This is a genomic window from Paracoccus haeundaensis, from assembly GCF_006239215.1.
Classification (GTDB): Bacteria; Pseudomonadota; Alphaproteobacteria; order Rhodobacterales; family Rhodobacteraceae; genus Paracoccus; species Paracoccus marcusii.
The window spans coordinates 55253-110712 of record NZ_VDDC01000002.1; the positions used below are offsets into that span (position 1 = coordinate 55253).

The 55460-nt window shown below is 65.4% G+C and carries 54 protein-coding genes and 4 tRNA genes (1 of these 58 cut by a window edge); 33 read left to right on the forward strand and 25 right to left on the reverse strand.

The genetic code is table 11. The annotated features are described in order from the left end of the window. From FHD67_RS01410 to trpE, 3 genes are all read left to right on the forward strand, one after another. Nucleotides 1–466: the 3' portion of an aminotransferase gene (locus FHD67_RS01410; RefSeq protein ID WP_139597584.1), read on the forward strand. The gene continues 710 nt to the left of window position 1, outside the view; the window shows 466 of its 1176 coding nt (coding positions 711–1176); its start codon lies beyond the left edge, outside the window; its stop codon occupies nt 464–466. Nucleotides 467–533: 67 nt separating this feature from the next. Further along, nucleotides 534–2411, forward strand: coding sequence for a peptidylprolyl isomerase (locus FHD67_RS01415; protein ID WP_045999292.1), 1878 nt, complete (start codon nt 534–536; stop codon nt 2409–2411). Further along, nucleotides 2411–3916: an anthranilate synthase component I gene (gene trpE, locus FHD67_RS01420; protein WP_139597585.1), complete on the forward strand. Its 1506-nt coding sequence runs from the start codon at nt 2411–2413 to the stop codon at nt 3914–3916. Before FHD67_RS01415 ends, trpE begins: the two co-directional genes overlap by 1 nt. A 54-nt stretch (nt 3917–3970) precedes the next feature. On the opposite strand, the gene FHD67_RS01425 is transcribed toward trpE, so the two are convergent. The 4 genes from FHD67_RS01425 to fabI all read right to left on the reverse strand — a co-directional run bounded on the left by FHD67_RS01425 (nt 3971) and on the right by fabI (nt 6840). Then, a complete protein-coding gene (locus tag FHD67_RS01425) occupies nt 3971–4567 on the reverse strand; it encodes a PRC-barrel domain-containing protein (protein ID WP_176695017.1) in 597 nt (198 codons plus the stop codon). A gap of 308 nt (nt 4568–4875) precedes the next feature. Continuing rightward, nucleotides 4876–5376, reverse strand: a complete 501-nt coding sequence (gpt, locus tag FHD67_RS01430; protein WP_045980835.1) for a xanthine phosphoribosyltransferase — start codon at nt 5374–5376, stop codon at nt 4876–4878. Between the two features lie 11 nt (nt 5377–5387). Next, nucleotides 5388–5996: a LysE family translocator gene (locus tag FHD67_RS01435; RefSeq protein WP_206692642.1), complete on the reverse strand. Its 609-nt coding sequence runs from the start codon at nt 5994–5996 to the stop codon at nt 5388–5390. Between the two features lie 16 nt (nt 5997–6012). After that, on the reverse strand, nt 6013–6840 hold the full coding sequence (fabI, locus tag FHD67_RS01440; protein WP_139597587.1) for an enoyl-ACP reductase FabI: 828 nt from the start codon (nt 6838–6840) through the stop codon (nt 6013–6015). 79 nt (nt 6841–6919) lie between these two features. On the opposite strand from fabI, the gene pdxH reads away from it, so the two are divergent. The 4 genes from pdxH to FHD67_RS01460 all read left to right on the forward strand — a co-directional run bounded on the left by pdxH (nt 6920) and on the right by FHD67_RS01460 (nt 8883). Next, nucleotides 6920–7534, forward strand: a complete 615-nt coding sequence (pdxH, locus tag FHD67_RS01445) for a pyridoxamine 5'-phosphate oxidase (protein ID WP_139597588.1) — start codon at nt 6920–6922, stop codon at nt 7532–7534. Nucleotides 7535–7682: 148 nt separating this feature from the next. After that, a complete protein-coding gene (locus tag FHD67_RS01450; RefSeq protein WP_045999287.1) occupies nt 7683–8264 on the forward strand; it encodes a cold-shock protein in 582 nt (193 codons plus the stop codon). Then, complete coding sequence (locus FHD67_RS01455) at nt 8206–8766, forward strand: DUF192 domain-containing protein (protein ID WP_246071188.1); 561 nt, start codon at nt 8206–8208, stop codon at nt 8764–8766. Before FHD67_RS01450 ends, FHD67_RS01455 begins: the two co-directional genes overlap by 59 nt. 40 nt (nt 8767–8806) lie before the next feature. After that, nucleotides 8807–8883 (forward strand) — tRNA-Pro (locus FHD67_RS01460). Nucleotides 8884–8971: 88 nt separating this feature from the next. Here the strand turns inward: FHD67_RS01460 and FHD67_RS01465 are convergent. The 3 genes from FHD67_RS01465 to tyrS form a co-directional block, all read right to left on the reverse strand. Next, nucleotides 8972–9919 carry an alginate O-acetyltransferase AlgX-related protein gene (locus FHD67_RS01465; protein WP_139597590.1) on the reverse strand — a complete coding sequence of 316 codons (948 nt, stop codon included), beginning with the start codon at nt 9917–9919 and terminating at the stop codon, nt 8972–8974. A gap of 208 nt (nt 9920–10127) precedes the next feature. Further along, a complete protein-coding gene (locus FHD67_RS20320; protein WP_157001283.1) occupies nt 10128–10280 on the reverse strand; it encodes a hypothetical protein in 153 nt (50 codons plus the stop codon). Nucleotides 10281–10401: 121 nt separating this feature from the next. Further along, entirely contained in the window at nt 10402–11643 is a 1242-nt protein-coding gene (gene tyrS, locus FHD67_RS01470; protein WP_139597591.1) for a tyrosine--tRNA ligase, read from the reverse strand. A gap of 57 nt (nt 11644–11700) precedes the next feature. Between tyrS and FHD67_RS01475 the strand changes: the two genes are divergently transcribed. The 5 genes from FHD67_RS01475 (at nt 11701) to FHD67_RS01495 (ending at nt 15202) form a co-directional block, all read left to right on the forward strand. Next, nucleotides 11701–12807, forward strand: a complete 1107-nt coding sequence (locus tag FHD67_RS01475) for an anhydro-N-acetylmuramic acid kinase (RefSeq protein ID WP_139597592.1) — start codon at nt 11701–11703, stop codon at nt 12805–12807. A gap of 115 nt (nt 12808–12922) precedes the next feature. Continuing rightward, a complete protein-coding gene (locus tag FHD67_RS01480; RefSeq protein WP_139597593.1) occupies nt 12923–13492 on the forward strand; it encodes a PRC-barrel domain-containing protein in 570 nt (189 codons plus the stop codon). A 194-nt stretch (nt 13493–13686) separates the two neighbouring features. Beyond that, nucleotides 13687–13763: transfer RNA gene (locus FHD67_RS01485), tRNA-Asp, on the forward strand. A gap of 28 nt (nt 13764–13791) precedes the next feature. Continuing rightward, a tRNA-Asp gene (locus FHD67_RS01490) sits at nt 13792–13868 on the forward strand. 77 nt (nt 13869–13945) lie between these two features. After that, on the forward strand, nt 13946–15202 hold the full coding sequence (locus FHD67_RS01495; RefSeq protein ID WP_425467237.1) for a glutamate-5-semialdehyde dehydrogenase: 1257 nt from the start codon (nt 13946–13948) through the stop codon (nt 15200–15202). Here the strand turns inward: FHD67_RS01495 and FHD67_RS01500 are convergent. Beyond that, nucleotides 15199–15822 carry a histidine phosphotransferase family protein gene (locus tag FHD67_RS01500; protein WP_045980844.1) on the reverse strand — a complete coding sequence of 208 codons (624 nt, stop codon included), beginning with the start codon at nt 15820–15822 and terminating at the stop codon, nt 15199–15201. The two genes, FHD67_RS01495 and FHD67_RS01500, sit on opposite strands and share 4 nt — an antisense overlap. A 42-nt stretch (nt 15823–15864) precedes the next feature. Here FHD67_RS01500 and FHD67_RS01505 point away from each other — a divergent pair, with 42 nt between their 5' ends. The 4 genes from FHD67_RS01505 to FHD67_RS01520 all read left to right on the forward strand — a co-directional run bounded on the left by FHD67_RS01505 (nt 15865) and on the right by FHD67_RS01520 (nt 20146). Further along, entirely contained in the window at nt 15865–16044 is a 180-nt protein-coding gene (locus FHD67_RS01505; protein WP_042249936.1) for a DUF3553 domain-containing protein, read from the forward strand. Between the two features lie 127 nt (nt 16045–16171). Continuing rightward, complete coding sequence (olsB, locus tag FHD67_RS01510) at nt 16172–16957, forward strand: L-ornithine N(alpha)-acyltransferase (protein WP_484217442.1); 786 nt, start codon at nt 16172–16174, stop codon at nt 16955–16957. Then, nucleotides 16954–17787, forward strand: a complete 834-nt coding sequence (olsA, locus tag FHD67_RS01515) for a lyso-ornithine lipid O-acyltransferase (protein WP_139597595.1) — start codon at nt 16954–16956, stop codon at nt 17785–17787. Before olsB ends, olsA begins: the two co-directional genes overlap by 4 nt. A gap of 94 nt (nt 17788–17881) precedes the next feature. Then, complete coding sequence (locus tag FHD67_RS01520) at nt 17882–20146, forward strand: adenosylcobalamin-dependent ribonucleoside-diphosphate reductase (protein WP_139597596.1); 2265 nt, start codon at nt 17882–17884, stop codon at nt 20144–20146. A 259-nt stretch (nt 20147–20405) separates the two neighbouring features. Here the strand turns inward: FHD67_RS01520 and FHD67_RS21025 are convergent, their stop codons facing one another. From FHD67_RS21025 to FHD67_RS01535, 3 genes are all read right to left on the reverse strand, one after another. After that, the gene (locus FHD67_RS21025; RefSeq protein ID WP_255352761.1) at nt 20406–20534 is read right to left on the reverse strand and encodes a hypothetical protein; all 129 of its coding nucleotides are present in this window, start codon (nt 20532–20534) and stop codon (nt 20406–20408) included. 310 nt (nt 20535–20844) lie between these two features. Then, nucleotides 20845–21387, reverse strand: coding sequence for a CAP domain-containing protein (locus FHD67_RS01530; RefSeq protein ID WP_139597598.1), 543 nt, complete (start codon nt 21385–21387; stop codon nt 20845–20847). Between the two features lie 91 nt (nt 21388–21478). Beyond that, complete coding sequence (locus FHD67_RS01535) at nt 21479–21835, reverse strand: hypothetical protein (protein WP_139597599.1); 357 nt, start codon at nt 21833–21835, stop codon at nt 21479–21481. A gap of 388 nt (nt 21836–22223) precedes the next feature. Here FHD67_RS01535 and FHD67_RS01540 point away from each other — a divergent pair, with 388 nt between their 5' ends. Continuing rightward, on the forward strand, nt 22224–23375 hold the full coding sequence (locus FHD67_RS01540) for an efflux RND transporter periplasmic adaptor subunit (protein ID WP_139597600.1): 1152 nt from the start codon (nt 22224–22226) through the stop codon (nt 23373–23375). Next, complete coding sequence (locus FHD67_RS01545; RefSeq protein WP_139597601.1) at nt 23372–26482, forward strand: efflux RND transporter permease subunit; 3111 nt, start codon at nt 23372–23374, stop codon at nt 26480–26482. Before FHD67_RS01540 ends, FHD67_RS01545 begins: the two co-directional genes overlap by 4 nt. A gap of 34 nt (nt 26483–26516) precedes the next feature. On the opposite strand, the gene FHD67_RS01550 is transcribed toward FHD67_RS01545, so the two are convergent. The 7 genes from FHD67_RS01550 to aptA all read right to left on the reverse strand — a co-directional run bounded on the left by FHD67_RS01550 (nt 26517) and on the right by aptA (nt 34294). Then, nucleotides 26517–27500 carry an ABC transporter substrate-binding protein gene (locus FHD67_RS01550; protein WP_127898410.1) on the reverse strand — a complete coding sequence of 328 codons (984 nt, stop codon included), beginning with the start codon at nt 27498–27500 and terminating at the stop codon, nt 26517–26519. A 52-nt stretch (nt 27501–27552) separates the two neighbouring features. After that, nucleotides 27553–28485, reverse strand: a complete 933-nt coding sequence (locus FHD67_RS01555) for an ABC transporter permease (RefSeq protein ID WP_139597602.1) — start codon at nt 28483–28485, stop codon at nt 27553–27555. Continuing rightward, nucleotides 28482–29351 (reverse strand): ABC transporter permease, encoded by an 870-nt coding sequence (locus FHD67_RS01560; protein WP_139597603.1) that lies wholly within the window; start codon nt 29349–29351, stop codon nt 28482–28484. Before FHD67_RS01560 ends, FHD67_RS01555 begins: the two co-directional genes overlap by 4 nt. Next, nucleotides 29344–30117 (reverse strand): ABC transporter ATP-binding protein, encoded by a 774-nt coding sequence (locus tag FHD67_RS01565; RefSeq protein ID WP_045980852.1) that lies wholly within the window; start codon nt 30115–30117, stop codon nt 29344–29346. Before FHD67_RS01565 ends, FHD67_RS01560 begins: the two co-directional genes overlap by 8 nt. Before the next feature lies 1 nt (nt 30118). After that, a complete protein-coding gene (hydA, locus tag FHD67_RS01570) occupies nt 30119–31570 on the reverse strand; it encodes a dihydropyrimidinase (protein WP_139597605.1) in 1452 nt (483 codons plus the stop codon). Nucleotides 31571–31639: 69 nt separating this feature from the next. After that, nucleotides 31640–32905 (reverse strand): Zn-dependent hydrolase, encoded by a 1266-nt coding sequence (locus FHD67_RS01575; protein ID WP_425467236.1) that lies wholly within the window; start codon nt 32903–32905, stop codon nt 31640–31642. 63 nt (nt 32906–32968) lie between these two features. Beyond that, nucleotides 32969–34294 (reverse strand): omega-aminotransferase AptA, encoded by a 1326-nt coding sequence (gene aptA / locus FHD67_RS01580; protein ID WP_139597606.1) that lies wholly within the window; start codon nt 34292–34294, stop codon nt 32969–32971. Between the two features lie 141 nt (nt 34295–34435). Here aptA and FHD67_RS01585 point away from each other — a divergent pair, with 141 nt between their 5' ends. Further along, nucleotides 34436–35053 carry a TetR family transcriptional regulator C-terminal domain-containing protein gene (locus tag FHD67_RS01585; protein ID WP_232303252.1) on the forward strand — a complete coding sequence of 206 codons (618 nt, stop codon included), beginning with the start codon at nt 34436–34438 and terminating at the stop codon, nt 35051–35053. Here FHD67_RS01585 and FHD67_RS01590 read toward each other — a convergent pair. Together FHD67_RS01590 and mepK are read right to left on the reverse strand one after the other, a co-directional pair. Continuing rightward, on the reverse strand, nt 35050–35634 hold the full coding sequence (locus FHD67_RS01590; RefSeq protein WP_052714525.1) for a TetR/AcrR family transcriptional regulator: 585 nt from the start codon (nt 35632–35634) through the stop codon (nt 35050–35052). The two genes, FHD67_RS01585 and FHD67_RS01590, sit on opposite strands and share 4 nt — an antisense overlap. 133 nt (nt 35635–35767) lie before the next feature. After that, nucleotides 35768–36331, reverse strand: a complete 564-nt coding sequence (mepK, locus tag FHD67_RS01595) for a peptidoglycan L,D-endopeptidase MepK (RefSeq protein ID WP_139597607.1) — start codon at nt 36329–36331, stop codon at nt 35768–35770. A gap of 303 nt (nt 36332–36634) precedes the next feature. Here mepK and FHD67_RS01600 point away from each other — a divergent pair, with 303 nt between their 5' ends. From FHD67_RS01600 to FHD67_RS01615, 4 genes are all read left to right on the forward strand, one after another. After that, nucleotides 36635–38290: a L,D-transpeptidase family protein gene (locus FHD67_RS01600; protein WP_139597608.1), complete on the forward strand. Its 1656-nt coding sequence runs from the start codon at nt 36635–36637 to the stop codon at nt 38288–38290. A 70-nt stretch (nt 38291–38360) separates the two neighbouring features. Beyond that, a complete protein-coding gene (locus tag FHD67_RS01605; protein ID WP_045999272.1) occupies nt 38361–39461 on the forward strand; it encodes a UDP-3-O-(3-hydroxymyristoyl)glucosamine N-acyltransferase in 1101 nt (366 codons plus the stop codon). A gap of 12 nt (nt 39462–39473) precedes the next feature. After that, nucleotides 39474–39740 carry an acyl carrier protein gene (locus FHD67_RS01610; protein ID WP_045980857.1) on the forward strand — a complete coding sequence of 89 codons (267 nt, stop codon included), beginning with the start codon at nt 39474–39476 and terminating at the stop codon, nt 39738–39740. A gap of 86 nt (nt 39741–39826) precedes the next feature. Continuing rightward, nucleotides 39827–41035: a beta-ketoacyl-[acyl-carrier-protein] synthase family protein gene (locus FHD67_RS01615; protein ID WP_045980892.1), complete on the forward strand. Its 1209-nt coding sequence runs from the start codon at nt 39827–39829 to the stop codon at nt 41033–41035. A 75-nt stretch (nt 41036–41110) separates the two neighbouring features. On the opposite strand, the gene FHD67_RS01620 is transcribed toward FHD67_RS01615, so the two are convergent. Next, the gene (locus FHD67_RS01620) at nt 41111–41911 is read right to left on the reverse strand and encodes an invasion associated locus B family protein (RefSeq protein ID WP_139597609.1); all 801 of its coding nucleotides are present in this window, start codon (nt 41909–41911) and stop codon (nt 41111–41113) included. 465 nt (nt 41912–42376) lie between these two features. Between FHD67_RS01620 and FHD67_RS01625 the strand changes: the two genes are divergently transcribed. After that, entirely contained in the window at nt 42377–43927 is a 1551-nt protein-coding gene (locus FHD67_RS01625) for a helicase HerA-like domain-containing protein (protein WP_139597630.1), read from the forward strand. Nucleotides 43928–43930: 3 nt separating this feature from the next. On the opposite strand, the gene FHD67_RS01630 is transcribed toward FHD67_RS01625, so the two are convergent. Then, nucleotides 43931–44266, reverse strand: coding sequence for a DUF6477 family protein (locus FHD67_RS01630; RefSeq protein WP_139597610.1), 336 nt, complete (start codon nt 44264–44266; stop codon nt 43931–43933). A gap of 216 nt (nt 44267–44482) precedes the next feature. On the opposite strand from FHD67_RS01630, the gene FHD67_RS01635 reads away from it, so the two are divergent. The 4 genes from FHD67_RS01635 to FHD67_RS01650 all read left to right on the forward strand — a co-directional run bounded on the left by FHD67_RS01635 (nt 44483) and on the right by FHD67_RS01650 (nt 47855). Continuing rightward, nucleotides 44483–45628: a DUF6456 domain-containing protein gene (locus FHD67_RS01635; protein WP_139597611.1), complete on the forward strand. Its 1146-nt coding sequence runs from the start codon at nt 44483–44485 to the stop codon at nt 45626–45628. Nucleotides 45629–45702: 74 nt separating this feature from the next. After that, the gene (locus tag FHD67_RS01640) at nt 45703–46611 is read left to right on the forward strand and encodes a hydrogen peroxide-inducible genes activator (RefSeq protein WP_045999267.1); all 909 of its coding nucleotides are present in this window, start codon (nt 45703–45705) and stop codon (nt 46609–46611) included. A 93-nt stretch (nt 46612–46704) separates the two neighbouring features. Then, on the forward strand, nt 46705–47661 hold the full coding sequence (lipA, locus tag FHD67_RS01645; protein WP_139597612.1) for a lipoyl synthase: 957 nt from the start codon (nt 46705–46707) through the stop codon (nt 47659–47661). A 110-nt stretch (nt 47662–47771) separates the two neighbouring features. After that, nucleotides 47772–47855 (forward strand) — tRNA-Leu (locus FHD67_RS01650). A 51-nt stretch (nt 47856–47906) separates the two neighbouring features. On the opposite strand, the gene FHD67_RS01655 is transcribed toward FHD67_RS01650, so the two are convergent. Together FHD67_RS01655 and FHD67_RS01660 are read right to left on the reverse strand one after the other, a co-directional pair. Then, on the reverse strand, nt 47907–48947 hold the full coding sequence (locus tag FHD67_RS01655; RefSeq protein ID WP_139597613.1) for a tyrosine-type recombinase/integrase: 1041 nt from the start codon (nt 48945–48947) through the stop codon (nt 47907–47909). A gap of 178 nt (nt 48948–49125) precedes the next feature. Further along, nucleotides 49126–49767 (reverse strand): DNA cytosine methyltransferase, encoded by a 642-nt coding sequence (locus tag FHD67_RS01660; RefSeq protein WP_139597614.1) that lies wholly within the window; start codon nt 49765–49767, stop codon nt 49126–49128. Between the two features lie 262 nt (nt 49768–50029). Here FHD67_RS01660 and FHD67_RS01665 point away from each other — a divergent pair, with 262 nt between their 5' ends. The 5 genes from FHD67_RS01665 to FHD67_RS01690 all read left to right on the forward strand — a co-directional run bounded on the left by FHD67_RS01665 (nt 50030) and on the right by FHD67_RS01690 (nt 54402). After that, entirely contained in the window at nt 50030–50422 is a 393-nt protein-coding gene (locus FHD67_RS01665) for a hypothetical protein (protein WP_139597615.1), read from the forward strand. Next, nucleotides 50419–50607: a hypothetical protein gene (locus tag FHD67_RS01670; RefSeq protein WP_139597616.1), complete on the forward strand. Its 189-nt coding sequence runs from the start codon at nt 50419–50421 to the stop codon at nt 50605–50607. Before FHD67_RS01665 ends, FHD67_RS01670 begins: the two co-directional genes overlap by 4 nt. 133 nt (nt 50608–50740) lie before the next feature. After that, nucleotides 50741–51433: a hypothetical protein gene (locus FHD67_RS01675; RefSeq protein ID WP_139597617.1), complete on the forward strand. Its 693-nt coding sequence runs from the start codon at nt 50741–50743 to the stop codon at nt 51431–51433. A 43-nt stretch (nt 51434–51476) separates the two neighbouring features. Then, on the forward strand, nt 51477–51848 hold the full coding sequence (locus tag FHD67_RS01680; RefSeq protein ID WP_281282437.1) for a PIN-like domain-containing protein: 372 nt from the start codon (nt 51477–51479) through the stop codon (nt 51846–51848). A gap of 1645 nt (nt 51849–53493) precedes the next feature. After that, nucleotides 53494–54402: a calcium/sodium antiporter gene (locus tag FHD67_RS01690; RefSeq protein WP_139597619.1), complete on the forward strand. Its 909-nt coding sequence runs from the start codon at nt 53494–53496 to the stop codon at nt 54400–54402. 51 nt (nt 54403–54453) lie between these two features. Here the strand turns inward: FHD67_RS01690 and FHD67_RS01695 are convergent, their stop codons facing one another. Continuing rightward, nucleotides 54454–55422 carry a magnesium and cobalt transport protein CorA gene (locus FHD67_RS01695; RefSeq protein WP_139597620.1) on the reverse strand — a complete coding sequence of 323 codons (969 nt, stop codon included), beginning with the start codon at nt 55420–55422 and terminating at the stop codon, nt 54454–54456. Nucleotides 55423–55460: the final 38 nt, after the last annotated feature.

Genomic DNA, 55460 nt, shown 5'->3' on the forward strand with positions numbered 1-55460 from the left:
CAAGGCCTATCGCCTGACCGGGCATCGTGTCGGCGCCATCGTCGCCGGCATCGAGCGGCTGCAGCAGGTCGAAAAGTTCCTGGACACCGTGGCCATCTCTCCGTCGCAATTGGGTCAGATCGGCGCGGTCTGGGGGATGGAGCACCTGCAGGACTGGCTGGCCGGAGAGCGGGCCGAGATCCTGGCGCGCCGCGCCGCCGCCGCGGCTGCCCTTGGCGCCTTGCCCGGCTGGCGGTTGAAAAGCGCGGGGGCGTATTTCGCATGGGTCGAACACCCGTTCGCCGAAGGCTCGGCCGATCTGGCGCGGCGGATGGTGCGGGACGCAGGCGTCCTGGCGCTGCCCGGAACGATGTTCACGCCCGAGGGCGACGCCACGGGGCCGCGCCACCTGCGCATTGCGTTTGCCAATGTCGACGCGGACGGAATCGCGGCGCTGGCGGACCGGCTGGCCGGCCTTTCGGCCTGATCCACTTGTGGCTGACCCGCCCGCGCCCTAAAGACGGGCGGGACACGACCACGAGGAAGGCCGCGCCATGTCACAGCTGCGTACCAAGGGCAAATCGACCATCGTCTGGATCCTGATGGGTCTGATGGTGCTGGGGCTGGGAGGCTTTGGCATCACCAGCTTTTCGGGCGGCACGACCGAGATCGGATCGGTCGGCGACACCAAGATCACGGCCGACGACTATGCCCGCGCCCTGCAATCGGAAATGCGCGCCTTTTCCCAGCAGACCGGCCAGCAGATCACCATGCAGCAGGCGCAGCAGATGGGGCTGGCGCAGTCGGTGCAGGCCAACCTGATCGCGGCGGCCGCGCTGGCGGAACAGGCGCGCGCCATCGGCGTGTCGGTGGGCGATGCGCAGGTCGCGCAGACGATCATGCAGGCGGGTGCGTTCCAGGGCCCGAACGGGTCGTTCGACCGTGCCGCCTATGCCGAGGTGCTGCGCCGCGAGAACCTGACCGAGGCCGATTTCGAGGCGACCGTGCGCGACGACGAGGCGCGCCTGCTTTTGCAGCGCGCCGTCGTGGGCGGCGTGACCGCGCCGGCGCCGATGGTTGACCAGACCGCCCGCTGGCTGCTGGAGACGCGCGATTTCAGCTGGCGCGAACTGACCGAGGACGAGTTGCCCGCGCCCGTGGCCGAGCCCGACGACGCGACGCTGCGCGCCTGGCATGCGGCCAATGGCGACCGCTTCACCGCGCCCGAGACGCGCGCGATCACCTATGCCTGGGTGACGCCCGACATGCTGTCCTCCGAGGTGCAGCTGGACGAAGCCGCGCTGCGCGACACCTATCAGCTGAACATCGACCAGTTCCAGCGCCCCGCGCGCCGGATGGTCAGCCGCCTGGTCTTCCCCGACGAGGCGCAGGCGCAGGCCGCCCGCGAGCAGATCGACGCCAACACCGCGCCGTTCGAATCCTTCGTCCTGCAGCGCGGACTGACTCTGGACGACGTCGATCTGGGCGAGGTGACCGAGGCGCAGCTGGGTTCGGCGGCCGAGGCCGTGTTCGCGCTGGACCAGCCGGGAGTCGTGGGTCCGCTGCAGACCGATCTGGGCCCTGCGCTGTTTTCGGTGAACGCGATCCTGGACCCCGTCGACATTCCCTTCGAGGAAGCGCGCGAAGGCCTGCGCGGAGAGGCGGCGCTGTCCGCTGCCGCGCGCCAGATCCAAGACCGCATCGCGGATCTGGAGGATGCGCTGGCAAGCGGCGCGACGCTGGAGGAGCTGGCCGAGGATACCGAGCTGGAACTGGGCCAGATCGACTGGACTGCCGACGCGGTGCCGGCCGAGGGCAGCATCGCCGGATACGAGGCGTTCCGCGAACGTGCTGCCCAGATGGAAAGCACCGATTTCCCCGAACTGGCCGAACTGGCGGATGGCGGCGTCTTCGCGATGCGCCTGGACGAGATCGTGCCCCCGACCCTGCGCCCCTTTGAGGAGGTCCGCGACGAGGTTCTGGCCGATTGGCGCCGCGCCGAGGTCCAGCGCCAGCTGCTGGAACTGGCCGCCGATCTGAGCCTGGCCGAGGTCGCCCAGACCGAAGCGACCCCGGACGAGGCGCAGGCCGACGACGCCTCCGCCTGGACGACCGAAACCGGCCTGGCGCGCAGCGACTGGATGGACGGACTGCCCCCGCAGCTGCTGTCGCAGGCCTTTGCCGTGACCGAACCCGGTCAGGCCGAGGTCGTCGATGCGGGCGACCGGGTGTTCGTCGTGCGGCTTGACCAGATCAACGATGCCGACCTGTCCCAGCCCGATGCGGCGCAGGTGCTGGACGGGGTGCGGTCGCGTCTGGATCAGTCGCTGCAGGTCGACCTGTTCGACTATTACGCCCGCTATGCGCAGCGCCAGTCCGCGGTCGAATTGAACCAGTCCGCGATCAACGCCATCAACGCCCAGGTCCAGTGATGCAGCTGACGCCGGAATTTCCGCAGTTCGAGGCCGAATGGGCCGCAGGTCGCAACCAGCTGGTGACCATCCGGCTGGCCGCGGACCTGGACACCCCGGTCAGCCTGATGCTGAAGCTGGCCGAGGCCGCACCGCAGAGCTTCATGCTGGAATCGGTCACGGGCGGAGAGCTGCGCGGCCGCTATTCGATCGTCGGCATGAAGCCCGACCTGGTCTGGGAATGCCGCGACGGTCGGGCGCGGATCAACCGGCAGGCGCGGTTCTCTCAGGACTTCGAGGATGATCCCCGCCCGGCGCTGGACAGCCTTCGGGCCCTGATCGCGGAAAGCCGGATCGACGCGATGCCCGAGGGCGTGCCGCCGGTCGCGGCGGGCCTGTTCGGCTATCTGGGCTATGACATGATCCGGCTGGTTGAAGATCTGCCGGATGTGAACCCCGATCCGCTGGACCTGCCGGACGCGATGATGATGCGCCCTTCGGTCGTGGCCGTGCTAGACGGCGTGAAGGGAGAGGTGACCCTGTGCGCCCCGGCTTGGCATGACGGCACCGACAACGCGCGCGCTGCCTACGCGCGCGCCGCGGAACGGGTCATGGACGCGCTGCGCTCGCTTGACCGGCAGCCGTCAGAGCCGCGGGTGATGGGCGACGACACGCAGATCGGCGCGCCGGTGTCCAATTTCGCCAAGCCCGATTATCTGGCCGCGATCGAGACCGCCAAGGATTACATCCGCGCGGGCGACATCTTTCAGGTCGTTCCCAGCCAGCGGTGGCGGATGGACTTTCCGCTGCCGCCCTTTGCGCTTTACCGCAGCCTGCGGCGGACCAACCCGTCGCCCTTCATGTTCTTCCTGAACATGGGCGGGTTCCAGATCGTCGGTGCAAGCCCCGAGATCCTGGTCCGCCTGCGCGACGGAGAGGTGACGATCCGCCCCATCGCCGGAACGCGGCCCCGCGGCGTGGATGAGGCGCAGGATCGTGCGCTGGAGGCCGATCTTCTGTCCGACCAGAAGGAATTGGCTGAACACCTGATGCTGTTGGATCTGGGCCGCAACGACGTGGGTCGCGTGGCCAAACCCGGCACCGTCCGCCCGACCGAGCAGTTCGTGATCGAACGGTATAGCCACGTCATGCACATCGTGTCCAACGTTGTCGGAGAGTTGCGGGAGGGCGAGGACGCGCTGTCCGCGCTGTTGGCGGGCCTGCCGGCCGGAACTGTGTCGGGCGCGCCCAAGGTTCGCGCGATGCAGATCATCGACGAGCTGGAGCCTGAAAAGCGGGGCGTCTATGGCGGGGCAGTCGGCTATTTCGCGGCCAATGGCGAGATGGACATGTGCATCGCGCTGCGCACCGGCGTGGTCAAGGACAAGGCGCTGTATATTCAGGCTGGCGGGGGCGTCGTCTACGACAGCGACCCCGAAGCGGAGTTCGAGGAAACGGTCAACAAAAGCCGTGCCTTGCAGCGCGCCGCAGAAGGCGCGTCGCGGTTCGTCCGCGGAAACAGCTGAGCGCAACGAAAAACGGCGGCCAAAGGGCCGCCGTTCTTTCGTCAGGATCGCGGATTAGTTAGCGGGTGCGGTCTCGGTCGTCGTGCCGTCGGCCGGTTCCGTTGCCATTGTGTCCGCCGGCTCTGTCGCCATCGTGTCGGCGGGTTCAGCCATACCATCGGCGGGTTCGGCCGCCATATCACCTGCAGGTTCGGTCGCCATCGTGTCGGCAGGCGGAGTCGCGGTGCCGGTAGCCATCGGGTCCGCGGCAGGGGCGGCTGCCGGGTTAGCGGCCGGGTCGCTCATCATGTCGCCAGCCGGGGCCTCTTGATCGCGGAACACATATTCGGGTGCGGCTTCGGCCTCTTCCCGCGTCAGATCGCTGGTGATCTCCTGCGCGTCCGAGTTGATGGTCAGGTCGGCCCACGGCAGGGCGATTTGCTTCTGGCCGATGCCAAGGAAACCACCCACGCCGATGATCGCGGCCTTCATCTCGCCGGTGTCGCCATCGACGATCAGATCGCTGATCGAGCCGATGTCAGTGCCATCAGGCGACGTCACGCTGGCGCCGGTGATCCAGTCGATGCGCCATTCGTTTTCAGCCTGCTGAACCTCGACCTTTTCCGCGGCGGATGCGGCGGCGGCGGCTTCATCGGCGTCTTCGGTGGCCATGTCATCCGTGGCCATGTCACCCGTCGCCATATCGCCGGTTCCGGCGTCAGTCATGGGGGCGGTTTCGGCAGGCTCCATCGCGGGATCGGCAGCGGGTGCCGTATCCTGCGCGAATGCCGCGCCAAGGGTCAGAGGCAGAGCAAGGGTGGTGGTCAAAAGCAGCTTACGCATGTCTTTGGTCTCCTGTGTGTGCCTTGCGGGTTGCTTGGGCAGCCCGCCATTGGGTGCTTAATGCACCGGCATCACGTCAGGTTCCCGCCCTGTCGGTGACAGAAATGTCAGGGGTTCGCCAAGCCCCTGATATCGTTTCAGTCTTCGCCGCGGAAAGGTTGCACGTACTGCAATGCCATGTCCCATGGGAAGAAGATCCAGGTGTCCTGGCTGACCTCGGTCACATAGCTGGCGACCATCGGCTTGCCCTTGGGCTTGGCATAGACGGTGGCCAGATGTGCCTTGGGATACATCTCGCGGATCAGTTCCAGCGTGCGTCCCGAATCAACCAGGTCGTCCACGACCAGGATGCCCTCGCCGTCGCCCATCAGTTCGGGGTCGGGGCGCTTGAGCACCTCCAGCTGGCCCTGGCCCGCTTCCGTGCCGACGCCCTTGTAGGAGCGGATCGAGATCGTGTCGATGGTCCGGATGTCCAGTTCCCGCGCGACGATCATCGCGGGGACAAGCCCGCCGCGCGTCACGGCGACCACGGCCCGCCATTCGGTGCCGTCCATGCGCCATGCCAGGGCGCGCGCGTCGCGGTGCAGCTGGTCCCAGCTGACATGGAAGCCTTTTTCGTGCGGCAGGCGGTCGTTCATCGTTGTCTCCTTCACGGGCGCAGGACCAGGGACAGGCCGAGGGCGGCGATCGCCAGCCCGGCCCCCCGGTCGATCCAGAATTTCAGGGCCGCATAGCGCCGCCGCAACAGCGGCAGGGCCATCAGGCTGGCCAGTGCGGTATAGAAGAACAGCTCGACCGACAAGGCCACGGCATAGATGGCGCCCTTGTCGGCGACACTCAGCGCGGCGGGGAAGATCGACAGCAGCACGGCGGAGTAGAACAGCGCCGGTTTCGGGTTCGACAGGTTCAGTGCCATGCCGGACCACAGGCTCATCCCGCCCGCCGCGGCGTCGGGCATCGGGTCGCGGGCATGGATCCACATCAGGATGCCGATGCGGATCAGATAGGCCCCGCCCAACAGTTTCAGCAGGATAAGGGTCCAGGGGGCGACGCGGAACAGGGCTGTCAGTCCCAGCAGCGCGACCAGGCACCAGACCGACGCGCCGATCGCCAAGCCCCACCCATAGGTCAGCGCGCGTCTGCGCCCCAGGGCAAAGGCGCCTTGGCTGACGGCGATCACGCCGGGTCCGGGTGACAGGATCGCGGCCGACAGCGTGGCCACGAAGATGCCCATCTGTTCGGCCGTGATCTGGATCATCGGGGCAGCGTGTCCGTCAGTCCTTCTTGACGGTCGCGATGTCGGGGGCGTCGACGGCCTTCATGCCCACGACGTGATATCCGGCATCGACGTGATGCGTCTCGCCGGTCACGCCGGCACCAAGGCGCGACAGAAGGTACAGGGCGGAATTGCCGACATCCTCCTGCGTGACATTGCGACGCAGCGGAGAGTTCAGTTCGTTCCACTTCATGATGTAGCGGAAGTCGCCGATGCCGCTGGCGGCCAGCGTCTTGATCGGACCGGCGCTGATCGCGTTGACGCGGATGTTGTCCTTGCCGAAATCCTCGGCCAGATAGCGGACGGAGGCCTCCAGCGCGGCCTTGGCGACGCCCATCACGTTGTAATGCGGCATGACGCGTTCGGCGCCGTAATAGGTCAGCGTCAGCATCGACCCGCCATCCTTCATCATCGCGGCCGCGCGGCGCGCGACGGCGGTGAAGGAATAGACCGAAATATCCATCGTCATCAGGAAGTTTTCGCGTGTCGTCTCGGCATAGCGGCCGCGCAGCTGGTCCTTGTCCGAAAAGCCGATGGCATGAACGACGAAGTCCAGCCCGTCCCATTTCGCGCCCAGATCCGCGAACAGGGTATCGATCGATGCCTCGTTCGACACGTCGCAGGGCAGCACCGTGTCCGACCCCAGCTGCGCCGCCAGCGGATCGACGCGCTTCTTCAGCGCATCGCCCTGATAGCTGAACGCCAGTTCCGCACCCTCGGCCGCCAAGGCCTTGGCGATGCCCCAGGCAATCGACTTGTCGTTGGCCAATCCCATGATGAGACCGCGCTTGCCGGCCATCAGGCCGGGCCTCTGCTCGCTTGACATGTCCTGTCCCTCACGCTTTCAACCGTTTCAAAGGTGATTAGGGCAAGTGTCCTGTCGCAGCAAGCACAAGGAATGCGCGATGAGTGATCGGACCGGAATCTTTGCGGGCGACGACCCGTTCGACATTGCCCGCGCCTGGCTGGAAGAGGCGCGGGCGTCCGAGCCCAACGACCCGAATGCCATCGCGCTGGCCAGCGTCGATGCTGACGGGCTGCCGGATGTGCGGATGGTCCTGCTCAAGGATATCGACGGGCAGGGGCTGGACGGATCCTTCGTCTTCTATACGAATTATGACAGCGCCAAGGGCCGCCAGATCGAGGCCTCGGGCAAGGCGGCCTTCGTGATGCACTGGAAATCGCTGCACCGGCAGATCCGCGTGCGCGGCACCGTCACCCGAGAGGACGGACTCCAGGCCGACGCCTATTACGACAGCCGCGCGCTGCAGAGCAGGTTGGGGGCTTGGGCCTCGCGCCAGTCGCAGCCGCTGGATGCCCGCGCGACGCTGGTGGCCGAGGCCGCCAAGGCCGGGCTGCGCCACGGTCCGCGCCCCGCGCGGCCGCCGTTCTGGGGCGGCTATCGCATCATTCCGTCACATCTGGAATTTTGGGCAGACGGCGCGTTTCGCCTGCACGACCGGTTCCAGTGGACCCGCGACGCGGATGCCGGATGGTCGGTCGAACGGCTCTATCCATGACCTGCCGCGATATGTCGTCGCAGGAACGGAACCAACTTATGTTAACCTCGTTGGCATAGTCTCGCCTCTAAGCCACTGTTGTGTTGTAGTCAGTGGAGGGGGTCATTACTGTCCTAGGACAATCGGCTAGCGTGAATACGGAAATGCGATGACAGAAGACGGCAGCCTCAAGCTGGTGACAGGGTTGGTCAAGTGGTTTGACCCCTCGAAGGGCTATGGCTTCATTCTGGACGAAAACGGCGGCAGCGATATTCTGTTGCACGGCAACGTGTTGCGCAATTTCGGACGCAGTTCCGTCGCCGATCAGTCACGCGTGCAGGTGCTGGTGCAGCATACCAGCCGCGGCGTGCAGGCCGCAGAGGTCGTTTCGGTCGAGCCACCCGCCACCGACGGACAGGCCCCCATCGCCGACCTCGACATCGACATCATCGAGAACCTCGACAGCCTGCCGCTGCGTCCGGCGCGCGTGAAATGGTTCGACAAATCCAAGGGCTTCGGGTTCGCCAACATCTTCGGTTACTCCGAGGATGTCTTCATCCATATCGAGGTCCTGCGCCATTCCGGTTTTGCAGACCTTGCCATCGGGGAGGCGCTTTGCCTGCGCATCGTCGAGGGCCCCCGTGGCCTCATGGCAGCACAGATCGCGGCATGGGATGCGGCGCAGACGGCCCATGACGAAAAGGCGCAGGCCGAATCGCTTCACAACTCGCTTCCCCATGTTGCGGAGTAGCCTTGCCGTCGCCCTGCTGCTGGCGCTGGCCGCGCCGCTTGCGGCCCAACCCGTCGTCCCGGCAGCCGATGCACAATGCAGGCCGGATGCTGCGCTGATTCGCACGGCTGGCGATACGGCTCTGTCCTTTCAGATAGAGGTTGCCGACACACCCGAATCACGGGCCCAGGGCCTGATGTTCCGCAGCGACCTGCCTGCGGGGCAGGGGATGCTGTTCGTCTATTCCGAACCCCAGCCGGTCAGCTTCTGGATGCGGAACACGCTGATCCCGCTTGACCTGATCTTCTTCGACGAAACCGGCGTGATCCGTCATATTCACCGCAACGCTCGCCCCTTGGACGAAACGCCGATCCCCGGCGCCGCCGTCGGCGATCCGCGGCCGGATCGCCTGATGGTCCTGGAAATCGCAGGAGGCGAGGCGGCAAGGCTGGGCCTTACCACCGGCCAGCAACTGGCTCATCCCGCGCTGGATCGCACTACCGCAGCGTGGCCATGCCGCTAGGGCTTTCCACCGCCGCGCCCTTGCGCTAAAGCGCGGGTGTCGGGGCGTAGCGCAGCCTGGTAGCGCGACGGTTTTGGGAACCGTAGGCCGTAGGTTCGAATCCTATCGCCCCGACCACTGAATACCGCGATTCTTATGATGTGTTGCGCGCCCGCTTACGCGGTATTCTCTTGATTTTTGTTCAGAACCTATCGCGATCAAACGATCATCTGCTCAGTGCCAAGGCGTTGGCATCGATCATTTCGTCCCAAAGCGTGGCGAACATCGCATCGGGAGCGGTGCTTCGGCCATGCATCAGCGGATAGGCAAGAAAGTGCGGTCGTTCGGTGTCGGGCCGGGTGGAGGCGAAATAGCGTTCCGCCAGCCCGCACAGAACGTCGTCCGGCTTGACCGCCGCCATCATCTCCTGATGAAAGAACGGCGTGCGGCAGAAGACGATCTTGCGCCAGTAACGTGCCAACTCTGTCAACAGCGAGCGAAAGAACGAGTCGCCAAAGATCATTAGGGTCCGAGGCGTTACCGATTTCGGGGACGATATCAGGTGCATGATTCCCATGTTCCCGGCCTGAACCCCATTGGCAGCCGAGGCGATCCGGGGGTGTGCCATCGGCGAACGCCTGATCTCGCTGATTTTCGGCGTGCATTGTATACCCAGGTCCCCTACGTATTCTCTGTCCGGACCCATGCTGGATGTAAGATCAGCCAGAACCTTGCTTGCATCGATATGCAAAGTTCGTTCAGCCACGTCGGCGGCCAGATGCATGTTCGCGACGGGAGTGTAGTGACTGTCAGTCATGCTCAGCCGATCATTCCGCCCGAACAGATGGTCGATCGGATAGACCAGATCGTTGGGCCGCGCTTCAGATGGCATCGAGCGTTCGAATATCGATCGATACCCGAGCCCTGCCGTGACGGCGTTCAGAACGATCGGATCGGGAAACACCCATTGGGAATAGGTGCAGCCGTTCTCATCCGCCCACTGCTTCCGCGTGCGATGATTGCGTCTGAAAATCTCGATGCGCTCCTCCGGCACCGTGGAACTGCCGCGTTCGAACATTTGCGCGACCCCGTGATTTCCGCCGACAAGCACAAGCCGCCCGTCCTCCAGGCGACGTATATTGGGCGGCACCGTCACGTCGGGTTGCGCAATCATCGGGATGTGTCCTTTTCGACTGTCATGCCCCTCTCAGTACCGTTCCGCAGCCTGACGTTTCAAGTTGTGACAGAACCGCATGGCGGGCCGCACCGCGACGCCCAACTAAGCCCGTGCTGAGGCATCGGGTGGCAGCCGCGGTTCTTCCGCGGTCAGGACATGGAAAAGGGGCCGCGTGGGCCCCTTGTTTTCGGCGATCTTTCCGGCGTTATGCAGCCTTCTGGGCGTCCAGTTCGCTGACGACGGGACGGGTGCCGTCTTCGCGGGCATAGTATCCGTACATCTGATCCAGTGCGGCATCGGCCTGCTGGCTGCGCTTGCGGTCCGCGATGCTCAGCGGCTTCTGGGTCTGGTTCGACATTGTCATTCTCCGATCAGGGCGTTTCCTCCCGTGATCGTCAGATATTGACTGCCCAGTCAAAATGAAACCGCCCTGACGCAAGGTCAGGGCGGGTGCAGGGCAGCCATGCAATGCGGACAACTCAGCCGATGCGCAGCATCCGATGCTTTTTCTTGCCGACCGAGATCTTGATGCCGCGCTCCAGTGCGGCCTGGTCCAAGGGCATCTGCGGATCGGTGACAGGCGCGTTGTCGGCGCGCAGGCCGCCTTCGGCTACCAGACGCTTGACCTCCTTGCCGCTGGCGGCGATGCCCGACTGGACCAGGGCCTGCGCGATGGTCACGCCTTGCGCCTGATCGGCGGGCAGCACCACGATCTCCAGATCGCCGCCCGCGCCGCCGTCCTGAAAGACGCTGCGCGCGGTCGCCTCGGCACTGGCGGCGGCATCGGCGCCATGCAACAGGGTCGTCACTTCGTTGGCCAGACGGACCTTGGCCTCGTTGATCTCGGACCCCTGCAGCGCGCCCATGCGGTCGCATTCGTCCACCGGCAGTTCGGTGTACAGCTTCAGGAACCGGCCCACATCGGCATCGGTGGTGTTGCGCCAGAACTGCCAGAACTCATAAGGCGACAGCATGTCCGCCGACAGCCAGGTCGCACCGCCAGCCGACTTGCCCATCTTGCGCCCGTCGCTGGTCGTCAGCAGCGGAGAGGTCAGGCCCCAGACCTGCCGGTCGTCCACCCGCCGCGTCAGGTCGATGCCGTTGACGATGTTGCCCCACTGGTCCGACCCGCCCATCTGCAGCACGCAGCCGTGGCGGCGGTTCAGCTCCAGGAAGTCGTAGGCCTGCAGGATCATGTAGTTGAATTCCAGGAAGCTCAGCGACTGTTCCCGGTCCAGCCGGGACTTGACCGATTCGAAGGACAGCATCCGGTTCACGCTGAAATGCCGGCCGATGTCGCGCAGGAAGGTCAGGTAGTTCAGGCCGTCCAGCCATTCGGCGTTGTTCAGCATCACCGCCCCGTCGGGGCCGTAATCCAGATAGCGGGCGAAGACCCGGCCCATCCCGTCGATATTGGCCTGGATCGCGGCATCGTCCAGAAGCGGGCGTTCGTCGCTGCGGAAGGACGGATCGCCGACCTTGGTCGTGCCGCCGCCCATCAGGGTCAGGGGCTTGTTGCCGGTCTTCTGGAACCAGCGCAGCATCATGATGTTCAGCAGGTGCCCGACATGCAGGCTGGCCGCCGTCGCGTCATAGCCGATATAGGCCGTGATCGGTCCCGCCAGCAGCGCCTGATCCAGCCCGGCGTAATCCGTGCAGTCGGCCAGATAGCCGCGTTCGGACATGATGCGCAGGAAGTCGGATTTGGGCTGATATGTCATGGGCTTCATCCTTGTGTATCCGCGCGATATACAGGCAGGAGCAGCGAAGGAAAAGCGATGATCCGGGCTTTGGGAATGATGTCGGGCACGTCGCTGGACGGTGTCGACGCGGCGATGATCGAAACCGACGGGGTGCGGATCGGCGGCTTTGGGGACAGCGCCTTTCGTGCGTTCGGCGACAACGAATCGGCCGTGCTTCATGCGGGGCTGGGCCTGTGGCCCGACGCGCCGGAGGTGGCAGAGCTGGCGCAGCTGGTCCAGGCGGCCCATTCCGATCTGGCACGGCAGTTTCCAGATGCGCAGCTGATCGGGTTTCACGGCCAGACGCTGGCCCACGATCCGCGCGGGCGCGGCACGCATCAGGCGGGTGACGGCGCGGCGCTGGCGCGCATGACGGATCGCCCCGTGGTCTGGGATTTCCGGTCCGAGGATGTGCGTCAGGGAGGCGAGGGCGCGCCTTTGGTGCCGTTCTTTCATTGGGCCTGCGCGAACTGGGCCGTGGGGCAGGGGCGCCTGCCCGCGGCCCCCGTGGCGTTCCTGAACCTGGGCGGCGTCGGCAACATCAGCTGGGTGGACCCCACGGCCCCCGCACCCGAGACCGCCGGTGCCTGCGTCGCCTTCGACACGGGGCCTGCGAACGCGCCCTTGAACGACCTGATGCGCCGGCGCCGCCGTCAGTCGCGGGACGAAGGCGGCGCACTGGCGGCCAGCGGCACCGCCGATCAGGACATCGTCGCGGCGTTCCTGGATGATCCGTGGTTCCGGCGACCCGCCCCTAAATCCTTGGATCGCGATCAGTTCGCTGGCCTGACCCGCGCGGTTGCCCCGCTGTCCGATTCCGATGCGGCGGCGACGATGGTGTCGGCACTGGCCGGATCTGTTGCGGCAGGCATGGCGTGGCTGCCCGCGATGCCTGCGCAGGTTCTTATCTGCGGCGGGGGGCGCCACAATGCGGCCATCATGGATGCGCTGGCAGCAGCGTTGCCCGTGCCCGTCCGGCCGGTCGAGGCGATCGGTCTGAACGGCGACATGCTGGAGGCGCAGGCCTTCGGCTGGCTGGCGGTGCGCGTGCTGCGGGGGCTGCCCATATCGGGGCCGATGACCACGGGCGTTCCGGCACCGGTCTGCGGCGGACGGATCAGTCACCCACGATCACGTGACTAGATCAGACAAATGTTTAGGGAACGGTCTTCGAAATGCCCGCGTTGATGCCGTGAAGATGACGAAAAGACGTCATCGAAACAAAGAATTAATGCGGAGATCTAGAATGAAAACCCTCATGATGACGACGGCTGCGGCTCTGGCATTTGCGGCTCCGGTGTTCGCACAGGACGCGGCGACGCCCCCGGCCACCGACGCCATGCCGGCCGAGACGATGCCCGCAGAGACCATGCCCGCAGAGACCATGCCCGCAGAGACCATGCCGGCGGATGCCATGCCCGCCGAGACGATGCCCGCCGACGAGATGGCAACCGACATGAGCGACATGGAAGTGACGCTGTCGGCCGAGAATCCCGGCATCACCGCATCGTGGCTGCAGGGCCGCGCGATCTATACGACCAACCAGCCGTCGACCACTGAATGGACCGACGCAACGGGCGATGCGGTTCCGGGTGACTGGAACGAGATCGCGACTGTGTCCGACATCGTGATGTCGCCGGACGGTCAGGTCATGGGCTACATCGCCGACATCGGCGGCTTCCTGGGCATGGGCACGCACACCGTGCTGCTGGACCGCGATGTCCTGAACATGGCGATGTTCGGCGACGACACGGTTCTGGCGACCAACTACAGCCAGGAAGAACTGGAGGCGCTGCCGGAATTCGACATGGAAACCGTCCGCGACTGATCCTACCCGGTTTGTTTACAAGTTGCTTGGTTCATCGGGGCGCCCATCGGGCGCCCCTTTCGCGTTCTTTGCACCGTCATTTCAAAGATTTGCCCGAATGTGGCAAAATTCGTTCAACGCGCCCTTGACGCCGCGCGGCGGTCTGCGTAAACCCCGGCCTACTCCGGCGGGCGATCGTCCGGGGGATGAGTTGGGCGGTTGTAGCTCAGTTGGTTAGAGTACCGGCCTGTCACGCCGGGGGTCGCGGGTTCGAGCCCCGTCAACCGCGCCACAACTCATCATTCGCCCGAAGGAAATGCGCGGTTGTAGCTCAGTTGGTTAGAGTACCGGCCTGTCACGCCGGGGGTCGCGGGTTCGAGCCCCGTCAACCGCGCCATTTCTTCCCTTCCCCTTCTCGGCAGGATCACGCTAAGACGGCGTCGATTTTGCGTATTGGAGGAAGCGATGACGGACATGGTCCAAGCCCGGCAACTGATCGACGCCCTTGGCGCCGCCGCCCGAGAGGCCGCGGTGGTTCTGGCGCAGACGCCAGCCGGACCGAAACGCATGGCCCTGCTGTCCGCCGCCGACGCCATCGCCGCCCGTACCCCTGATATCCTGGCGGCCAACGCCCGTGATCTGGACTTCGCGCGCGAAAAGGGGCTGTCGGATGCGATGCTGGACCGGCTGCGTCTGGACGGCGCACGCATCGCCGCGATCGCCCAAAGCCTGCGCGAGGTTGCCGAACAGGATGATCCGGTCGGGCAGGTCATCGCGGAATGGGACCGGCCCACGGGGCTGCATATCCGCCGCGTGCGCACACCCATCGGCGTGATCGGGGTCATCTATGAAAGCCGGCCGAACGTGACCGCCGATGCGGGGGCGCTGGCGTTGAAGTCCGGAAATGCGGTGATCCTGCGCGGCGGTTCGGAAAGCCTGCATTCCAGCAGCGCGATCCATGCCTGCATGGTCGAGGGTCTTCGCGCGGCGGGCCTGCCGGAAACCGCCATCCAGATGGTGCCCACGCGCGACCGCGCGGCGGTCAGCGCCATGCTGGGCGCGCAGGGGTTGATCGACGTGATCATCCCGCGCGGCGGCAAGGGGCTGGTCGGGCTGGTGCAGGACCAGGCCCGCGTACCGGTCTTTGCGCATCTGGAGGGCATCTGCCACATCTATGCCGACGCCGCGGCCGATCTGGATAAGGCGCGGCGCGTGGTGCTGAACGCCAAGACGCGGCGCACAGGCGTCTGCGGTTCGGCCGAATGCTTGCTGATCGACAGGGCGTTCCATGACCGCCATGGCGACGTCCTGATCCGCGACCTGCTGGAGGCGGGGGTCGAGGTGCGTGCCGATGGTGATCTGGCGCGCATCCCCGGCACCGTGCCGGCCAAGCCCGACGATTTCGGGCGCGAGTTCCTGGACATGATCATCGCCGCCAAGCTGGTGGACGGGGTCGAGGAGGCCATCGCCCATATCCGCCGCCATGGCAGCCAGCACACCGAATCGATCCTGACCGAGGACGACGCGACCGCCGAACGGTTCTTTGCCGGGCTGGACAGCGCGATCCTGATGCGCAACGCCTCGACCCAGTTCGCGGACGGTGGAGAGTTCGGCATGGGCGCCGAGATCGGCATCGCCACGGGCAAGATGCATGCCCGCGGGCCGGTGGGGGCGGAACAATTGACCAGCTTCAAATATCTGGTCACGGGCGACGGGACGGTCCGCGCCTAGAACGCGATCTCGCCCCCGGTGTCGTCGAATTCATGGCGCAGGGGGCGGTTCTCGGCCCGTGCCGCCTCGGCCAGCAGGGCGAAATGCACCTCGGACGGGGCCAGGGTGCGGGGTTGCGGGCCGTCCAGCCAGCCCCACAGGGTCGGGTCGACCTTGCTGCGGTCGCATTCCGCGACCAGCCGCCATTGCGGACCGTCGCGGAGCACGATCACCCGGCCGCCCCAGGGCATCGCGCTTTCCATGCACATCACCGCCAGCACCAGCATGCGGATCTCGGGCCGCGCGAAATCGCCGGCAGCGTCCAGGGTGATTGTCAGGCGGCCCTGTGCGGCGATCCCGTCCAGCAGACGGCGCAACTCGGCCAGTCCGATCCGCTGTTCGCCCTGCGCCATGCCGAACGCCATGCGATAGGCCTGGATGCGCGCGCGTGCCGCGCCCACCGCTTCGGAGATCAGGCGCAGTTCGGGGGATTGGGCCAAGCCCGGAAAATCGGGCGACATCTCCAGCAGCTCGACCCCGTTGCCGATGGCCCCCAGGGGCGACACCAGGTCATGGCACAGCCGCGATCCCAGCAGTGCGGCCAGATCGCCCGCAGCGATCCGCGTTGTATCGACCGTCATGTATGATTACCTTCCAAAGTGCAGAGAAATGGAGTTTTCGCGGTGAACGATATCCTTGAACCCGGCATGATCGTGCGTCATCCCGGCGCGCCCGAATGGGGCGAGGGGCAGGTCCAGTCCCGGATCGGCGACCGCATCACCGTGAACTTTACCGAGGCCGGCAAGCAGGTCATCGACGGACGCCGCGTGGCGTTGCAGATCCTGCGCATGGGCGACATGTAAACTCCTGATATTGCTTGCGCGACGATGCAACTGAAGGTTGCGCGATGCAAGCGGAACTTGGGCCGCACGTGTTGCATTGGTCGCGCGGCTTTCCTAGACAGGCCGCAGCCCAAGCACCGAGGCCATCGTGAACCGCGCCGACCCTGCCTTTTTCCAGATCCGCCTTGCCACGACGCCCCGCGACCTGATGGCCGCGCAGCGCCTGCGCTATCGCGTGTTCGTCGAGGAGCTGGGCGGCACCGGCCCGCTGGTCGATCACGACGCCCGGCTGGAACGGGACGAGTTCGACCCCGTCGTCGACCACCTGTGCCTGATCGACACGCGCCGCGACGCGGAGGCGCTGGATCACGTGGTCGGCGTCTATCGCCTGCTGCGCAGCGATGTGGCGGCCTATTTCGGGAGGTTCTACTGCGACGGTGAATACGATCTGGCCCCGCTGCGCGACAGCGGCCGACCGCTGCTGGAACTGGGGCGGTCCTGTGTCGATCCCGATCACCGTGGCGGGGCGGCGATGTTCCTGATGTGGAACGCGCTGGCCGATTACGTGCTGGACCACGGCATCCAGATCCTGTTCGGCGTGGCCAGCTTTCACGGCACAGACCCGACGCTGCTGGCGCCGTCGCTGTCCTGGCTGCACCACCATCACCTGGCCCCGCCGGACCTGCGGCCCCGCGCGCGGCCCGACGGGTTCCAGACGATGGACCTGATCGCCCCCGACCGCCTGGACCGGCGCGAGGCGCTGGTCGGGATGCCCGCGCTGATCAAGGCCTATCTGCGCCTTGGCGGTCTGGTGGGCGAGGGAGCGTTCATCGACCGTGCCTTCAACACGACCGACGTGTTCCTGCTGATGGACACGGGCGCGATGTCCGCCAAGCACAAGCAGTTCTACGAAAGCCGCTGGCAGCCGACATGAGCCCGACCTGGCGCGATGCCGAACCGCCTGTGCCGGCCCCCCCGCGCGGGCTGCGCGACGGGCTGCGGGTGATCCGCCGCGGCGTGCCGGCGGTTCTGGTGCTGATGCTGGGCGTGCTGCTGATCCTGCCGCTGCGCGGGATCGAGCGACTGGTGCATGGCCGCCGCCGCCCCTGGACCGGACCGCATGTCCAGATCGTCTGCCGCCTGGTCCTGGCCTGTATCGGCCTGCGCTGGCGGCGCGAGGGGACGCCCCTGCGAGGCCCCGGCGCGGTCGTGGCGAACCATTCCAGCTGGCTGGACATCCTGACGCTGAACGCCGCCCTGCCGGTCTTCTTCGTCAGCAAGGCCGAGGTTGCCCGCTGGCCCGGCATCAACATCCTGACCCGCGTGACCGACACGCATTTCGTGACACGCGATCCGAAACTGGCCCGCGCGCAGGCGCTGGAATTCGCCGAACGCATCCGCGCCGGGCATCGCCTGCTGTTCTTCCCCGAAGGCACGTCCAGCGACGGACGCCGCGTCCTGCCGTTCAAGCCGACCCTGTTCCAGGGGTTTCTGGCCGACGACCTGCCCGCCGGTCTGGCGATCCAGCCGGTCAGCGCGACCTATCACGCGCCGCCGGGGCGGGATCCGCGATTCTATGGCTGGTGGGCGGACATGGATCTGGGGCCGCACCTGCTGTCGATTCTTGCGGCAAGACGCCACGGGCATGTGACCGTCCGGCTGCACCCCCCGATTCCCGTCGCAGGAAACGACCGCAAGACCCTTTCGGCAGCATGCTATTCTGCGATAGAAGCCGATTTTCGCGGTCTTGCCACACCTGCCTGAAACCGTCGGGCCGACCCCTGTCAAGACCTTGCCAGCCGCGTTTTGACGCTATATCTGGTGTCCAACCCTGAACAAACCACCAAGGAATGAGCGTATGACCCGCTTTGCCGCCCCCATCGCCGAACAGATCTGGGACATGAAGTACCGGATGAAGGATTCCGAGGGGCAGGCCGTCGACGGGTCGGTCGAGGACAGCTGGCGTCGCGTCGCGCGCGACCTGGCGCGCGTGGAAAGCGACCCGGCCAAGTGGGAGGACAAGTTCTATTCCGCGCTGGAGGACTTCAAGTACCTGCCCGCGGGCCGCATCCTGGCCGGTGCCGGAACGGGCCGGTCGGTCACGCTGTTCAACTGCTTCGTCATGGGCACCATCCCCGACAGCATGGGCGGCATTTTCGACATGCTGAAGGAGGCCGCGCTGACCATGCAGCAGGGCGGCGGCATCGGTTACGACTTCAGCACAATCCGCCCGCGGGGCGCAGTGGTCAAGGGCGTGGCGGCCGATGCGTCGGGCCCGCTGTCCTTCATGGATGTCTGGGACGCGATGTGCCGCACGATCATGTCGGCCGGCTCGCGCCGTGGCGCGATGATGGCGACGATGCGCTGCGACCACCCGGACGTGGAACAGTTCATCGTGGCCAAGCAGGACAGCGCGCGCCTGCGCATGTTCAACCTGTCGGTGCTGATCACCGACGATTTCATGGATGCCGTGCGCGCCGATGCGCCCTGGGACCTGAAGTTCGAGGGTCGGGTCTACAGCACCGTCCAGGCGCTGGACCTGTGGAACCGGATCATGAAGGCGACCTATGATTTCGCCGAGCCGGGCGTGATCTTCATCGACCGGATCAACAAGGCCAACAACCTGTCCTATGTCGAGACGATCGCGGCCACCAACCCCTGCGGCGAGCAGCCCCTGCCGCCCTACGGCGCCTGCCTGCTGGGCTCGATTAACCTGGCCCGGCTGGTCAAGAACCCGTTCACCGAGACGGCCGAACTGGACCCCGAAGGCCTGGACGATCTGGTGCGCACGGCGGTCCGGATGATGGACAACGTGGTCGACGCATCGAAATTCCCGCTGGACGCACAGGCCGAGGAAGCCCGCAACAAGCGTCGCATCGGTCTGGGCGTGACCGGTCTGGCGGACGCGCTGCTGATGCTGGGCCTGCGCTACGGCGCCGATGACGCGGTTGCGCAGACCCGCGTCTGGATGAAGGCCATCGCGCGGTCTGCGTATCTGGCATCCGTCGATCTGGCCAAGGAAAAGGGCGCCTTCCCGCTGTTCGACGCCAAGAAATACCTAGCCTCGGGCTTCATGTCCAAGATGGACGCCGACGTCCGCGACGCGATCGCCAAGCACGGCATCCGCAATGCCCTGCTGACCTCGATCGCGCCGACGGGCACGATCAGCCTCTATGCGGGCAACGTGTCGTCGGGGATCGAGCCGGTCTTCGCCTATGCCTACAAGCGCAAGGTCCTGCAGAAGGACGGTTCGCGGACCGAGGAGGAGGTCGTCGATTACGCAGTGCAGATGTGGCGCGACCTGAAGGGCGACGCGGCGCTGCCCGATTACTTCGTGAACGCACAGACGTTGGCGCCCAAGGACCACGTCGCTATGCAGGCCGCGGCGCAGGAATGGGTCGACAGCTCGATCTCGAAGACCATCAACTGCCCCGAGGACATCAGCTTCGAGGCGTTCAAGGACGTCTACATGGCGGCCTGGGATCTGGGCTGCAAAGGCTGCACCACCTATCGTCCGAACGATGTGACCGGCTCGGTGCTGTCCGTCAGCGAGACGACCGAAAAGGCGCCGGAGGCCGACAAGGGCGCGGATGTCGTCTATCTGACCGAGCCGCTGGACCGTCCCGCGGCGCTGGAAGGCGCGACATACAAGCTGAAATGGCCGGGGTCGGAGCACGCGATCTACATCACGATCAACGACATCATCCACGGCAACCACCGCCGCCCCTTCGAGATTTTCATCAACTCCAAGAACATGGAGCATTATGCCTGGACGGTCGCGCTGACGCGCATGGTCTCGGCTGTGTTCCGCCGCGGGGGCGACGTGTCCTTCGTGGTCGAGGAGCTGAAGGCGGTCTTCGATCCGCGCGGCGGGGCCTGGATGCAGGGCCGCTATGTCCCCTCAATCCTGGCGGCCATCGGCGGCGTGATCGAACGCCACCTGATCGAGACGGGCTTTCTGGCAGGCGAAGGGCTGGGCCTCAAGTCCGACCCGCAGGCCGAAGTGATGGCCGTGGGCGAGGCCCCGCGCGGCCCCGCCTGCTCCAGCTGCGGTCAGTACGGGATGCGCATGGTCGAGGGCTGCATGACCTGCCCCAGCTGCGGCCATTCCAAATGCGGATGATCTGAAGCGTTCTCCAAGCGATCATAAGAAAAAAGGCGGTCCATCTGGGCCGCCTTTTGTTCATGATCGGCACAGCCCTACGCGTCTGGCGATTGATATCGTCGCGGGATGAGGCGCTATGAGGGGGCAGGGGTCGGCGAACATGGACCACCGGAGATGGGTGCAGCTCCGCTGATCCACATCCCGCATCACGGGCATGCCAATTCGACACGCGCGTTTATGATCAGCCACCGTCAGACGCGCTGCCGCATCGCAATGGTCATTTGCCCTTGGCAGCAACGGCAGCCGAGACGACATCCTTGGTGCTGGGCGCCGAAGCGTTTGTCTTGGGCTTCTGCTTCTTCGGCTTCTTTTCGTCGCGTTTGCGTTTGTCCATGCCCTTGGCCATGTTCGTCTCTCCAATAGCCGCCGGGGACCGGCGGGTGGAAACGATACGCCATTGCAGGAAAAAGGATAGACACGTCGGCGGCATCACCGCCGTTTCGGGGCGATCAAGGCTCGAAGCCTGGCTCGTACTCGACGAAGGCGCTCATGCACAGATCGGCGCAGGGGTCTTTCGGGGCGGCGCAGGCGGACAGCGCCAGGATGGCGCAGAGGGACAGGCGAAACATGATACTGACTCCGATACTATCGAAGCCTTATATAGGTCATTTGTTCAATTTGCTAACCTGTCTTTCCGGTCAGGACAGGCATTGCCCCTATCTGCCGCGCGGCGCCGCATAAACCGCCGCCCAGTAACGCGTGCGCCCATCCGCGCCAAGAGCCTGCCCGATGCCGAAGTTGCTGACCTGCGGGATCATGATGTTCGAGACATGGCCCGCAGAGGCGTTCCATTCCGCCAGAACCCGATCCAGGCCGAACGGCCCCGCGGCGATGTTTTCTGCCGTGACGGTGGGCGCATAGCCAAGCGCCTTGACCCGCTGCGACGGGCCAGAGCTGCGGCTGCCCGCATGGGTCATGCGGCCGCGTTGCGCCATGTCGCAGGCATGCCGTGCCGCGGCGCGCGCTAGCAGATCGTTCGCCTGCACCGGGGGCAGGCCGGATCGCTGCCGGAGCGCGTTGGTCGCCCGCACCCCGGCCGCCTGCTGGTCCGCCGTGGTGGCAGGGCAGGTGGCAGGACCGGGCGCCGAGGCCTGGACGTCGATCGTCGATGCCGGCCCGGACGGGGCCGATGCACAAGCAGCCGTCAGCAGCGCCAAGGTCAGCACCCCGCAACGACCGTAGGGACCAGATGCCGACATCAGGAACTCCCGTCATGATTGCATTATGTGTCATTTGACACGCATAAGGCATGCTCTGTCACCTGTTTTGTGCAGACCTTGTCCGAAACCGTCAGCGCGGCGGAACTTGGGCGGCAGACGGCTCCACCACCGGGCAGTCATGGGCGCAATCATGGGTCGCGGCGCCATCGGCGATCCGGCGGGCGCGTCGGTTCGCCGCGGCGCCATCATGGTCGGACACGTAGCCCATCATGCATGGGGCGCGGTCAGCCGGCTGACCGACCTTGGAGACGACCAGGATCTGCGTGCTCCGCCCACCATTGCCATTGGCCAAGTGAAGCCGCTGGATGGCCGCGACGGGGACGGGCCGCCCGCCGACCTGTGCCATGCGCCATTCGACGGTGGGACCCGCATGATTGAAGGCACCGAATGTCGGCGTGCCCGACCCGTCGGCATGGCTATAGGTCACCGCCTCGCGGCCGTCGGTCTGGCGCAGCAGATAGGACTATCCGACGACGTTGGGGCAGGAGATATCCGCCCAACTGCCCTCGTCCGGTGGCGACCGGTCGATCACGCGGCAATCGTAAGCCGGTCCGTTCGTTGTTTAGATGCTGGTCAGCCCGCCCATGCAGGGTGCGCCAAGGCGATCAGGATCGCTGCTGCGCATCGTGTCATCAATCCTCTCTGGCCGTGGTTCCGGCAGGGGAACGCGGGGGCGGCATGGGTCTTGGCAGGGCGGACGCCTTGACGCAGGGGACAAGGGTCACGACTGTTGACCTGCGCGTTCCAAGAAACCATCTAGATGACAAGACCGCCCGGTGCCATGGCCGGGGCGGGGCCCCTGACATGGATTGACGATGACGCGGTATCTGTCCTCCTCGACGCTCGCCTTTCTGGCGATCCTGGGCTTTCTGGGCTTCTGGATCGGTGGCGGCATGCTGAACCGTGAACCCCCCGCCGAGGCCGCCCCGGTCGAGGTGGCGGTTCCCCATGTCGCGGCCAGCATGTCCGTCGCAGAGGAGATCGTGCCGCGGACGGTGCTGTTCGGGAATGTCGTCCCGGACCAGACGTCGATCCTGCGGGCGCGTACCGCAGGCATCGTCGAGGAGGTCGTGCGTCAGGGCCACGTCGCCGAACAGGGCGAGCAATTGGCGCTGCTGTCGGCCGACGACCGCGAAGCCGGCGTGGCGCGCGCCGAGGCGGCCGTGGGGTCGGCCGAGCGCGACTATGACGCCGCGCGGCAGTTGCGGGAACGGGGCGTGACCTCGGAGGCGGAACTGCAGTCGCGCTTTGCACAGCTGGAATCGGCCCGGGCCGAACTGCGCGCGGCCCAGCTGGAACTGCAGAACACCCGTCTGACCGCCCCGATCAGCGGCACCGTCAGCAACGTCATGGCCGAACTGGGCAGCTTCGTGGATGCCGGCGGAGAGGTCCTTGAGATCGTGCGCAACGATCCCCTGATCGCCCAGATCGAGGTCCGCCAGTCCGAGATCACCTCGGTCGCGCTTGGCCAATCCGCGCAGGTCGTGTTCCAGGGCGGCCGCGAGGCTGAGGGCCGCGTGCGCTTCATCGCGCCGGTTGCCACGGCCGAGACGCGCACCTTCCGCGTCGAGGTCGAGGTTCCAAACCCCGACAATGCCGTGCCCGCGGGCCTCAGCGCGCAGATATCGCTGGCGATGGACGCGGTGCGCGCGCACCGGCTGTCGCCGGCGCTGATCCGGCTGGATGACGCCGGTCGGATCGGCGTGTTCGTTGTGGCCGAAGACGGCCAGACCCTGCGTTTCGCGCCGGTCCAGATCGTGCAGGCCCGCGCCGAGGCGATTTGGGTCACCGGGCTGGAGGACCGCGCGCGGGTCGTCACCATCTCTCAGGGCGCGCTGAGCGACGGGCAGCAGGCCCGCGTCAGCGACACGCCGGAACCCTACCGCGACGTCGTGGGCGACGGGGCGACCGATGCGGCGGCGCTGCTGGGCACGGCTCAGGCCTCTGACGCCGTGGCCGGCCCATGAACGGGATCATCGCGGCGGGCTTTTCCCGCGCCCGCACGGTGATGATGTTGATGGTGGGCCTGCTGTTGGCGGGCTTCACGGCCTATGTCACCATCCCCAAGGAATCGATGCCCGAGGTCGACATCCCGATCTTCATCGTGAACGTCACCTATAGCGGCGTCAGCGCCGAGGATGCCGCCACCCTGCTGGCCGAACCGATCGAGCGGCAGGTGAACGCGCTGGAGGGCCTGCGGCGGATGGAGACCGTGGCCAGCGAGGGTTTCGCCTCTGTCACGCTGGAGTTCCGCCCCGGCTTCGATCAGGCGCAGGCGTTGCAGTCGGTCAAGGATGCCGTGGACGACGCGGGTCCGGACATTCCGCCCGAGGCCGACGGCCCCTTCGTTCGCGAGATCGACATGGCGCTGTTCCCGATCCTGACGGTGGCGCTGTCAGGCCCCGTCCCGGAACGCGAGCTGATCCGCCTTGGCCGCGCGTTGAGCGACGAGATCGAGACCGTCAGCGGAGTCCTGCAGGCCGACCTGACCGGAGAGCGCGAGGACCAGCTGGAGATCCTGATCGATCCGCTAGCGCTGGAGACCTATGGCATCTCTCCGGGGCAGCTGTCGCAGGCAATCCAGGCCAACAACCAGCTGATCGCGGCCGGGTCCTTCGATACCGGGGCGGGCCGCATCGGGGTGTCGATCCCCGGCACCGTCGTCCGCCTGGACGAGATCATGTCGATCCCGGTGCTGGTCGACGGGGCCACCGTGCTGCGCGTCCAGGACGTGGCCGAGGTGCGCCAGACGTTCAAGGACCCGGTCAGCTTTGCCCGCATTGACGGACAGCCCGCCCTGGCCATCGACGTGCGCAAGACGGTGGGCGCGAACGTGATCGACACCGTCGCCGCGGTCCGTGACGTGGTGGCGCAGACCCGCGCCGACTGGCCCGAACAGGTCGGCGTCGTCTTCATGAACGACCAGTCCAAGGAGATGCGCACCCTTCTGTCGGACCTGCAGAACAACGTGATCGCGGCGGTGGTGCTGGTGATGCTGGTCACGGTACTGTTTCTGGGTCTGCGCGCATCGCTGCTGGTGGCGGTGGCCATCCCCGGATCGTTCCTGGGCGGCATCCTGATCATCTGGGCGCTTGGCTTCACGCTGAACGTGATCGTGCTGTTCGCGCTGATCCTGGTGGTCGGCATGCTGGTCGACGGCGCCATCGTAGTGGTCGAGATGGGCGAACGCCTGATTGCCAAGGGCCATGGCAAGGCCGAGGCCTATCTGCTGGCGGCACAGCGGATGGCATGGCCGATCACCTCGTCCACCGCGACCACGCTGGCGGTGTTCTTTCCGCTGCTGTTCTGGCCGGGGCTGGCCGGGCAGTTCATGTTCTATCTGCCCGCCACGATGATCGCCACGCTGCTGATGTCGCTGCTGATGGCGCTGGTCTTCGTGCCGGTGACGGGCAGCGTCGTGGGCGGGGGGCAGGCGTTGCCGCCCGAACCCGATGCCGACGACACGTCCGGCGCGATGGCGCGCCTGTCGATCTGGACCATCGCGCGGCCCGGCGCCACGTTGGGGCTGTCGATCCTGACGGTGCTGGTGATCCTCTATGCCTATTCGCACATGAACCGCGGGGTCGAGTTCTTTCCCGAGACCGACGCCGAACGCGCGCAGGTCCAGATCACCGCGAACGGCAACCTCTCCGTCCAGGAGAGCGACCGACTGGTGCGCCTGATCGAGGAACAGGTCCTGGGTTTCGAGGGCATCGAGCGCGTCTATTCCCGCACCATCGGCAGCGTCGCGGAGCGTGTCCGCTCCAGCCTGTCCAGCGACGTGATCGGCCAGATCCAGGTCGAGTTCACCGACTGGCGCACCCGCGCCCCCTCGACCGAGGTGATCGACCAGCTGCGCGCCGCCACGGCGGAGGTGCCGGGCCTAGGCATCCAGATCGAGGCCGCGGCATCCGGGCCCGGTGCGTCCCGCCCGGTCCAGATCGAGATATCGGCCTCCAACCGCCCGGCGCTGCAGCAGGCGTCGGCCAAGATCGAACAGCTGATGCAGGCACAGGGCCGCTTCGTTGACATCGCCAACGACACGCCCCGACCCAACCCCGAGATCCGGCTGGTCGTCGACCGAGAGGAGTCGGCGCGCTTCGGCATCGACATGAACACCATCGGCACCGCGGTCCAGCTGCTGACGACGGGGGTGAACCTGGGCACCTACCTTCCCGATTTCGCCGATGACGAGGTCGACATCGCCCTGCGCTATCCGTCAGATCAGCGCAATCTGGAGAACCTGTCGTCATTGCGCGTCGCCGGTCCGTCTGGCGCGCAGGTGCCCATCTCCAACATGGTGCAGATGCTCCCGGCGCCGGCACCCTCCGCCATCACCCGCATCGCCGCGAGAGAGACCCAGACCCTGACCGCGGACCTTGCCCCGGGCGCCACGCTGCAGGCCGAGCTGGCGCTCATCCAGGCCAGCATCGACCAGGCCGATCTGCCCGACGACGTCGAGGTCACGTTCGGAGGAGAGATCGAGGACCAGCAGGAGGCGATGACATTCCTGATGGGGGCGTTCGTCGCGGCGATCTTCCTGATGTTCACCATCCTGCTGATCCAGATGAACAGCTTTTATCAGGCGTTGCTGGTGCTGACGGCGATCGTGTTCTCGATCTCAGGGGTGTTCCTTGGGCTGATGGTCCGGCAGGAAGCGTTCTCGATCGTGATGAGCGGCATCGGCATCATGGCCTTGGCTGGCGTCGTGGTGAACAACAACATCGTGCTGATCGACGCCTACAACGAATATCGCGGGGCCGGCGACGACCCGGATCGCGCGGCGCGGCGTGCGGCGTCGGAACGGGTGCGTCCGGTGCTGTTGACGGCCGGCACGACGGTCATTGGCCTGGTGCCGATGGTGCTGGGCATGACCATCGATTTCACCGGCCGCGACCTGTTCCTGGGTGCGCCTTCGGGCCAGTTCTGGATCCAGCTGTCGACGGGGATCGCGGGGGGGCTGGTGGTGGCGACTGCGGTCACGCTGATCCTGACGCCGACGCTGCTGGCATGGGACGGACGCAGGCGCGTCCGCAGGCAGACGCGACGCGCGGCGGCGCAGCCCGCGGAATAAGGCGGGCCGCCCGATGGGGCGGCCCGACCGTCATTCAGTCGAAGGCGCGGTCGGTGATGGTCGACACCCATGCCCCTTCGGGGGCGGCCTGGATCACCGGGTCGGACCCGCCCGACAGCAGGATATCGACGGTGCGCTGGTAATCGGCCTCGGCCAGGGTGCCGTCCGAACCTTCCAGCAGCTTGGCGATCTCGGTCATCATGCGGGTCTGATGCTCCAGGGTCTGGGCGCCGGTCTCGTCATTGTCCAGGACGATCTGGGCGGCCTCCTCGGGGTTCTCGGCCGCGTATTGCCAGCCGCGCATGCTGGCGCGGACAAAGCCCACCAAGTCGGTCACCTTCTCGCTGTCCTCCAGCGTCTCCTCCAGCACATAGAGGCCGTCCTCAAGGGTGGCCACGCCCTGGTCCTCGTACTTGAAGGTCACCAGGTCATCCTCGGCGATGCCGGCGTCGATCACCTGCCAGTACTCGTTGTAGGTCATCGTGCTGATGCAGGCAGCCTGTTTCTGCAGCAGGGGATCGACGTTGAAGCCCTGTTTCAGCACGGTCACACCCTCGGGGCCGCCCTCGGTCGACAGGCCAAGCGTGTTCATCCAGGACAGGAACGGGTATTCGTTGCCCGCGAACCAGACGCCCAGGGTCTTGCCCGCGAAATCGGTAGCCGGATCGCTGATGCCGCTTTCCTTCAGACAGGTCAGCATCATGCCCGACGCCTTGAAGGGCTGGGCGATGTTCACCATCGGCAGGCCCTTTTCGCGCGCGGCCAGCGCCGCAGGCATCCATTCGACGATCACGTCTGCGCCGCCGCCGGCCAGGACCTGGGTCGGTGCGATGTCAGGACCGCCCGGCAGGATGGTCAGGTTGACGCCCTCTTCTTCGTAGAAACCCTTTTCCTGCGCGACGTAATAGCCCGCGAACTGGGCCTGCGTGACCCATTTCAGCTGCAGCGTCAGATCGCCTGCCTGCGCCCCTCCGGCCATCAGCGCAAGGGCCGCGGCCCCGGTCATCAGTCGTGTCATTTCCCGTCTCTCCTGTTGGTGGGATCCGTCCCGGATGGGGATGCGGCCCCGGTTAGTTGCGCTGCGACGGGTGCCAGAACGTCACCTTCTTCTCGATCAGCGCAACGATGCCATAGAACAGCGTTCCCGCCAGCGCCGCCACGACAATTTCGGCCCAGACCAGCGGCAGGTCCAGACGCCCCACCGCGGTCGAGATGCGGAAACCCATGCCGCGCGTCGGGCTGCCGAAGAATTCGGCAACGATCGCCCCGATCAGGGCCAGCGTGGTGGTGATCTTCAACCCGTTGAACAGAAAGGGCATCGCGGCGGGCAGGCGCAGCTTCCACAGCGCCGCGCCATAGGGGGCGGCCCAGCTGGCCATCAGGTCACGCTGCATCGCATCAGTGGCGCGCAGGCCCGCGACCATGTTCACCAGAATCGGGAAGAAGACCATCACCACCACGACCGCGGCCTTGGACTGCCAGTCGAAGCCGAACCACATCACCAGGATCGGGGCAATGCCGACGATGGGCAGGGCGGCGACGAAATTGCCGATGGGCAGCAGCCCGCGCTGCAGAAAGGGACTGCGGTCGATGGCGATGGCGGTCAGAACCGCCGCCGCCGCACCGATCAGCCAGCCGGTCAGCGCCCCCTTGAGGATCGTCTGGACGAAATCGGTCCACAGAATGCCGGTATTAGCCGCGAAACTGGCCGTGATCTGGCTGGGTGCGGGCAGGATCACGGTCGGGATCGCATAGGCGCGGACCGCCATCTCCCACAGCAGGATGATCGTGCCGCCAAAGATGATCGGCACGACGGCGCGCGTCACGGGCGTGTCGAACCCGGCCAGCCAGGCGTTGAACAGCCACGCGATCAGCCACACCGCCACCAGCGGCGCGGCCGTCGGCGCCAGCCAATGCGCGGCGACCAAGGCGACGATGCCCCCCGCGACCGCCTGGATGTTCTGCAGGAACCAATAGGTCCGACCAAGGCGCAGCTCTGTCATCGTGCCAACCCCATGCGGGTGAGGGTGCGTCGCTCCAGCCATCCGACGATGGCGACAAGGCCCGCGGCCAGCAGGGCAGCAACGAACAGCGCCGACCAGATCTGGACGGTCTGGCCGTAATAGCTGCCTGACAGTAGGCGCGCGCCCAGGCCCGCGGTCGCCCCGGCGGGCAGTTCGCCCACGATGGTGCCGACCAGCGCCGCGGCGATCGCGACCTTGAGACTGGCGAACAGGTAGGGCAGCGACGACGGCAGCCGCAGCCGCCAAAAGACCTGGGCGTTGCTGGCGCTCCAGCTGCGCATCTGGTCCAGCTGCATCGCATCGGGGGTGCGCAGGCCTTTGACCATGCCGACCAATACCGGAAAGAACGACAGCCATGCGGCGATGATCGCCTTGGGCAAAAGGCCCGTGACACCCATGCTGGACAGGACCACGATGACCATTGGCGCGATGGCCAGGATCGGCACGGTCTGGCTGGCCACGGCCCAGGGCATGACCGACTGGTCCATGCTACGGCTGTGGACGATGCCGACTGCCAGCAGGATGCCCGCGCCGGTACCGATGGCAAAGCCTGCCAGCGTCGCGGACAGGGTCACCCAGGCATGCCAGACCAAGCTGCGGCGCGAGGTGATGGCCTGACCGGCCAGCCCCTCCCACAGGCCGACGGCCACCTGGTGGGGCGCGGGCAGCACGGGGCGTTCCTGCACCAAGGTGCGCGCGACAAGGTCGGGCAGGGTCAGCGTCACCTCGGCCCGGGCGGCCTGGTCACGCTCCCACTGGGCGTTCATGCGGATCGCGGCCAGGTACCAGACGGCGACGATGGCCAGCAGCACCGTCATCACGGGCACAAGCCGCCCCCTAGTCATGGCTGTGTCCGTCGCGCAACCCCTCGCGGACCTCATGGGCCAGGGCGATGAATTCGGGCGTGTCGCGGATGTCCAGCGGACGGTCCGGGGGCAGGGTGCTTTCGATCACGCGGGTGATGCGGCCTGGACGCGGCGACATGACGACGATCTTGGTCGACAGATAGACCGCCTCGGGGATCGAATGCGTGACAAAGCCGATGGTCTTGCCGGTCTTGCGCCACAGGGCCAGCAGCGCCTCGTTCAGGCGGTCGCGCACGATCTCGTCCAAGGCGCCGAAAGGTTCGTCCATCAGCAGGATGTCGGCGTCGAAGGCCAGCGCTCGTGCGATGCTGGCGCGCTGCTGCATGCCGCCCGACAGCTGCCACGGAAACTTGCCGCCAAAGCCCGACAGTTCGACCAGGTCCATGACCCGGGCAATGCGTTCCGCGCGATCAGCCTTTGAAAACCCCATGATCTCCAGCGGCAGAGAGATGTTCCCCGCGATCGTCCGCCACGGATAAAGCCCCGGCGCCTGGAACACGTACCCATAGGCGCGCGCCCGTCGGGCCGCGTCCGGCTCCATTCCGTTGACGCGCAGGGTGCCGTCGGTGGGCGTCTCCAGCGCGGCGATGCTGCGCAGGAACGTGGTCTTGCCGCATCCCGACGGCCCGATGAAGCTGACGAATTCGCCGGGCGCGATGGACAGGTCCACGTCCTTGAGGGCGTGCACCGGCCCGTCGGCGGTCTGGAAGGTCAGGCTGACGCCGCTTGCCTCGATGACGGTCAAGTCACACCCCGCTTGCAGGAATGCCGCCGCGCTGGACCGGGCGCGGCGCGGTCAGGTCCTTCCAGGCGGACAGCGCGCGGTTCACCTGACCGTGCGGCTCGCGGGCCACGAATTCGCCGTGCCCCTTGCGGCTGTCGACCTTGCCCTCGGTCACGGCAACGACGCCGCGGGTCAGGGTGAACCGCGGCAGGCCCTTGACGGTCTGCCCCTCGAACACGTTGTAATCGATCGCGGATTGCTGGGCACCGGCCGTGATCGTCTTGGTCGCCTCGGGGTCCCAGACCACCAGGTCCGCGTCGCTGCCGACCAGGACCGCGCCCTTTTTCGGGTACATCCCCAGGATCTTGGCGATGTTGGTTGAGGTGACGGCCACGAACTCGTTCGGCGTCAGCCGCCCCGTGCCGACTCCATGCGTCCACAGCATCGGCATCCGATCCTCAAGACCCCCGGTGCCGTTCGGGATCTTGGTGAAATCGCCGATGCCGGTGCGTTTCTGATCGGTTGTGAAGGCGCAGTGGTCGGTCGCCACGACCGACAGGCTGCCCGACTGCAGACCGGCCCACAGGCTGTCCTGGTGCTGCTTGTTGCGGAACGGCGGCGACATGACCCGGCGTGCGGCATGATCCCAATCCGCGTTGAAATACTCGGATTCGTCCAGCGTCAGGTGCTGGATCAGCGGCTCGCCCCAGACCCGCTTGCCTTGGGCGCGCGCCCGGCGGATCGCCTCATGGCTGTCCTCGCAGCTGACATGGACCACGTACAGCGGCACGCCTGCCATGTCGGCCACCATGATCGCGCGGTTCGTGGCCTCGCCCTCGACCTGGGGCGGGCGGGAATAGGCGTGGGCTTCCGGGCCGGTGTTCCCCTCGGCAAGCAGTCGCGCGGACAGCTCCGCCACCACGTCGCCGTTCTCGGCATGGACCATCGCCACGCCGCCCAGATCGCCGACCCGGCGGAACGACGCGAACAACTCGTCGTCATTCACCATCAGCGCGCCCTTGTAGGCCATGAAATGCTTGAAGCTGGTGATGCCGCGGTCCACGACCGCCTGCATCTCGTCGAACACCTGCTGGCCCCACCACGTGACCGCCATGTGATAGCTGTAATCGCAATGCGCGCGCCCGGACTTGTTGTCCCACATCTGCAGCGCATCCAGCAGTCCCTGGCCCGGCGACGGCAGCGCGAAGTCCACGACCATCGTCGTGCCCCCCGCCAGTGCCGCCCGCGTCCCACTCTCGAAATCGTCGGCCGAATAAGTGCCCATGAAGGGCATCTCCAGATGCGTGTGCGGGTCGATCCCGCCCGGCATGATCAGGCAGCCGCCCGCGTCCAGGACGGTGTCACCGACCAGCCCCTGACCGATCGCGGCAATACGCCCCCCCTCGATCAGCACGTCGGCCTGATAGCTCAGATCCGCCGTAACGATGGTTCCGCCCCTGATGACCGTGCTCATGGTATCCCTCTTCTTCTTTGTCCAAATACCCTGGGGGTCCGGGGGTAAAACCCCCGGCCACGGTCCGCGTCAGCGGACGATCTCGGCGGCGTCCAGCACCGCGTGCAGCAGCACGTCGCATCCCGCACGCGCCCAGTCCGGCGTGATCGCCTCGGCCTCGTTGTGGCTCAGCCCGCCTTCGCAGGGGCACATGATCATCACTGTCGGCGCAACCTTGGCGATCCAGCAGGCGTCATGCCCCGCGCCCGACACGATATCCATGTGGCTGTAGCCTAGCCTCTCGGCCGCGCCGCGCACCTTGCCGACCAGGTCGGGATCAAAGGTCACCGGGTCGAAATGCCCGACCGGCTCGATCTCGATCCCCAGCCCCAGTTCCGCGGCGATCTCAGCGGCCTCCGCTTCCAACCTCGACCGCATCGACGTCAGCTTCTCCAGATCGGGCGACCGGAAATCGATGCAGAACACCGCCTTTCCCGGAATGACATTGCGGCTGTTCGGGAAAAGGTTGGCTTGGCCGACGGCACCGACCGCATCCGGCTGGTGGTCCATCGCGATGCGATGCACCGCCTCTATGATCCGTGCCATGCCAAGGCCCGCATTCACGCGCATCGCCATGGGCGTGCTGCCCGTATGGGCATCCTTGCCGGTCAGCGTCACCTGCAGCCACCACAGCCCCTGGCCATGGGTGACCACGCCGATCTGCTTGCCCTCTGCCTCAAGGATCGGGCCCTGTTCGATATGCAGTTCGAACATCGCGTGGATCTTGCGGTCGCCCGGCGCTTCGGTTCCGCGCCAGCCGATCCTGTCCAACTCGTCGCCGAAACGCTTGCCATCGGCATCCTGACGGCTGTTGGCGTAATCCTCGGTCAAGACGCCCGCAAAGACGCCCGACGCCAACATGGCGGGCGCGAAACGCGCGCCTTCCTCGTTGGTCCAGTTCGTCACCACGACGGGGCGGCGCGTGCGGATGCCCAGGTCCCGGATCGACCGGATCACCTCCAGCCCGGCAAGGACGCCCAGCACCCCGTCATAGCGCCCGCCGGTCGGCTGCGTGTCCAGGTGGCTGCCGATATAGACGGGGTCCAGATCGGGCTCGGCCCCCTCATGGCGCATGAACATGCTGCCCATCCGGTCGATGCCCATCGTCATGCCGGCTTCTTCGCACCAGCGCTGGAAAAGGCTACGTCCCTCGGCATCGGCATCGGTCAGGGTCTGGCGGTTGCAGCCGCCCGCGATGCCGGGGCCGATCTGGGCCATCTGGTCCAGACTGTCCCACAGCCTGTCGCCATCGACGGTCATGTTCGCAGCCGTCATCACGCCACTTGCGTCGCTCATTCGCAGTCCTTCCTGTCGGGCCGCCCCATTCTGTCGCGGGGTCGGCTGGATGGGTTTGGCCGCTTACGCGGCGGTCTTCAGCACCTCGCCAAGCGTGCCGATCAAATGATCGATCTGCGCCTCGCTGATAATCAGGGGCGGCGACATGGCGATGATGTCGCCCGTCACGCGGATCAGGATGCCGGCCTCGAACGCGCGCACGAAGATGTCGAAGGCGCGCTTGCCCGGCTGACCCTCGATCGGCGCCAGCTCCACGGCGCCGATCAGGCCCATGTTGCGGATGTCGATCACGTTCGGATGGTCCCGCAGCCCGTGGATCGCCTCTTGCCAATAGGTCTCCAGCGACGCGGCGCGCGTCAGCAGACCTTCTTCGGCATAGGTGTCCAACGTGGCGATGGCCGCCGCGCAGCTGATCGGGTTCCCGGAATAGGTATAGCCGTGGAACAGTTCGATGATGTGCTCGGGGCCCTGCATGAACGCGTCATAGATCTCCGCGGTGGCCAGGACCGCGCCCATCGGGATCACGCCGTTGGTCAGGCCCTTGGCGCAGGTGATCATGTCGGGGACAACGCCGAAATGCTGGGCAGCGAAGGGGCTGCCCAGGCGCCCGAAACCGGTGATCACCTCGTCGAAGATCAGCAGGATGCCGTGCTTTTTCGTGATCGCGCGCAGCTTCTCCAGATAGCCCTTGGGCGGCATCAGGACGCCGGTCGACCCGGCCATCGGCTCGACGATGACGGCGGCGATCGTCTCGGCTCCGTGCAGGGCCACGATGCGCTCCAGCTCGTCGGCCAGGTTGGCGCCGTGTTCCGGCTGCCCCTTGGTGAAGACGTTCTCGGGCAGATGGGTGTGGGGCATGTGGTCGACGCCCGCCAGCAATGTGCCGAAATGGCGGCGGTTGTTCACGATGCCCCCGACCGAGATCCCGCCGAAGCCCACGCCGTGATAGCCCCGCTCGCGCCCGATCAACCGCGTGCGGGCCGCGTCGCCCCGCGCCCGGTGATAGGCCAGCGCGATCTTCAGCGCGGTATCGACGGCCTCGCTGCCCGAATTCGTATAGAAGACATGGTCCATCCCATCGGGCGCGATGTCCACGATGCGGTTGGCCAGCTCGAACGCCAGCGGATGGCCCATCTGGAAGGCGGGGGCATAATCCAGCTCTCCGACTTGGTTCTGGACGGCCTCGGTGATCCTGGGGCGGCAGTGGCCGGCGTTGCAGCACCACAGGCCTGCCGTCCCGTCCAGGATCTGGCGACCGTCTGCGGCCGTGTAATGCATGTCCTTGGACGCAACCAACATCCGCGGCGCCGACTTGAACTGACGGTTCGCGGTATAGGGCATCCAGAAAGCGCGCAGGTCATTCGGGGCGGGCTTGCGGTCAAGCGGCATGGGCATCGTCCTCACGGATTATTGACCAAACGGTCAGGATCAGGCTAGCACGGGGCAGGGGGCAGTCAAGCGTCCTGACAAGCCGGATGACAATTCCGACCGATCTGCCCAAAATCGGATCATGCCAGAGCCGGAGCTTCGATGACAGAGACCAGCATGCCCCAGATGACCCGGATTCAGCAGAAAAACAGGGAGCTGATCCTGAACGGGGCGTTGGAGGCGTTTTCGGCCAACGGATTGCGCGGCGCGACCATCGACCAGATCGCGCGGGCAGCGGGCCTGTCCAAGCCGAACGTCTTGTATTACTTCGGCTCCAAGGACGAAATCCACAAGGCGCTGCTGACGACCCTGCTGGAGATGTGGCTGGCGCCGATGCGCCAGATCGACCCCGACGGAGAGCCGCTGGCCGAGGTGCTGCGCTATGTGCAGGCCAAGCTGTCGATGTCGCAGGACTATCCCCGCGAAAGCCGCCTGTTCGCCCACGAGATCCTGCAGGGCGCGCCGCATCTGACCGAAATCCTGGGCGGCGATCTGCGACAGATCGTCGATCGGACGGTCGCGGTTCTGGAAGGCTGGATGGACCAAGGGCTGCTCGCGCGGGTCGAGCCGCGCCACCTGATCTTCTCGATCTGGTCGATGACCCAGCACTATGCCGATTTCGAGACGCAGGTCCGCGCCGTCCTGGGAGACGGCCGCGACCCCGTGGCCGAGGGCGCGGCATTCCTGGACGACCTGTACCGAAAGCTGCTGACGCCCTAGCTGGGCTTGTCCAGCATTTCGGCCGCCGTCAGGATCAGCGACAGGTTCTCATGCGCTGCGGCGATGAAATCCTCGCGCGCGCCCGACACCCAATCCTTGGTCGCGGCGTTCGTCGCGGCGATGATCGCGGCGGCCAAAATCTCGATCACGCGTTCGTCCGACCCGGGCATCCGCCGATGCAGCAGCGTACGCATCTGCGCGCGGCGCGCCAGCATGGCGCTGTTGCGCAGCGCCTCCAGCTTGGGGTCCTTGTCGGACAGGGCCAGCATCGCGCCGATCAGTTCGCGTTCGTTCAGATATCGGGCCAGATGCGCCTCTATCAGCAGGCCCAGATCCTCGATCAGGCGACCCTTGCCCGCGATGAAGATCTCGGACGCTTCGGGCGGATAGTCGGGCGGCGGACCCATCAGGGCCGCCTCCTTGTAGGGGTAGTAGTTGAAGAAGGTCCGCGTGCTGATGCCCGCATGTCGGGCGATCGCCTCGGTCGTGACATTGGGAAGACCGTCGCGGACGGCCAGTTCGATGGCTGCGGCCTGGATTTTCTTGGCGGTTTTGAAACGGCGCGTCTCGAGGGGGCTCATGCAGGTCCGATCTTGTCTTGTTGTTCCGGCCAGCGTCGCAAGCCAGCGTTGCGGCGGCAAGCCCGAAAAATGCGGAAAACGCCGTCTGCGGGTGGCAGAGGGCGTTTGCGCCTTGCGAAAAGGTCGTCTGAAATCAGCTGCCCCAGGTGCGGACGGGACCGCAATCCATGTGCACGAAGTTCGACCGGCTGTAGCGTCCCACGCCACCGGCGCGGCAGGCCACCGCAGCCTGGTACATCTGCCCGACCGAGCGCGACTTCAGCCGCAGGTCGGCCGCCTTGCCCGTCAGGTGCAGCGAGTTCTGCGCCACGCCGCTGGACTGGCGCCGCAGCATCGCGTTGGTGCGGGGCGAGCGGTATCCCGACAGCATAATGTAGGGTTCGTTGGTCTGCAGCAGGCGCGAGGACGCGGCCGCCACGTCGATCATCCGCGGGTCGATGCCGATCACCTCGCCCGTGCGCCAGTCGCGCATGAAGACGTTGATCTCGTTCAGGGCCTCGCGGATGTATTTTCCGTCGACCCAATAGACCGTGTCGATGCTCTCGCCGGTCCGGCCGTTGTACATCTTGACCCGCCGCATGTCGCCCGCATTGCCGCGCAAAAATCCGAAGGCATTCGCCATCACCGGGGTCGCCGCAACACTGGTTGCCGCGAACACACCCAAGATGCCGCGACGGGAGATAATGTCCATTGTCATGTCAGATCGCCTGTCCTGCTTCGTTTTTTTAAGCCGGCGACACGTCGCGGCCTGTCGTGGTTTATCCCCGACCTGATTAACAATATGTCAAAAGCGCGTGCGCGACGAAACGGATTCTGCCGGGATGGCCGATCCTAACCCGAATTTCGGCAAGATTTCGCCTAAAACGGGTAATGTTGCACATCGGCGGCGGCGCTGTGGCGTTTTGGCAACCACTGCTTTTCCACTGCACAAACAAACGCGTGGGGTGTGGCGCGCGCACGGCGGCCGTGGGACAATACGGACAGAATTTCGGAGGTTCAGATGGCGGTTCGAATGGTCCGGGGCGTGCTGGCGCTGACACTGGCGGGGGTCGTCGGCTGGCTTCCCGTTGCGTCCGGCGCACGCGAACCTCTCACTGCCGTGAGCGTGGCCGCGGCGCCACGGCTGGATTTCACGCCGCAACAGATGGCCTTGGCGCTGGCAGTGTCGGACGACGCCGATCTTGCCTCGTTCTATGGCAGCAACGGGTTGCGCCCGATCTTCCTTGGCCCCGAGGGAGAGGCCCGGCGACTCGCTTTGCGCGACGCGATCGGGAACGCCCCGCGCCATGGCATCCCCGTTGCCCGATACCAGCCCGACCGCCTGACGGCGACCGAAGGCCTTGCGGCCGAGATCGCCCATGCCCATGCCCTGTCACGCCTGCTGCGCGATCTGACCGGCGGCGTGCTGAACCCGACGCGCGTCGACCCCGAGATCAAGCGACAGCCCGTGCGGACCGCGGTGGTCCCGCTGCTGGCGCGGTTCGAGGCGGCGGCGGATCCTGCGGCGGTCCTTGCCGGGGCCGGACCGGACCATCCGGCCTATCTTGCGCTGCAACAGGCGCTGTCCGGGCCGGCCGATCTGGTGGTGCCGCAGAGCCTACCAAGGATTGCGACCGGTGTCTGGCGGCCAGGCCAAAGGGCCACGGCGATCGCCGACCTGCGCACGCGCCTGGTGGCCATCGGGTTTGCCGCCGATGCGCCGGATGCCACGCTGTATGACGATGCCCTTGCGCGGGCGGTCTCCGATTATCAGCGTGCGGCCGGCCTGCCGGATGACGGCGTCGCGGGCCCGCGGACCATCGCGGCGCTGAACGGCGATGGCGGCACCGGACAGGACGCGCGGCAGCGTGCGATCCTGGTGGCGATGGAGCGGATGCGCTGGATGGCGTCCGAGGATCTGGACAGCCGCCATGTCTGGGTGAACATCCCGGAATTCAGCACGACCATCGTGGAAGACGGGGCCGAGGTGTTCCGCACTCGCAGCGTCATGGGCAAGGACACGCCCGAGATGCGCACGCCCGAATTTTCCGAGATGATGGCCAATGTCGTGGTCAATCCCAGCTGGAACGTGCCGCGGTCCATCGCCGTTCGCGACTATCTGCCCCGCCTGCAGGCGAACCGCCATGCGCTGTCGCATCTGGACGTGGTGGATGGCGCGGGGCGGGTGCTGGCGCGGGACGGCATCGACTTTGGCCGCTATAGCGCCGCCAGCTTTCCGTTCAGGCTGCGCCAGAAGCCAAGCGACGACAATGCCCTTGGCGTGGTCAAGTTCATCTTTCCCAATCCCTGGAACATCTATCTGCACGACACGCCCTCCAAGCACCTGTTTGCGAACCGGGTGCGGGCGGAATCGAATGGCTGCATCCGCATCGGCGACCCGGTCGATCTGGCCCGTGCGCTGCTGTCGCGCCAGACCGATGATCCGGCTGCCATGTTTCAGCGCGCCCGCGACCGGGAACGCGAGACCTGGCTGAAGCTGACGCCGCCGGTTCCCGTGCATCTGGTCTATTTCACCGCCTGGCCCGGCCCGGATGGGCGCATCCGTCTGTTCGACGACATCTATGGTCGCGACGCCCGCATCTGGGAGGCGCTGCAGGCCCAGGGTTTTGGCGCGGCGGCGCCAGCCATGGTCGCGGACCTGAACCCGGGGTTGTGACCCGCCCCGGAACGCGGGCACTGGAAGCAGCCTTGCAAACAGGCTAAGTCCTTGCGCGAAAGGGGGGGCCATGGTCCTGACGATGGGTGAGCTGGCGCGGGCTCTGGACGCGCAATGCTGGGGCGACCAGTCGATCCGCGTGACGGGTGCGGCGGAACCCGCGGCGGTCGGTCCGGTCGACGCGGATGGCGGCACGCTGGCCATGGCCATGGCGCCCAAATACGCCGAGGCGTTGAAGCCCGGCAGCATCGCAATTCTGGCCGAAGGGATGGACCCCGAGGCCTATGGCCTGAAGGCCGCCATCTTTGCCCCCCGCCCGCGGCTGGTCATGGCCGGTCTGACGCGGGCCTTTGACCGCGGCCCGGACATCGCGCCGGGCATCCATCCGACCGCGGTCATCGACCCTACGGCCACGATCGGCGACGGCGCGGCCATTGCGCCCTTTGTCGTCATCGGCGCGCATGTGCGGATCGGGCAGGGCGCCCGCATCGGCGCGCATGTCAGCATCGGTCGCGGCGCCCGCATCGGCGATCAGGCATTGATCCATCCGGGCGTGCGGATCGGCCATGACGTGACCGCCGGCGACCGTCTGATCGTGCAGCCGGGCGCGTCGATCGGCGGAGATGGGTTTTCCTTCGTCACCCCCGAGGAGTCGGGGATCGAGGAGATCCGCCGCACCCTGGGCGCCCGTGCCGCGGTCAACCAGCAGCACTGGACGCGCATCCATTCGCTTGGCGCGGTCGAGCTGGGTCATGACGTCGAGATCGGCGCGAACGCCACCATCGACCGCGGCACGATCCGGTCGACCCGCGTGGGCGACGGCACCAAGATCGACAACCTGGTGATGCTGGGCCACAACGTCGTCGTGGGCCGTGACTGCCTTTTGTGCAGCCAGGTGGGCGTGGCCGGATCGTCGGTGATCGGCGACAGGGTCGTGCTGGCCGGGCAGGTGGGCGTCAACGACAATATCCAGATCGGGGACGACGTCATCGCGGGCGGTGCCGCCAAGATCTTCACCCGCGTGCCGGCAGGCCGGGTGATCCTGGGCAACCCCGCGGTCAAGATGGAGACCCAGCTGGAGATCCAGAAGGCCATGCGGCGGCTGCCGCGTTTCGCACAACAGCTGTCCAAGCTTCAGGAAACCGTTACACGCCTGTTGGAAAAGGGCTGAACAGGAGGCGACATGACAGACGACATCACGCAGCGCATTCGGGCCATCATCGCGGAACAGGCGATGCTGGAACCCGACCAGATCACCGATGACGCGACCCCCGCCGAACTGGGCATCGACAGTCTGGGCCTGGTCGAATCGATCTTTGCCATCGAGGAAGAGTTCGACATCTCGATCCCGTTCAATGCGAACGAGCCCGAGAAGTCCGACTTCGACATCTCGAACATGGGCACGATCATCGCCGCGGTGCATCGGCTGGTCGCGGAAAAGGCGGAATGACCGCCCCCGTGGACGAGGCGCTGATCGACGCAGGCCGCGCGGCACCCGCGATCCGGCCTGCGGCCGAGACGACCGGCCGCGGCGGGCTGCGCCGCGTGGTGATCACCGGCGCCGGCACGATCAACGCGCTTGGCCACGATGTCGCCACCACCCTAGAGGCGTTCCGCGAGGGTCGCTGCGGGATCACGCAGCTGGATTTTCGCGATGTCGATCGCCTGTCGATCCAGATCGGTGGACAGGTCCACGACTGGACGCCCGAGACCTATTTCAACCGCCAGCAGATCCTGCTCTATGACAAGTTCACCCAGTTCACCCTGCTGGCTGCCAAGCAGGCGGTCGAGCAGTCGGGCCTGCACTTTCAGGGCGCGCTTGGCCTGCGGTCGGGGGTCATCCTGGGCACGGCCGGCGGTGGGCTGAATACCTGGGACGAGAACTATCGCGCCGTCTATGAGGAGGGGAAGAACCGCGTCCATCCCTTCGTGGTCCCCAAGCTGATGAACAATGCCGCGGCCAGCCATGTCAGCATGGAGTTCGGCCTGCGCGGCCCCGCCTTCACCGTCGCCACCGCCTGCGCCAGCAGCAATCATGCGATGGGCCTGGCGTTCCAGATGGTGCGGTCGGGCGCGGCCGACGTCATGCTGTCGGGCGGGTCCGATGCGATGCTGTGCTTTGGCGGCGTCAAGGCATGGGAGGGGCTGCGCGTGATGTCCAAGGACGCCTGCCGCCCCTTCAGCGCCAATCGCAACGGCATGGTCCAGGGCGAAGGCGCGGGCGTCTTCGTCTTCGAGGATTTCGAACACGCCCGGGCGCGTGGCGCCGAGATCCTGGCCGAGGTCGTGGGCTTTGCCATGTCGTCGGATGCGCAGGACATCGTCATGCCATCGGCCCAGGGGGCCGAGCGCGCGATCACCGGGGCGATGGTCGATGCCGGCCTGAACCGCGAGGATATCGGCTATATCAATGCCCACGGAACGGGCACTGCCGCGAATGACAAGACGGAATGTGCGGCGGTGGCCCATGCCTTTGGCCATCACGCGGACCGGTTGATGATGTCGTCGACCAAGTCGATGCACGGCCATCTGATCGGCGGCACCGGCGCGGTCGAACTGCTGGCCTGCATCATGGCGCTGCGCGACGGGGTGATCGCGCCCACGATCGGCTATCAGGAGGCCGACCCCGAATGCGCGCTGGACGTCGTTCCCAACGAGGCCCGTGAGGCACGGGTCGATGCCGTCCTGTCCAATGCCTTCGCCTTTGGCGGACTGAACGCGGTCATCGCCCTGCGCCGCGTCTGATCGTCATGCGGGACGCATGAAAAAGGCCGCGCCCAGGGGACGCGGCCTTTTCCGTTCATGCGATGGCAGGGTGGATCACTCGGCCGGTGCGTCCTCGGCGGGGGCATCCTCTGCCGGTTCGGCATCGGCGGCCGGGGCGGGCGCGGGTGCGGCGGCATAGGCGGCCAGTTCATCGAACGCGGCGGTGAAGCCGGTCAGCGACATGCTCAGCTGGACCGGCGAATCCGGGTCCCCACCGAAGGGCAGCAGCTGCACGGCTGCGGTGCTGCCGGCCTTCATGCTTGCCAGTTCCTGATTGGTGAAGCCAAGGCGCGCGACGCAGCCGACCGGCGCGCAGAAGCTGAACGGATAGCCGCGCATCTCGCCCGATCCGATCTGGAAGCCCAGGCCGTCGATCAGGTCCGTCTCCAGCGGTGCGACCAGGGTGGCGCCGGCGGCGACGTCGCCGTTCGACAGGGGAACCATGGTCAGTTCGGCAACCGGGTTGTCGTCGGCGTCGGTCAGCAGCTTGTACATCTCGCACGGATCCTTGCCCTGATCGGCGCGGATGCAGCGGATGGTCCAATCGCCATGCTCGGACTTGGCGTAATAGCTGCCCGGTCCGTTCGGATCGCGCGCGGGCTGACCCGCGGGCGCGTTCTCGGCCGCAGGGGCATCGGCAGGCGCGGCTGGCGTCTCTGCATCGGCAGGTGCGGTGGCCGGCGCGTCCGCGGCGAGGGCATCTGCGGCCGGTGCGGCGGTTGCAGGCGCATCGGCGGCGGGGGCTTCCGCCGCGGGGGTTTCGGGCGTGGCCGGCGCCGGGGTGTCCTGGGCGAATGCGGGCCCGGTGATCAGGGCGAGGGCGGCCAACAGCGCGTGCGAATGTCTGATGAACATCAATCTTTCTTTCTTTTGCTCAACGCATTGCGGCTGATCTAGCACGGCGCCGGGGCCTTGTCAGTCCCCTGCCACGACACGCTCTGTCACCAACACTTGAGGTCGGGACATCGCACAGGATTGCGCATTGAAGAAGTTGCGTGGGAACCGAACCGGCCGGACACGCGTAATGAATTGACGCGAAAGGCCGTGGCTTTCACCACGGCCCCCGACGCGTTGCGTTATTCTCCCTGCCGGACTGGCCGGTCATCATTGAGACGCACGCTAATCGCGTTGGCGTGATCCGTCAACGGTCTATGGATTTTCCCCCGATCACATAAAAAAAGCCGCGCCCGAGGGCGCGGCAGTCCAACAGGGAGGAAGGTCCGGGTCACGGCTGCGATCCGGACAACTTCACCTTGCCATGAAAGCGTTAAAATTGTCTTTTCAAGGCGTGCGTTGCGCAATTTGTTCGTGGGGGATGCGATGGCCTCGGTTCTGGACCTGGATGCGGGAACGATCTTCGTGGGCGGCGCCGGCGCCGGATACGCGACCCCCGAGACGATGCTGCTGAAGCTGGCAAACCGGCACGGGCTGGTCGCGGGTGCGACGGGGACGGGCAAGACCGTCACGCTGCAGACCCTGGCCGAAAGCCTTTCGGCGGCGGGCGTTCCGGTGTTCCTAGCGGATGTGAAGGGGGATCTGGCGGGGCTGGCCAAGGCGGGATCGGATCAAGGCAAGCTGCACGAGCCTTTCCTTGCGAGGGCCGGTCAGATCGGGATCGATTTGACCTATGCATCCTATCCGGTGACATTCTGGGATGTCTGGGGCCAACAGGGCCATCCCGTCCGCACCACGCCGGCCGAGATGGGACCGCTGCTGCTGTCGCGCCTGCTGGACCTGACGGAGGCGCAGGAGGGCGTCATGGCGATCGCCTTCCGCGTCGCCGACGAGGAGGGGCTGCAGCTTCTGGACCTCAAGGACCTGCAGTCGATGCTTGTCTGGGTCGGACAGAACGCCGCCGACCTGTCGACGCGCTATGGCAATGTCAGCACCGCCAGCGTTGGCGCGATCCAGCGCGCGCTGCTGGTGCTGGAGACCGAGGGCGGAGCGAACCTGTTCGGCGAGCCGGCGCTGGCCCTGACCGACATCATCCGTCAGGACGCGGACGGGCGCGGCGTCATCAGCATCCTGTCGGCAGAGCGCCTGATGAACGCACCCCGTCTGTACGCGACATTCCTGCTGTGGCTGTTGTCGGAGCTGTTCGAGCAGTTGCCCGAAGTGGGCGATCCGGACAAGCCCCGCGTCGCGTTCTTCTTTGACGAGGCGCATCTGCTGTTCGACGACGCGCCGAAGGCCCTGATCGAAAAGGTCGAGCGGGTGGCACGATTGATCCGGTCGAAAGGCGTCAGCATCTGGTTCGTCACCCAGAACCCCGCCGACATTCCCGAATCGGTGCTTGGCCAATTGGGCAACCGGGTTCAGCACGCGTTGCGGGCGTTCACCGCCAAGGATCAGAAGGCCTTGCGCGATGCGGCGCAGAACTATCGGACCAACCCCGATTTCGAGATCGCCGAGACGATCCAGCAGGTGGGGACGGGCGAGGCCGTGACCTCTTTCCTGCAGCCGAAGGGTGTGCCGGGCATCGCGCAACGGACGCTGATCCGGCCACCGTTCAGTCAGGTTGGCCCGATCACGGACCAGGAGCGCGCGGCGATCAGGGCCACGTCCCCGATGGGGCCAAAATACGACACCGCCCTGGATCGCGATTCCGCGCATGAGATGCTGGCACGCAAGACCCAGGCCGCAGCCCAGGCGGCCAGTGCGAAGAAGGATGACGACGGGTTGTTCGACATGCCCGCCGGTGCGGGACGGGGGCGACCATATCAGGCGCCGGCGCGCGAGAAGGCTGCGCCGCGCGGGCGGTCCGACAGCATCGTGCAGACCTTTGGCAAGAGCCTTGCCCGGCAGTTGGGGACCCGGACCGGGCAGGCGCTGGTCCGGGGCGTTCTGGGTTCCCTGATCAAGAAGCGCTGATGGTTACAGCGCGATGGCCGTGGCCGGCATCGGCGCGGCGTCGATCGCGGCACGCATCTCTGCCAGGATGGCGATGACCAGCAAGACGTGGCGGCGCAGGTCGTATTCGGCGGCCTGCGTGACGCGCATGTCGTTCTGGATCTGTTCCTCGGCCCGCAGGCGGGACAGGACTACGCCCGGCGCGGGGCAGCGGTCGCTGCGCAGCAGGCGGGGCAGGTCGCGATCGCGCTTCCAGGTCTTCTGACCTTCGCGGGCAGCCCGGATCAGCGTTCCGGGACGGCGCAGGCCCTGATTCGTCGGGCGGGGGCGAAAAACGATCACGTTCGAGACTGCGGTCATGGGGCTGATCCTTTGCGTTTGCCACGAGGTCACCTTCACACAACCTTGACGTGTGTTGCCAAAAGCCCTGCCGCAGCGCGCGGTGGAGCAAGGTTTCTTTAGGAATTGTTAGGGAATGTTGCGGCTATGTGCAGAAACACCCTGTTAACCACAGGGAAAGATTTCAACCCAGGGTAGTCTACTGCCGGGCTGCCCGAGGACGACAAGGGACCTGACATGACCATATTGACCGGTGATTTCGCAATCCACACGGGCATCGCGGAGCACCGTGCGCAGGTGCAAGGGCAGACCTGCGCGCAAGACGACCTGAGCGAGGACGCGCGCCTTTACCTGCGCCATGTCGATCAGGGGGTGACGATCCGTGCCCTGGCGCGCGAGGCCGGTGTTCATGCCTCGACCATCCTGCGCCGCATCCGCCGGTTCGAGGCGCGCCGCGACGATCCGCTGGTGGATGCCGCGCTGGCACCGCGGCCCGAGGGGGCCAATGCGCCTGATGAGCGGCAGGCCCTGCGCGTGCTGCGCCGGCTGGCAGAGCCGGGTGCGTGCATGGCATCGGCCCCCGGCATGGACAAGGCGATCGTCACGCGCGACGACATCCGTACCGCCGTTCTGGAACGCGCCCTGGCAGAGATGATGGCGCTGAAGGGATGGGTCGTGCAGACGCGGGGCGGGGGGCGCATCCAGCGCTATGTCATCGCGCCGGCAGGGCGCGAGGCACTGCGCCAGATGCTGCGGTCGCCCCGCCAGCGCAGCGCCGTGCCGGGGCCATCGTCGTTTGCGGACGCCCACCCGGTCCACGAGGATGCCCAGCCCGTCCACGGCATGGCCGAGGCCCAGGCGGCCTTTGACCACGGCGACCGTCACCGGGTGTGGGAGGATCGCGTGATAGACGACCCCGAGGATGGCCGCCGTCGCCAGACCCGGGTGAACATCGCGGAAAGCCCGCTTCTGGTGCTGGCGCGGCGGCGTGACCATGATGGGCAGGCATTCCTGACCCCGGGCATGGTCACCGCGGGCGAACGCCTGCGCGAGGATTTCGAGTTGGCCCAGATGGGTCCGCGCGTCACCCAGAACTGGGACGGCTTCATGACCTCGGGGATCGACGTGTCGCGTGGCGGCGGCGGTTATCGCGGCGGATCGGAATCCGCGCGCGACCGGGTGGCCGTCGCGCTGCGCGACCTGGGTCCGGGCATGGGCGACATCGTCCTTCGGGTGTGCTGCTTTCTGGAGGGGATCGAGATGACGGAACGGCGTCTTGGCTGGTCCGCACGGTCTGGAAAAATCGTCCTGCGTCTGGCCCTGATGCGGCTGGAGCGGCACTATGAGGAAACCTACGGCAAGGGATCGCGGCTGATCGGCTGAAGGTCATTGCCGCAGACGGGGACTGGTCGATAAGATGGTGGGCGTTGACCGCGCGTCGTTGATCAGGCCCCCTTATGAATATCACCCTGCGCCAGCTGCGCTATTTCTTGTCCCTGGCGCAGCACACCCATTTCACACGCGCCGCCGAATCGATCAACGTCACGCAACCCGCGCTGTCCATGCAGATCCGCGCGCTGGAGGAGGAGATCGGCGCCCGCCTGGTCGAACGCACCCCGCAAGGTGTCGTCCTGACCCCGCAGGGCCGCGCGCTGCAGGACCACGCCCAACGGGTCATGGCCGCGATGACCGATCTGGAACAGGACCTGCGGCAGCCGGGGCAGGGCGGCCGGTTGATGCTGGGCATGATCCCCACCGTCGCGCCCTATCTGCTGCCCGAGGCGCTGCCCCTTTTGCGGGCGCGCGACATCGGGCGCGACCTGCATCTGCGCGAGGCGCAGACAGACCGCCTGTTGGACGAACTGCAGGCGGGGCGGCTGGATGCCATCGTTGTCGCCAGCCCGCCTGAGGGGCCTGGCCTGCAGGCCATACCGCTGTTCGCCGACCGCTTTCTGCTGGCCGGCAGCGCGGCGCGAATCGCCGATCTGCGCAGCCGACCGCTGTCTCCTGACGCGCTGGATCCCGGCCAACTTCTGTTATTGGATGAGGGGCATTGCCTTGGCGACCAAGCCCTGGAGGTCTGCGGGCTGAACCGCCGCGCGGCGCGGCTGGACCTGGGGGCCGCGTCGCTGTCGACCCTGTGCCGCCTTGCCGCGCAGGGCATGGGCCTGACCTTCCTGCCAGAGATCGCCCGCCGGCAGGAGCTGGCCGCGGCACCCGGTCTGACGGCCGTCAGGTTTCCCGACCCCCAGCCCGCGCGGCAGGTCATGCTGATGCGCCGCGCATCGACTCCGGGGCAGGGCTGGTTCGACGATCTGGCCCGCCTGCTGACCGCGGCGGCGCGACCGCTGCTGGATCTGGGCTGATCGAAAGGCAGCCATGTGGACGCAGGGGCAGGGGATGCGTTGCCAAATCGTTGCAAAGCCCCTATTTCTGCCCGAACCGCGACCGAAAGGACCATGACCTTGCGCGACCTCAGGATCCCGGATCAGCGCCACCCGGAAAAGGCGCACCGACCCGATCAGGCCCAGCCCAAGAAGCCGGACTGGATTCGCGTCAAGGCGCCTACCTCTGCGGGGTACAAGCAGACGCGCGACCTGCTGCGCGAGAACCGCCTGTCGACCGTCTGCGAGGAGGCCGGCTGTCCCAATGTCGGCGAATGCTGGAGCCAGGGCCACGCCACCATGATGATCATGGGCGAGATCTGCACCCGCGGCTGCACCTTCTGCAACGTCGCGACAGGCAAGCCGCAGGCGCTGGACACGTTCGAACCCGGCCGCGTCGCCCATGCCGTGCAGAAGCTGGGCCTGAACCACGTCGTGATCACCAGCGTCGATCGCGACGACCTGGACGATGGCGGCGCCGAGCATTTTGCCCAGACCATCCGGGCGATCCGCCACCGCTCTCCGGCCTCCACGATCGAGGTGCTGGTGCCCGACTTTCTGAAGTCAAAGCCTGGCGCCTTGGAGACTGTGGTCGAGGCGCGTCCCGATGTGTTCAACCACAACCTTGAAACGGTGCCGGGCCTTTACCCGGAGGTCCGTCCCGGCGCCCGTTATTTCCATTCGCTGCGTCTGCTGCAGCGGGTCAAGGAACTGGACCCGTCGGTGTTCACCAAATCCGGCATCATGGTTGGATTGGGAGAGGATCGCCAAGGCGTGCTGCAGGTCATGGACGACATGCGTGCGGCGGACATCGACTTCATCACCATCGGCCAGTATCTGCAGCCCAGCCCCAAGCACCATCGCGTCGACCGCTTCGTCACGCCCGAAGAATTTGCGGGCTATGAGAAGGCCGCCTATGGCAAGGGTTTTCTGATGGTCTCGGCGACGCCGCTGACCCGGTCGTCGTATCATGCGGGCGATGACTTCGCGCAGCTTCGCGACGCCCGACTGGTCAAGCTGGGTCGCGCCTGAGGCCGCGGGGCAGGGGGCGCACGCCGCCCCTTGCAAATCGCCGCGACTGGATTTACGCCAAGCCCAACGGTCCGAACGGGCCGCCGCCGAAAGGGCGCCGGGACCAGTCCGGGGGCGTGGCGGAATGGTAGACGCGACGGATTCAAAATCCGTTTCAGCAATGAGTGCCGGTTCGAGTCCGGCCGCCCCTACCACGCCCTTTCTGCAGACTTTTTCCGCGATGCGTGAGCGACACCTCACGTGCCTCACTCGTTGCTCTCAACACGCTTCTCAACATTCTCCGTTCGTGCTGCGTTCGTTCCGCGCTTGGCATTTGCCTCGCTGGCGCGAGCGCGTTGGCGTGCCGGGCCCGCATATTTCGCGATCATCGCAGTTGTCTTGTGGCCCGTGATGGCGGCAATCACCTCGTCGCTGCACCCGGCGGCGGCCAGCTCGGCAGTCGCAGCATAGCGAAGCCCGTGGATGTCAAAAGCACGCGCGCCGATTGCGTCTCTCACGGTTCGGACGTCCTGAGACGCCGATGAATAGCTTAGCTGCTTTCCGTGCGGCCCATACGCACAAATCGTTAGTCCAATGCGGGGTGTCTCTTCCAAGATTACCCTCAGTCGCGGCGTAATCGGGATCCAGAGCTTGGCCTTGGTCTTGCCCTGACGGATGGCGATGCCCTCTCCATCGATGTCCGACCATCTCATGCGCAGCACGTCACCGATCCGCTGTCCCGTTCCCAGGCATAGTTCGAAGATCAGGAGTGCCCGCCCGGAGGCTTCTGCACGATATGCGTCGATCATGTCCTGCGGCCATGCTTCGCGGGCAGGTGCATCGCTGCGAAGGAGCTCCACGCCCTTGGCGGGATTGTCTGACCACCAGCCGAGGTCGATCGCGTGCTCTAACAAGATGCGGACGACCTGGACGATGTAGTTTGCAAAGCGCATCTTGTCGGCGTTCGCCTCGCGCGCGCGGATGATGTCCTTCCGCTGGATGCCGCCAACCTGAAGGTGGCCGAGCTTGGCCATCACCCACGCCAGCACCTTCTCGTAGTCCCTTGCCGTCCGTGGCGCCAAGCGCTTGTAGCGGTTGCTGGTCAGGTAGTCCTTCACCAAGGCCGAGAAGGTTCGGGCCGGTGCAGGGGGCGGTATCAGTGCCCCATTCAGAAGCGCCGCATACTCGAGGGCGAAGGCTGCCGCTCCAGCCTCAGCTTGGATTCGGGTAGTCTTGTATCCACGGCGCTGAAAATACAGCACGCCCTTTTTGTCGTAGACACGGGCGGGCAGGTGTCGCTTTGTCATGCACGCATATCCACTTGATCGAACGGATCGGCCGATTGCTGGGGACCGAGCGGCATTACCGTGATGACGCCCGCCCGCGTGTCCAGCGTCACGGCAAAACCCATTGCTGCCTATTCCGAAACCGCCTGCCGAATATCGGAAGGGCACATCACCGGGCGTGGTTCTATTGTCTGTGCCATCATCCCTCCTGTATTTCGGCGGCTGCACCGCCCCATTGCCCCACCCGGAGATGCCCGCAGTTCGCCGCGACCAGCGCCTCGGCCAGCGGCGGGCACACGCTAATGCCGCAGCAGCTAACCTGGACGTCCTTGGCGAAGGGTACCCAGACCGGATCGGGGGTCTCCAGCCCCTCCCATACGCCCTCGATCACGTAGTCTGCCGGGAAGCCCTGGGCGCGGAACAATTCTCGCGGGGTCAGCATCCGCATGCCGATGTCGATCACGATATAGGAGGCGTCCTCAATTGTCAGGGTGACGAACTCGCTGCCATGCCAGGCATCGTGGTTGCGAAGGAACTCGGCCACGGCGCGGGCCCGGGCGTGATGCTCAGGAGCGAAGGGCGGGGCGGCCAGCTGCGCCACCTCGACACCGAAGTGGTCTTTTGTCGTGACCGTGTGCATAGGCGCGTCCAAGCGCGGATCCTGATCGGTGCCGTACCATTTGCCCATCCATGCCGCGACCAGCTGCGACTTGCCCTGTCCGCCCGCCGTGACGGTACCGAGGGGCGTGTCCGCTGCATGGCCGGTGCTGGCACCGAACTGTCGCGCGATGAACGCAGCCACCGGGGTCTGATGACTGCCTAACTGTGTGACCGTCGACATCGGTTCATTCGTGGCCCGGCCAGGGTGAACCCCTCCAGCGCGCCGGTTGTCGTTGTTCTGCTGCGCGAGGAAAGCTGCCACGGGGGCATGCTTCGCCCCGCCGGCTACCATGGTACCAATGGGCGCTGCCACGTCGAGTGCGCGAGGCTGCTGGCCTTTCCGCTCGCCATAGCCAACCTGAGGGACCAGCGATCCGCACCGGGACGCGCAAGTCATCGCTGCCGTGGTCGAGGCGTTGCCGGATCACGTCGATGGCCGACGCATGGCCACGCAGATCGCGGAGCTTGCCCGCGCCCGCAGCGCGCCGGACTGGGGGCAGGGGGATCGCATCAGCATCACACCCTGCGGATGGGACTGGAGCGATGAGGAGGGATGCTTCCTGGCCGGTACCGCGCAGATCGGCAGCCTATGGGTGTGGCGCGATCACCGCCGCCACCGGCGTGAGCACATCGGGCAGGTCTGCGCCATCAGCTACACCGGCAGCGCCAGCATGGTCGCCGCCAAGCGCCGGAACTACCTGGCATGGTGCGGGGCGCTGCTTGACCTCTGGGCCGTGCTCAGCAGGCCGGGAATGCTGGACACGATCGAGATCACGGGGGCGCTGCCAGCGCTGGCGCCGTGGCACAAAACCATCATCGAGGAGAAGCATACATGACCACAATCACCGTTCAACACATCGGCCGAAGCATGGTCCAGGAGACGCCGCTGCACATGCTGACCCGGAATGCGATCCGGGCGGCTACCGCGAAGATGATCAAGCGGGAGGGGCGCTATAAAGCAGGTATTTCTGAGCAAGTTTGGGGTCCGCGTTCCGACCGTGGCGAACATCCTGGCCGGTGACGACAGCGGCGAGGCGGACCCGTTCGCGCAGATGGTGGGCACGGCCTGTTGAGTTCGCAGGGGGCGAATACTAATCTGGTCTACACCCTCTCTGGTGTGCTATCGATTTGACGAACGTCAAACGGGGTGTGCAATGGGAAATCTGATCGGCGTAGGACTTTACACGCCGGCAGAGGCCGGCCGGTTGCTTGACGTGCCTGTCGGTAAGATCAGCCGGTGGTTGCGCGGTCACAAGGCCGGCGGCAAATCCTATGAGCCCCTGTGGCAGCCTGAAATAGACCTGGGGGACGGTAAGTTCCAGCTGGGCTTCCGCGACCTGATGGAGGTGCGCGTAGCCGCTGCCTTTATCAATTATGGCGTCTCTGCCCTTAAAGTCCGTGCTGCTATTCGTGAGGCTGCCGAGATAATCCAGCAGGGTCACCCGCTTTCGACAAACCGTTTCCGCACCGATGGTCGGGAAATATTCCTCCATGTGATCGAGGAAGGAGAAGACGGCGAAGATCGCGAGCGCCTTCTGAACCTGTTCAAGCGCCAGTACGAGTTCAACGGCGTGATCGACCCCATCCTGAAGACAGTAGACTTTGGCGATGACGGTAACCCGGCCGCCTGGTGGCCGCGGGGCCGTAGGGTTCATGTCATGGTCACACCGAGCCGGGCGTTTGGGGCGCCGATCGATTCCGTTTCGAGTGTGCCGACATCGATCCTGGCCAATGTGGCAAAGGCACAAGGCATCGCCGCGACCGCCAAGGCCTATAACGTGACAGAACTGTCCATTCGGCACGCATTGGACTTTGAGGCATCGCTGGAGCAGCGGCAGGCGGCGTGAAAGTCTTCTTTGACAACTGCCCTCAATCGTCTTTGCCCAGACCCTGGACGGCTTCATCAGGCATCAGGGGCACTCTGCCCATCATGTCTCTGAAATCGAAGACTTGCCCAACGGCAGGCATTCCGCCGATGTCGAATGGATCGACTTTCTAAGACGAAGCAACGACGTTTGGATCTTCGTTACCGGCGATCATCGCGTTCTGAAAAACCAGGCAGAACGGGCAGCATTGCGAAAATCCGGCCTGCATGGTTTCGCCTTGGCACCTGCCTATCAGAAGACCCCGTTCAACCAGGTTGCATCGATGCTTGTTTGGCGGTGGCCTGAAATCGTTCAGGTTACAGAACTGTTGTCCCCGCCAACCATGTACGAGATGCCTATCAAAGCAGGCACCAAGATGCGGCAGATGCCGCTTTAGTGCCTGACCGTCGGGCTGTCGTCAGTCTCTGACGATAACGCGGCCGCGCCGCTCTTCCAGATAGATCCGCACCATCTCTGGCCCGCGTGGGTTCAGGGTCCAGCTCTGCGCGTTCGTCGTCAAGCCATGGCAAAATGTCCGACTGGAAGCGAACCCCGACCAGGGTGCCCTTGCCAAACGGTTCGTGCCATCGTGAGCGCGGTATCTGTGCGGGTGATCTTCATGCGCAGGTCCTGTCCGATGCCACGGCCGGGGTGCAAAGTTGATCCGTGACCTGTGCGAGATCGTGGCCGCGTTCGCCGTGCTGATCCTGGTGCTGTCGTGGGTCGGGTTCTGAACGGCAAGACACAATAATTCGGCGGATAAGCGGTGTTCCGCCTCTAATAAAAAGCGAATGGAACAGATCCGTTCACTTTCTAATATCTGCATACCGTGCAGGTTTCATAGGAGTGGCAAGTTATGCCCCAGATGCCGCTGACCAGAATGCCGTCGGACACACCTGTTGTGCTTACGTTCGCAGAAGACACCGAGTTCAACATCGATGAAAGCGCGGAACGCGCGACTATCTTGGCGCTCTATCGGAATGGCTCGCAGCATGTCGTGCACGTGCGTGAAACCCGGCAGGAGATCATTGATACACGGAGGGCAGCGCTTTTAGCATAGGCCCATTGCCCACTATACAAACGTTTAGTGCGCAGTGACTTTCAGACACGTTGCCCAAACTAGTTTGTGCGTGATATTTTATCCTGACATAAATTATCTGCGGTTTTGCAGGAGATTACAATTGGCGCGCCTGTTGCTGACCGACTTTCACACCAATGCTGCCGTCGAAGTGCCGTACTCCTCCGACATAGACCTCATTCTGACGGATCAGCCCCAAGGCGCCACCAGGATTGTGGTGGCTCGGAATGGAGCGCCCGGACAGACATTGGTCGTTCATGAGACACCCGCCCAGATCAGACGGCGCGAAGACATCTGTCTTTTCTGAATTTTGACGGCACAATAGGGCATGTAGTGACCTTCACCGAGGCAGACAGCGACTGCAATGGCTCGCATAGCTGTCTGTCAATCACCATCTTGAAGCGTCTGCCTTGCGGAATGCATCGGTTCATTGCATTTCGTCCGTGCAGTTGCAGATATCTGCATTTTCTAATGCTCGGCATAACCGCGCAACTTCCGCAATCTCGGATGAGGGCCCGAAGATAAGCGAGGATGCGCCCCGGCCCAGATCCGCGGATGGGGTCTCCCGTCTCGCGGATGGGCAGGCTTGTCGTTGTCATTGACCGGATGATCAAAGGTCATGCCCCGTGCCGTGGGGTGTACGAGTGAGGTAAAATCTCCGCTCGGATGCATCGTTTCACGTAGGTTCTTGTCATCTTTGGTCATCTGCAGATCCTAGCCGACATAAAGGAAGGATAGAACCGGGACCTGCAGCACTTCAATCGGTTGCGCTTGGCTCAGGGAAGCCACGCTTATGCACGTCCTTTCTGTGACCAAAGGCTGAAACGCGACCGCGACGCGCTACTTCTGCCCGCGTTCGAGTGCCGTGCGCGGAAGCGAACACAGCGTGGCGGGGGTTGTCGTTCGAATGGCGGCACCTGATATCGGATCGAACCGTGCCTCAGGGCCATTATTCGGATCGATCATGACCTATCTGCTTTTCGTCATCGGGCTTGTGGCACTTTTCTTCGGCGGTGAGGCCCTCGTCAGGGGCGCCACAGCCATTGCCCGACATTTCCTCCTGTCACCTATGGTGATCGGCCTGACCATCGTGGGATTTGGAACATCGGCACCAGAGATGCTTGTGTCCGTCCAAGCCGCGCTTGCAGGTCAGCCCGCCATCGCCATCGGGAACGTCCTGGGCTCCAACATCGCCAATATCCTTCTGATCCTCGGCATTTCAGCGGTCGTTGCTCCACTCATCATCCCCGTTAAAAAGCTCTGGCGCGATCTCGGCTTCATGCTTCTGGCGACTGCGGCCATCTGGCTCATGCTTCTGGACGGCAATGTCACCCGATTTGACGGCTTGCTCCTGATCGCGGGCCTTATCGTTTTCCTTGTCACCGCTTTCCTGACGAGCAAAGTCGAAACCCCCGACGTCGAGCAGGGGGATTCTGCGCAATGGAAAGCTTGGGCGATGACCCTGGGTGGACTGATCGTTCTCGTCATCGGCGCTCGCCTGCTCGTGGATAGCGCGACGGAACTGGCACGCGCGTTCGGCATCTCCGAGGCGGTGATCGGCCTGACGATTGTTGCGGTAGGGACCTCCCTTCCGGAACTGGCAACCTCACTGATCGCAGCCATCCGCAAGCAGACAGAGATCGCCGTGGGCAATATCGTCGGCTCCAACATCTTCAACATCTTCGGCATTCTCGGGACCACGGCGCTGATCCATCCGATCGTTGCAGATCCGCGCTTTGCCGCCATTGACATGATCTGGGTGAGCATTGCTGCTGTAGGCCTGTCGGTGCTGGCATTTGTCTTGGGGGGCCTGCCGCGCATCGCAGGTCTTGTCCTCCTGGCGACTTATGGTGGGTATGTAGCTCTGATCTAAGCGGTTGGAGTGGACCAGGATGGCAACTGCTGGACCGGAACGCAGGTCCAGTCACAGCCATCCAAGCCGCTTGAAGCGAACATAGAGGAACGTGCATGCTGCCACGATGACCGAGAGCACGACGAAGTAGCCGTACCTAGTCGTCAGTTCGGGCATGTTCTCAAAGTTCATGCCGTAGATCCCTGCAATTGCCGTGGGCACGGCGAGTATGGCCGCCCAGGCCGCCAGTTGGCGGGTGATGATGCCGGTGCGTTGCTGCTCCAGCAGGTTGCTGAACTCGAAGACCGAGGCTAGAACCTGAAGCAGCCCATCTACCATGGTCTGCACGCGCCGAACGTGATCCAGAACATCGCTGAAGTACGGCCTTGTGTTGGCGTCGATGCAGGGAAGGTCCTGTCGGACCAGCTTTCCGGCGACTTCACCCATCGGGCCAAGCACCCGCTGAAACCTGGTCAGATGGCGACGAAGGGTGAAGATCCGCGTGATCTCCTCGCGACCAAGAAAGGTGTCGATGGTCTGCTGCTCCATGGAGAGCACTTTCTCTTCGATCTGCTCGACGATGGGGAGATAGCCGTCGACGATGTAGTCCAGAATGGCGTGAAGAACGTAATCGACCCCGTGGATCAGCAGGATCGGGGCTGCCTCCAGTTGAGCGCGCAAGGCGATGTGAGAGCGGGCCGAACCGTGGCGCACGCTGATGATATGACTGTGACCGATAAAGATGGCGGTTTCGCCATAGGTGATCGTATCGCCCTCGAGATGCGCGGTCCGGGCGACGACGAACAGCTGTTCGCCATAGATGTCGACCTTGGGCAGCTGGTCCGCCTTGAGAGCATCCTCGACGGCCAGGGGGTGCAGATCGTACTGGTCCTTGAGCGTCTGCATCTCTTCTTCGGTAGGATCACAGATCCCGATCCAGACGAACTCGGACTTGTCCGACGGGCAGTCGATCCTCTCTGTGATCGAAACCTCGCGCACACGCTCGCCGTGGCGGTAGAGATAAGCAGCAACGACAGTCATGTGAGCCTCTGAAACCGATATGCTTTCCTCGAGGCATA

Excerpts from the sequence above, each read along its gene's own strand:
- FHD67_RS01415 (WP_045999292.1), top strand. The coding sequence starts at position 534 with ATGTCACAGCTGCGTACCAAGGGCAAATCGACCATCGTCTGGATCCTG.
- trpE (WP_139597585.1), top strand. The coding sequence starts at position 2,411 with ATGCAGCTGACGCCGGAATTTCCGCAGTTCGAGGCCGAATGGGCCGCA.
- FHD67_RS01425 (WP_176695017.1), bottom strand. The coding sequence starts at position 4,567 with ATGGCCACCGAAGACGCCGATGAAGCCGCCGCCGCCGCATCCGCCGCG.
- gpt (WP_045980835.1), bottom strand. The coding sequence starts at position 5,376 with ATGAACGACCGCCTGCCGCACGAAAAAGGCTTCCATGTCAGCTGGGAC.
- FHD67_RS01435 (WP_206692642.1), bottom strand. The coding sequence starts at position 5,996 with ATGATCCAGATCACGGCCGAACAGATGGGCATCTTCGTGGCCACGCTG.
- fabI (WP_139597587.1), bottom strand. The coding sequence starts at position 6,840 with ATGTCAAGCGAGCAGAGGCCCGGCCTGATGGCCGGCAAGCGCGGTCTC.
- pdxH (WP_139597588.1), top strand. The coding sequence starts at position 6,920 with ATGAGTGATCGGACCGGAATCTTTGCGGGCGACGACCCGTTCGACATT.
- FHD67_RS01450 (WP_045999287.1), top strand. The coding sequence starts at position 7,683 with ATGACAGAAGACGGCAGCCTCAAGCTGGTGACAGGGTTGGTCAAGTGG.
- FHD67_RS01455 (WP_246071188.1), top strand. The coding sequence starts at position 8,206 with ATGACGAAAAGGCGCAGGCCGAATCGCTTCACAACTCGCTTCCCCATG.
- FHD67_RS01465 (WP_139597590.1), bottom strand. The coding sequence starts at position 9,919 with ATGATTGCGCAACCCGACGTGACGGTGCCGCCCAATATACGTCGCCTG.
- FHD67_RS20320 (WP_157001283.1), bottom strand. The coding sequence starts at position 10,280 with ATGTCGAACCAGACCCAGAAGCCGCTGAGCATCGCGGACCGCAAGCGC.
- tyrS (WP_139597591.1), bottom strand. The coding sequence starts at position 11,643 with ATGACATATCAGCCCAAATCCGACTTCCTGCGCATCATGTCCGAACGC.
- FHD67_RS01475 (WP_139597592.1), top strand. The coding sequence starts at position 11,701 with ATGATCCGGGCTTTGGGAATGATGTCGGGCACGTCGCTGGACGGTGTC.
- FHD67_RS01480 (WP_139597593.1), top strand. The coding sequence starts at position 12,923 with ATGATGACGACGGCTGCGGCTCTGGCATTTGCGGCTCCGGTGTTCGCA.
- FHD67_RS01495 (WP_425467237.1), top strand. The coding sequence starts at position 13,946 with ATGGTCCAAGCCCGGCAACTGATCGACGCCCTTGGCGCCGCCGCCCGA.
- FHD67_RS01500 (WP_045980844.1), bottom strand. The coding sequence starts at position 15,822 with ATGACGGTCGATACAACGCGGATCGCTGCGGGCGATCTGGCCGCACTG.
- olsA (WP_139597595.1), top strand. The coding sequence starts at position 16,954 with ATGAGCCCGACCTGGCGCGATGCCGAACCGCCTGTGCCGGCCCCCCCG.
- FHD67_RS01520 (WP_139597596.1), top strand. The coding sequence starts at position 17,882 with ATGACCCGCTTTGCCGCCCCCATCGCCGAACAGATCTGGGACATGAAG.
- FHD67_RS21025 (WP_255352761.1), bottom strand. The coding sequence starts at position 20,534 with ATGGCCAAGGGCATGGACAAACGCAAACGCGACGAAAAGAAGCCGAAG.
- FHD67_RS01530 (WP_139597598.1), bottom strand. The coding sequence starts at position 21,387 with ATGTCGGCATCTGGTCCCTACGGTCGTTGCGGGGTGCTGACCTTGGCG.
- FHD67_RS01540 (WP_139597600.1), top strand. The coding sequence starts at position 22,224 with ATGACGCGGTATCTGTCCTCCTCGACGCTCGCCTTTCTGGCGATCCTG.
- FHD67_RS01545 (WP_139597601.1), top strand. The coding sequence starts at position 23,372 with ATGAACGGGATCATCGCGGCGGGCTTTTCCCGCGCCCGCACGGTGATG.
- FHD67_RS01550 (WP_127898410.1), bottom strand. The coding sequence starts at position 27,500 with ATGACACGACTGATGACCGGGGCCGCGGCCCTTGCGCTGATGGCCGGA.
- FHD67_RS01555 (WP_139597602.1), bottom strand. The coding sequence starts at position 28,485 with ATGACAGAGCTGCGCCTTGGTCGGACCTATTGGTTCCTGCAGAACATC.
- FHD67_RS01560 (WP_139597603.1), bottom strand. The coding sequence starts at position 29,351 with ATGACTAGGGGGCGGCTTGTGCCCGTGATGACGGTGCTGCTGGCCATC.
- hydA (WP_139597605.1), bottom strand. The coding sequence starts at position 31,570 with ATGAGCACGGTCATCAGGGGCGGAACCATCGTTACGGCGGATCTGAGC.
- FHD67_RS01575 (WP_425467236.1), bottom strand. The coding sequence starts at position 32,905 with ATGAGCGACGCAAGTGGCGTGATGACGGCTGCGAACATGACCGTCGAT.
- aptA (WP_139597606.1), bottom strand. The coding sequence starts at position 34,294 with ATGCCGCTTGACCGCAAGCCCGCCCCGAATGACCTGCGCGCTTTCTGG.
- FHD67_RS01585 (WP_232303252.1), top strand. The coding sequence starts at position 34,436 with ATGACAGAGACCAGCATGCCCCAGATGACCCGGATTCAGCAGAAAAAC.
- FHD67_RS01590 (WP_052714525.1), bottom strand. The coding sequence starts at position 35,634 with ATGAGCCCCCTCGAGACGCGCCGTTTCAAAACCGCCAAGAAAATCCAG.
- mepK (WP_139597607.1), bottom strand. The coding sequence starts at position 36,331 with ATGACAATGGACATTATCTCCCGTCGCGGCATCTTGGGTGTGTTCGCG.
- FHD67_RS01600 (WP_139597608.1), top strand. The coding sequence starts at position 36,635 with ATGGCGGTTCGAATGGTCCGGGGCGTGCTGGCGCTGACACTGGCGGGG.
- FHD67_RS01605 (WP_045999272.1), top strand. The coding sequence starts at position 38,361 with ATGGTCCTGACGATGGGTGAGCTGGCGCGGGCTCTGGACGCGCAATGC.
- FHD67_RS01610 (WP_045980857.1), top strand. The coding sequence starts at position 39,474 with ATGACAGACGACATCACGCAGCGCATTCGGGCCATCATCGCGGAACAG.
- FHD67_RS01620 (WP_139597609.1), bottom strand. The coding sequence starts at position 41,911 with ATGTTCATCAGACATTCGCACGCGCTGTTGGCCGCCCTCGCCCTGATC.
- FHD67_RS01625 (WP_139597630.1), top strand. The coding sequence starts at position 42,377 with ATGGCCTCGGTTCTGGACCTGGATGCGGGAACGATCTTCGTGGGCGGC.
- FHD67_RS01630 (WP_139597610.1), bottom strand. The coding sequence starts at position 44,266 with ATGACCGCAGTCTCGAACGTGATCGTTTTTCGCCCCCGCCCGACGAAT.
- FHD67_RS01635 (WP_139597611.1), top strand. The coding sequence starts at position 44,483 with ATGACCATATTGACCGGTGATTTCGCAATCCACACGGGCATCGCGGAG.
- FHD67_RS01640 (WP_045999267.1), top strand. The coding sequence starts at position 45,703 with ATGAATATCACCCTGCGCCAGCTGCGCTATTTCTTGTCCCTGGCGCAG.
- lipA (WP_139597612.1), top strand. The coding sequence starts at position 46,705 with ATGACCTTGCGCGACCTCAGGATCCCGGATCAGCGCCACCCGGAAAAG.
- FHD67_RS01655 (WP_139597613.1), bottom strand. The coding sequence starts at position 48,947 with ATGACAAAGCGACACCTGCCCGCCCGTGTCTACGACAAAAAGGGCGTG.
- FHD67_RS01660 (WP_139597614.1), bottom strand. The coding sequence starts at position 49,767 with ATGTCGACGGTCACACAGTTAGGCAGTCATCAGACCCCGGTGGCTGCG.
- FHD67_RS01665 (WP_139597615.1), top strand. The coding sequence starts at position 50,030 with ATGGCCACGCAGATCGCGGAGCTTGCCCGCGCCCGCAGCGCGCCGGAC.
- FHD67_RS01670 (WP_139597616.1), top strand. The coding sequence starts at position 50,419 with ATGACCACAATCACCGTTCAACACATCGGCCGAAGCATGGTCCAGGAG.
- FHD67_RS01675 (WP_139597617.1), top strand. The coding sequence starts at position 50,741 with ATGGGAAATCTGATCGGCGTAGGACTTTACACGCCGGCAGAGGCCGGC.
- FHD67_RS01690 (WP_139597619.1), top strand. The coding sequence starts at position 53,494 with ATGACCTATCTGCTTTTCGTCATCGGGCTTGTGGCACTTTTCTTCGGC.
- FHD67_RS01695 (WP_139597620.1), bottom strand. The coding sequence starts at position 55,422 with ATGACTGTCGTTGCTGCTTATCTCTACCGCCACGGCGAGCGTGTGCGC.